The sequence below is a fragment of the Polynucleobacter sp. HIN9 genome, assembly GCF_030297635.1.
GTDB lineage: Bacteria > Pseudomonadota > Gammaproteobacteria > Burkholderiales > Burkholderiaceae > Polynucleobacter.
The window spans coordinates 1,656,888-1,712,085 of record NZ_AP028140.1 but is presented as its reverse complement, the minus strand read 5'-3'; the positions used below and the strand labels follow the sequence as shown (position 1 = coordinate 1,712,085).

Sequence of the window (55,198 nt, the reverse complement as noted above, 5' to 3'; positions counted from 1 at the left end):
TCCTACGTGGTGATTACAAGTGTTGATCGTGATGATCTGCGTGATGGCGGCGCACAGCATTTTGTCGATTGCATCCGACGAACCAAAGAGCTTTCACCGTTAACTCGTGTTGAGGTTTTGGTGCCTGATTTTCGGGGGCGACTTGAGAAGGCTCTCGATATATTTGCTAGCGATCCACAAGGCTTGCCTGATGTCATGAACCATAACCTGGAAACCGTACCGCGCCTATATAAGCAAGCGAGACCAGGGTCAGACTATGCACATTCATTAAAGCTATTGAAAGACTTCAAAGCACGCTTTCCACAGATACCGACTAAGAGTGGTTTGATGGTTGGATTGGGCGAAACCGATGAGGAGATCTTGGAGGTCATGCAGGATATGCGCGCGCATGATATTGATATGCTCACCATTGGTCAGTACCTTGCCCCCTCAAATCACCACTTACCGGTATTCCGGTATGTACACCCAGATACATTTAAAGAGTTTGAGCAAAAAGCGTATGCGATGGGTTTTAGCCATGCAGCGGTTGGTGCGATGGTGCGCTCAAGTTATCACGCTGATCAACAAGCCCATGAGGCTGGCGTTGTATAGGCCAATACGCATATTTGGGCTAGCTACCCTTTGTACTCTCATCGTAGGGTGTAGCCCTCAATTTGATTGGCGTACCATTAAAAACGATGCTCAGGGCTATTCGGTGATGTTTCCGAGTAAGCCCCAACTAATTGAGCGCGACATTACCTATCAAACAACGTCTCTAAAGCAAACTCTGGAGTTCGCCAAAGTCGATGAGGATGTATTTGCGGTAATGACCACACAAATCCCAGCCACGATTGCGACTCAGGTCACACAGGTTGAGCAGATGTTAAAAGATACCCTGCTACGACAGGCAAACACAACCCAATTTAATCTGGTCAAAGATGCCACCAGCCGAATTGGCCCAGCGGGTCAAGCTAAACAAGTCACGCAAGACTATTATTTAAGCCTTCCTGAGAGTAAAAAGGTGATGCGGGTACGGTGGTTAATTAGACCGGCTGCCAATGATTCTGTGAATCTTTATCAAATCAGCGTCATTCGGACGGGGCAGTCCAGTCAATTAGAGTCTCTCCTTAATCAAGAGAACATCACTATATTTTTTGATGAGTTTCGACCAAACTAAGTACTAAATGAGTCGGGCGCATTATTCCCATTGGTATGGCAGACCCAATGATCATCTAAGGCTACCCTTAGAGGGTGGCTTTGCATTGCGGATTTTCTTATGCTTTGCTATGGCCTACTTTATGTCGTATGCATTTCGTACGATCAATGTGGTGATCGCTCCAGATCTTGTGCGCGATCTTCAAATTAGCAATGCCGATTTAGGACTCTTGTCCTCAGCTTATTTTGTTGGATTTGGAATGACACAAATTCCCCTGGGTTTGGCGCTTGATCGCTTTGGCCCACGGATTACTGAAGTCTGGGTGATGACCCTCGCTGTGATTGGCGCCATTATTTTTGCCTTGGCTGAGAACTTCAACACATTAGTGATTGCACGGGTCTTAATTGGAATGGGGGTGTCCGCCTGTCTAATGGCTGCATTCTCAGGATTTAGGGCTTGGTACGCACCCTCTCAACAAGGACAATTAGCTTCAGCCATGTTGGTATTTGGTACCAGCGGTGCCCTAGCAAGCACATGGCCTGTACATTTGGTCACACCCTATATCGGTTGGCGCGGGGTCTTTTTAGTCCTAGCTGGCTTGTCATTTCTGGCAATTCTGATTCTGTACTTTGGTTTGCCGGTACGAAAACAAAATCAGCAAAATCAGCAACATCAGCACACAAATCACGAAGTACCCAGCGCACAAGCGAATTTATCGTGGCAAAGTTATCAGCCAATTTTGACCAATCCATTTTTCTGGCGGATCCTGCCACTGGGCACATTTTGTTATGGCGGATTTATTGCGATACAAACCTTATGGTTTGGCCCATGGCTCATTGAGGTGATGGAGTATCGCCCAAGCACTGCCGCACAAATCGTATTTGGATTTAACACCGTACTCCTCTTTGCCTATCTCTTTAATGCTTGGATCTTGCCAAAATTAGCCAAGCGCGGAGTTGATACGATGCGCTACATGACCTGGATGGTTGGCGCATCGATGATCATGCAGGCCTGCGCGTATTTTTGGCAAACGCCCTTGGTATGGATCTGGTGGTATCTATTTGCGATTACCTGCGCTTCGTTTGTGTTGGCGCAGAGCATCATTGTTTTGTACTTCCCGAAACACTATTCGGGAAGAGTCAGCACCACCTATAACCTAACACTTTTTATTGGCGCCTTTATTGTGCAATGGGGTATTGGCCATTTGTTAGATTTAGGCATTGCCTTGGGCTGGAACAAAACGAGTGCTTATGATTTGGCGCTAGCGGTATTTCTAGTGGTGCAGATTGCTGGCTTTATTTGGTTCTTGATTGCACCCAAATATTTTCCAGCCACTTTCTTTCGAGATGATGAAGCTGAAGATGAGGTCGTAAAGATCTAAATCATTACGACTTGTTTTCGAGGGCCGCTACTTTTGCTTCAAGCACCTCTAATTTCTCACGGGTCTTAGCCAAGACCTTCGACTGAATATCAAACTCTTCGCGTGTAACCAAATCCATGCGCTGAAAACCCTGGGTCATCATGGCCCGAACATTTTTTTCAATGTCTTTAGCGGGCGAGTTACGGATTACCTCACCGATCTTGTTTTGCATATCGACCGCAATGGTCTGCATTTGCTCGAATAGTTGACTAGGTTTTTGCATAAAAGAATTGTAGGGCGAAGCCAAAGACCTTGCATGCCCAAAGGTGGTGCACAAAATGACTCCAAATGATGCATTTATTTGGTGCAAAAGCCCACAAAAACCCCAGATATTCACCAAAATAAGCACCAATTAAGTCAAATCCAAAGCCAAAAAATTAAATAAATACTTGATTTAAAACAATATTTAATAACCTGGCACGCTTATTGCATGACTAAATGTGTAGTGCATTTTTTCATTCAACCAGAAGGGAGTATTTATGAACACTTTTAAGAAAACCACACTCGCTTTAGCGATCTCAGCATTGGCAGGTGGCGCCATGGCGCAATCTGCACCAGCTGAAGAGAAGAGCCCAATCTCTGCAAACGTAACAATTACTAACGACTACAAGTATCGAGGAATTAGTCAAACCAATGGCCAACCTGCTATTCAAGGAGGATTTGATTATGCCCATGAGAGTGGCTTCTATATTGGAAACTGGAACTCAACCATCAGCTGGATTAATAATCAAGTGCCAACAGTTACAGCACCTGTCGAAATGGATTTTTATGCCGGATTTAAAAAAGAGCTGATTGCCCCAGGATTTGCCTCTGATTTTGGTGTGCTTCAGTATTACTACCCAAACAAAGGAACTTTTACATTTATTAATAATCCAAATACAACCGAGCTGTACGCAGCCCAGAACTTTACATTTGGGCCCGTAAGTGGATTTGTTAAATTTTCTTATGCTGTTACATCATTATTTGGAATTCCAAATAGTAGTGGATCATTTTATCCCGACTTAACTGTAAACTATGACACGGGAATATGGGGATTAACAGCCAATGGTCATATTGGTTACCAATATATTGCTGGACAGCCAAATACAACTATCCCAGGATATCCTCAAACTCTAAATAATTTAAGTTACACAGACTGGAAATTGGGTGTAACTAAAGATTTTGGAGGCGGCTTGTCACTCTCAGCTTCCTATATAAGCACAAATGCGAATAGAGAATGGTTTACTGCTGGCGCTGGTACAAATGCACCAACAAACTGGGCTGGTCGTGGAAGCGCCGTTGTTGCCCTCACCAAAACCTTCTAATTCCCCTCACTATCTAGGAGATATGCATGAAAATGATTACCGCAATCATCAAGCCTTTCAAGCTTGACGAGGTGCGTGAGGCTCTCTCAGAAGTTGGGGTTTCAGGCATCACCGTTTCAGAGGTGAAAGGCTTTGGTCGACAAAAGGGTCACACCGAGTTGTATCGCGGCGCTGAGTATGTAGTTGATTTTTTACCCAAGGTTCGCATTGAAGCTGCGGTAGAAGACGGCATTCTTGATCGCGCCATAGAGGCGATTGAGAAATCAGCACGCACGGGCAAGATTGGTGATGGCAAGATTTTTGTCTCTTCAATCGAACATGTCGTTCGTATTCGTACCGGTGAAACCGGTACCTCAGCACTATAAGGGGTTAAACATGTTGAATTGGATAAAAAAAGTCCTAACGAGTGGCGCAGTGGCACTAGCCATTGGCGTCACTGGTGTAGTGGCAACGTCTGCTGCTTTGGCTGCTCCTGAGCCAATCGCTGCCGCCGCTGCTACTGCTGCAGCCGCTGCTCCAGAGGTAAAAGCGACTGTTGAAAAAGCAGATATTGCTTGGATGATGTTAAGTACCATCTTGGTCATCATGATGGTTGTTCCAGGCTTGGCCTTGTTTTATGGTGGCTTGGTCCGCAGTAAAAACATGCTCTCGGTCTTGATGCAGGTCATGACAGTGTTTTCATTGATTGCTATCTTGTGGGTGATCTATGGATACTCCTTGGCATTTGGTGGCGAAGGGCTATTTATTGGTGACTTTAGTAAGCTCTTTTTATCGGGCGTTACGATCGAGTCCTTATCGGATACTTTTACCGACACCTCTAAGATCCCTGAATTAATTTTTATTGCTTTTCAGGCAACCTTTGCCGGCATTACTGCCTGTCTGATTGTTGGCTCGTTTGCTGAGAGAATGAAATTTGCAGCAGTGCTTTTGTTCTGTGCAATCTGGTTCACCTTCGCCTACCTCCCAATCGCTCACATGGTTTGGGGCCCAGGAGGCTATCTGCTTGGTAAGGGCGATCTCGACTTTGCTGGCGGCACCGTAGTTCATATCAATGCAGGGATTGCAGGTTTAATTGGTGCCTACATGATTGGCAAGCGGATTGGTTACGGTAAAGATGCAATGACGCCGCATAGCCTGACCCTGACCATGGTTGGTGCATCACTTCTCTGGGTGGGCTGGTTTGGATTTAATGCGGGCTCAAACTTGGAAGCAAATGCAACCGCAACCTTGCCATTCATTAACACCTTGCTTGCGCCTGCTGCTGCAGTCTTGGCTTGGAATATCGCTGAGACTATGTTTAGAGGTAAGGCCTCGATGTTAGGTGCAGCATCTGGTGCGATTGCAGGATTGGTTGGTATTACTCCAGCTTGCGGCACAGTCGGTCCAATGGGCGCAATTGTGATTGGACTTGTTTGCGGATTCGTTTGTTTCTGGGGTGTGAGTGGTTTGAAGAAAATGCTCGGTGCGGATGATTCCTTAGACGTGTTCGGCGTTCACGGTGTAGGTGGCATCATTGGTGCGATCCTAACCGGAGTGTTCACGGCCCCAAGTCTGGGTGGAACAGGCGATGCGGATTTCTCAATCGCTAGTCAAGTATTGATCCAGGCTGAAGGTGTCGGTATCACTATTATCTGGAGCGCAATTATTTCTGTGATTGCATACAAGATTGTTGATATCGTGATTGGTTTACGTGTAAACGAAGATCAAGAGCGTGAAGGTCTCGATCTTGTCTCGCACGGTGAGACCGCTTATTCAAAATAAGCATTCTGATGTAATGGGTTTGGTGGTTTTTAGTGATTCCAGCAAACCTAGACATCAAATAGTAGTTGGTAGTGTGGCATAGCAATAGTGATTTGTTATTTTTTACCCCTCACTAGGCGGCACTGGTTGGTTGCCTAGTTTTTAAGCGCGGAATCGCAAGATTCCGCGTCTTTCTTTCAAAAAACTTACAATGCGGATATGGTCCCGCATCTTATTACCGCCTTAAGTGGCCCTCTCTTAGAGCTCGAGTCGAAAGTACTCGAAGCAACCCCAACGATTGAGCGCTGGTTTCGCTTGGAGTGGCAGGAGCATACTCCACCGTTTTATTGCTCGGTCGACCTGCGAAATTCTGGATTTAAGCTCTCTCCAGTTGATACCAATTTATTTCCGGGTGGGTTTAATAATCTATCTCCCGAAATGTTGCCTTTGGCCGTTCAGGCTGCGATGGCAGCGATTGAGAAAATCTGCCCAGAGGCCAAAAATTTATTGTTGATCCCTGAGCGGCATACTCGTAATACCTTCTATCTACAGAATATTGCTTGCTTATCATCGATTCTGCGCCAAGCGGGATTAAATGTTCGTTTGGGTACCCTATCGGACGATATTAAAAAACCAACCACCATCGAGTTGCCAGAGGGTGGCAAATTAGTTTTAGAGCCACTAACGCGCCTAGGTTTACGCAAGACCCGTTTGGGACTCAAAGATTTTGATCCTTGCTCTATTTTGCTTAACAATGATTTATCCGCGGGCATTCCGCCAATCCTCGAGAATGTGTACGAACAGTACTTGCTCCCAGGGCTGCATGCCGGCTGGCCGATTCGTCGAAAGTCCAATCACTTTCAGGCGTATGAAGAGTTAGCCAAGAAATTTGCCAAATTAATCAATATTGATCCGTGGATGATTAATCCCTATTACGCTCGTTGCACTGGGATGGATTTTCATGAGCAAAAGGGTGAAGAGCAATTACTCGCAGCCGTTGATCAAGTTCTTAAAAAGACCGCTAAGAAATACCGTGAGTACGGCATTAAAGATAAGCCCTATGTGGTTGTTAAGCCCGACGCTGGAACCTATGGAATGGGCGTGATGATTGCGCACGACCCCAATGATTTAAAGAACTTAAATCGCCGTGATCGCAATAAGATGAGCATCGTTAAAGAGGGTCTTGCGGTCAGTGACGTGATTGTTCAAGAAGGTGTTTATACCTTTGAGAAGGTTAATGAGGCCGTGGCCGAACCTGTGGTTTATATGATCGATCGTTATGTTATTGGGGGTTTTTATCGGGTTCATACCGACCGTGGACCCGATGAGAATTTAAATGCACCTGGCATGCATTTTGTGCCGCTCGCGTTTGAGCAAAACGCCATGCCCGATATGAAAGCAAAGCCAGGTAGCGCAGCACCAAACCGATTCTACTTATACGGCGTTGTAGCGCGTTTGGCTCTGCTGGCTGCATCGCTTGAGCTTGAGCGCACCGATCCGGATGCCGAGGCCGCTTAAGTCTGGCCATGAAGTTTTTGTTTATTGCTGATCCACTCGATTCGTTTAAGGTCGAGAAAGATAGCACTCTGGCCATGATGCGTGCCGCACAGGCTGCAGGGCATGCGATTTGGTATACCCAAAGCCATGACTTGGTTTGGGGACAAGGCAAGGCCAGGGCGCGTTGCCAAACAATTGAACTTTTAGATGGTGAGCATTGGTATGCCCTGGGTTCATTTGAGGAGTATCCGTTGGAGTACTTTTCTGCGGTCTTAATGCGCCAAGATCCACCATTCACGGTAGAGTATTTGACGAGTACCTGGATCCTATCGGCAGCTGTTTTGCAAGGAGCGCGGGTATTTAACTCACCGGATGCAGTTCGCAATCATTCTGAAAAACTCTCGATCACGGAGTTCCCGCAATTTATCCCCCCGAGTTTGGTGACGCGCGATATTCATGCGATCCGCGATTTTCATCGGCTGCATCACGACATTGTTATTAAGCCACTCGATGGTATGGGTGGCATGGGCGTATTTCGGGTGGGACCCGATGGCCTGAATTTGGCAAGTATTGTTGAAACCCTTGGTGAGAACGGCGCACGTACTCTAATGGCCCAACGTTACTTGCCCGAAATTACTTCGGGCGATAAGCGCGTTTTGCTCATTGGTGGTGAGGTCATGCCTTATGCTTTGGCGCGTATACCGCAGGGCTCAGAGATTCGCGGGAACTTAGCCGTTGGTGGCAAAGGTTTAGCCATGGCTCTGACCGCACGCGAAGAGGAAATTGCCAATCATTTAGCCCCTATTCTGGCTAAGCGTGGCTTGTTCTTAGTGGGCCTCGACATGATCGGCGGTTACTTGACCGAGATTAATGTGACAAGCCCCACCTGTTTTGTGGAAATTACTCAACAAACCAATTTGGATATTGCTCAAAAATGGCTTACATTGCTTGAAAAGGAGCTCATTTAAGGTGCCAGGAATCCTAATTGTTGCCCACACCCCAATTGCCGGATCCATGCTTGGTTTTGTTGAGCATACCTATGGCAAGGTGCCGGTTCGTATGGCTGCGGTTGATATTCCCCCACACGAAGATACCAAGATTAGTTTTGAGCGCGTCTATGAAGCGGCCACTCAGGTTCAAAGTGAATATGGCATATTGGTTTTAACAGACGTTATGGGTGCTACCCCAGCGAATGTTGCCACTCGGCTTGCCAAATCTGGACTCTTTTCATGCAAGGTGATTGTGTTAGCTGGCGTGAACTTGCCAATGCTTATGCGGGCGATTTCTTATCGAGGTACCGGAGTTGAATCGGTTGCTCTTAAAGCCATGCAGGGTGGTCAAAATGGCATTATTCGTTTAGGAGCGCCCTCTTCAATGACCGATGCCGAGCTTATGTTGAATCAGAATGCAGGAACGAGCGATGCCAAAACTTGATATTGAAATCATTAATAAGCTTGGCCTGCATGCACGCGCGTCCGCAAAGTTATCGCAACTCGCTAGTGAATACCCGTGCGAGGTATTTATGAGCAAGAATGGCCGACGCATTAATGCGAAAAGCATTATGGGTGTAATGATGCTTGCTGCTGGCATGGGTAGTACCGTTACGATCGAGACCGTTGGCGAGAAAGAAGACGAAGCCCTAAAGAAAATTTGTGAGTTGATTCAAGATCGATTTGGTGAGGGCGAGTAGGAATGACCTTTGCTCTTCACGGTATTGCCGTCTCTAAAGGTATTGCGATTGGTAAGGCCGTATTAATTTCAAGAGCCGCCCTTGAGGTTAGTCACTACCTGATTGAGCCTGGGACCGAAGAAGCCGAAGCTAATAAATTACTCGAAGCGTTTGATTGCGTGCGCCAAGAACTCAATACCCTTAAAGCCGCTTTACCAAAAGATGCTCCACAGGAGATGGCAGCATTTTTGGATGTTCATCAATTAATCCTCTCGGACCCAACCTTAGCTGAGAAGCCCTTAGCCTTGATTCGGCAAAAACGCCTAAATGCTGCTTGGGCCCTGACCACCGAGCTCAATGATTTGCTTGAGCAGTTTGCTGAAATGGACGATCCGTATTTAAAGGAACGTGGCAATGATATTCGGCAGGTCGCTGAGCGAGTCTTAAAGGCATTGCAGTCGCATAACCGTCAGACTGTGGTTGGTGGCGAAGGACTGATTACAGGACACTTTGAGGATGACACGATTGTGGTGGCGCATGATATTGCACCTCATGATATGTTGCGCTTTAAAGAGAATGCGCTGGGTGGATTTGTAACCGATTTAGGTGGCAAGACCTCTCACACTGCTATTGTGGCGCGTAGCTTAGAAATACCAGCAGTCGTAGGTATACGCCATGCCAGCGACATGATTGAGCACGGCGATTGGATTGTGATTGATGGGGACCGCGGCATTGTGGTGGTTGCTCCCGATGAGATGCTTTTGGCTCAGTATCGAAGTCTTCAGGCTGAAAAACGCCTGGAGTCTGAAAAGCTACAAGAGCTTAAGTACAGCCCAACCCGCACCAAAGATGGTGTTGAGATCGAGTTATTTGCCAATATTGAGTTACCAGAAGATGCAAAACATGCTCTGGAATTAGGTGCGGTTGGCATTGGATTATTTCGGTCTGAGTTCTTGTTTATGAACCAAGAACATGGTCTTCCGGATGAAGAGAAGCAATATCAGGAATACACCCGTGCGGTGGAGGCAATGTTTGGTTTGCCAGTGAATATTCGTACGATTGATATTGGCTCTGATAAAGCAGTCGCGGGAGCTGAAACTGGTTCTACTGGAACATCTCCTCTGGGTTTGCGCGCCATTCGTTGGTCGTTGTCTGAGCCTGAGATATTTTTAACTCAATTGCGCGCCATATTACGAGCGTCTGCACATGGCCAAGTTCGACTGTTATTGCCAATGTTGGCGCATGCACAGGAGATTCATGAAAGTTTGCGGCTCATTGAAAAGGCTAAACAGCAATTACAAGAGCGGGGCAAGGCGTTTAATCCAGATATTCAGGTAGGAGCAATGATTGAGATTCCAGCCGCCGCCTTGATGATGCCGCTCTTTGTCAAACACTTTGATTATTTATCAATTGGTACCAATGATTTGATTCAGTACACCTTGGCGATTGACCGTGCCGATCATGCGGTTGCTCACCTATACGACCCATTAAATCCGGCAGTACTCAATTTAATTGCCGGAATTATTCGTGAGGCAAACCGAGCCAATGTGCCGATTGCAGTATGCGGCGAGATGGCGGGTGATCCTGCCTTGACAAAGCTCTTATTGGCGATGGGATTGACCGATTTCTCAATGCACTTTAGTCAGCTCTTACTGGTTAAGCGCGAGATCATGCAGGCCGATACCCGCAAGTTGAAGATGCATATTGATGAGTTACTGGCGGCTTACGAGCCAGTTGAGCAAAGCATTCTATTTAATCGCTTGAATTCAATTCATTAGTGCGTGCCTGGTCCGCACACTGGACAAGCGTGATGGCGTGCGAGTTTAATTTCATCGATCTGGGTCGTGCGGGCATTCCAGATCAGCAAGCGCCCGATTAACGGCTCTCCAAAACCAATAATGACTTGCAGAGTTTGCGCCGCCTGAATAGTTCCAATAATGCCTACTAGAGGTGCAAAGACCCCCATGCTGGCACAGTTGGTTTCAACATAATTAGGATCTGGTGGGAAGACGCAGGCATAGCATGGTGAGTTTGGATCGCTAAAATCAAATACGCTCACCTGACCATCAAAGCGTAATGCGGCGCCTGAGACCAATACTTTTCCATGGGTAACGCATACCCGATTAATCAGGTGTCGGGTCGAAAAGTTATCAGTACAGTCAACCACTACATCAACATCACCAAGCAGCTCTTTGAGTAAGGGTTCATCAAGCCTTTTTTCAAGCGCTTGAACCTGACAGCTGGGATTTAAGCTTTTCAGAAAATGTTTGCCTGAGGCCACCTTACTCATGCCAATGCTATTGTCTTGGTGCATGATTTGACGCTGAAGGTTAGTAAGCTCGACATGATCATGGTCGATTAGAGTAATTCTTCCAATGCCAGCGGCAGCTAGATAAGGGGCGCACGCAGAGCCTAAACCACCAGCGCCAATGATCAGTACGTGGGAACTTAACAGGCGCTCTTGACCTACGATGTCAATTTCATCGAGAAGTAGATGACGCGAATAGCGAAGGAGTTGCTCGTCATTCATGAGCAACTCAATTACTCGAGTTTAGAAGCCGAGCGCTTGACAGTTTGACCGTTGAGAAAGGCAATGGCTTGTTGCAGCATGAAGTCATCATTGCTACCAAACTCAGGTGGGCGACGATTCTTTTCTTTCTCACGCTCCTCTGGCGTTTTCTTTGCATTGCGCTCTTCAATTAACTGCAATTCTTGCAGACGCCGTTTCTCGCGATCTTTGATCAATGCTTCTTCTGAGGATTGTTTATTACGCAAGTGCTTTTCGCTATCAATCTCTCGTGTAATTAATACATCTTCAGGGTCGCCGTCCTTATTCTGATCTACCGGAATATCGGGTTTAATCCCAAATGCTTGGATTGAGCGACCATTGGGCGTGTAGTAATAAGCGGTAGTAATTTTGAGCGCTGAGTCGCTGCTGAGTGGCCGAACAGTCTGCACGGATCCCTTACCAAAGGTGGTCTTTCCCAGAATAGTGGCACGTTTGTAATCTTGCAGTGCACCCGCAACGATTTCAGAAGCAGATGCGGAGTAGGCATTGACAAGCACGACCATTGGGATTTTCTTAAAAAGCGGAGGCACCTCATCGAGTGGATCATTCGATTCACTTAATTTATACATGGCGGGAACCGCATTAAATACTTGGCGCGAATCTGGCGCTTGGCCTTTGGTTGAGACAATCACTGAGCCCGGGGGCAAGAAAGCGGCTGCAACACCAACTGCGCCTTGCAGTAGTCCACCACCGTTATTACGCAGATCTAATACCAGCCCTTTTAAGCTCGGATCTTTAGCGGCAAGCTCTGCTAATTTCTTAGCAAGGTCTGGAACAGTGCGCTCTTGAAAGCTGGTAATGCGAACCCATGCAATATTGTTATCTACAATTTTTGCTCGAATCGACTGTACTTTGATCTCAGCGCGGGTGATGGTGACGGGAAAAGTGCGCTCTTCACTTTTTCTGAAAATCGTTAAAGTAATTTTGGTACCTGGGGTACCACGCATGGTACGAACCGCTTTATCGAGTGACATGCCACGCACTGGTTTATCGTCTAGGCGGGTAATGAGATCGCCTGCTTGAAGACCGGCTTTAGCAGCAGGAGAGCCTTCGATTGGATTAAGAACTTTTACTAAACCGTCTTCAGAGGTAATTTCAATACCAAGCCCTGCAAACTTTCCAGCAGTTTGCTCTTGCATTTCTGCAAAATCTTTTTTGTCAAGGTAAGCGGAGTGCGGATCAAGACTGCTGACCATTCCTTTAACTGCATCAGTGAGTAATTGTTTGTCGTCAATGGGTTCTACATACTCACGCTTAATTTGCCCAAAAACATTTGAGAGTGTGCGTAACTCATCGAGCGGCAAGGTGCTGGCACCTTGCTGCGCGGTCGCCGAGAACTGGATGGTTGCCGCAATTCCGGCAATCAAGCCAATACTAATTAGGACAATATTTCTAAATAACTGACGCATTTAGCTATTTTGCCTCTAAATAGAAATGTTGTATTGGGCGAAGCTCATCGTCCAGTTCATAAATGAGGGGATTGCCGTTAGGCACATTGACCTCCATGATCGCCTCATCCGACACCTGATCAATGTGCTTCATCAGGGCGCGGATGCTATTACCGTGGGCGACCAGAATAACGCGTTTTCCTAGCTTGAGAGCTGGGGCGATGGACTCATTCCAGAGGGGCAAAACCCGACTGACGGTATCTTTTAGGCACTCCCCATGGGGAATATCCTCATGAGTGAGCTTGGTATAGCGGGGGTCCTTGGCGAGTTCAGCGCGTTGCTCTGGGCTTAATGGAGGTGGGGCGATGGCATAGGAGCGTCGCCAAATGTGGACTTGCTCGTCACCAAACTTGGCTGCAGTCTCTGCCTTATTGAGCCCGGTCAGTGCACCGTAGTGCCGTTCGTTTAATCGCCAGCTATGGACCACAGGCACCCACATTAGATCCATGGCATCTTGGATGTTCCATAAGGTTCGGATGGCGCGCTTTAGAACCGAGGTATAGGCAATATCAAAGTCGTAACCAGCATCCCTTAGAAGCTGGCCAGCCCGTTGGGATTGCTCAACGCCTGTTGGCGTTAGGTCAATATCGGCCCATCCAGTAAACCGATTCTCAAGATTCCAGGCGGATTGTCCGTGGCGGACTAGGATGAGTTGTTTCATAGATGCATTCTATAATCTGATAATGGACTTCTTAGCTCAAACAGACAACCTCGTACTGGCCGCCTTAATGATCATTTCGGGCACGGCTTTATTCATGCCAACATTATCAACCCTAATTAGTGGCAAGGGTCTAACCCCCACCGATGCGACCATTTGGATCAATCGTCGCAAGGCCAATGTGATCGATTTACGAACCGAGGAAGATTTTAAATTAGGCCATTTGCCAAATGCCAAAAATATCGCCTTGGAGAGCTTAGGCGCTAGCTTGAAAACCATGAAAATCGATCAAAAATATCCTGTTGTGGTGATTGGTCGGGGCCCGGCTCATTCTCAGAAAGCAGCTAAAGAGCTTCGCAATCTTGGGTATACCGAAGTGGGTGTTTTAGAGGGCGGTATCAACGCTTGGCAAACCTCCGGGTTGCCGCTGATTAAATCCTAATGGGGAAGCGATGCCAGACGTTTTGATGTACAGCACCCGCGTTTGCCCTTACTGCGTGATGGCTGAGAAACTTTTACAAAAAAAGGGTGTTCAGAATTTACAAAAAATATTAATTGATGTCGATCCAGCCAAGCGAGAAGAAATGATGACTCGCACAGGTCGCAGGACTGTTCCACAAATTTATATCGGTGATCGTCATATTGGCGGTTACGATGATCTAGCAGCATTAGATCGTGCAGGCGGTCTTGATCCGCTTTTAGCCTAACCATTTCTAATTGGAAAGAGAGTTTGTATGAGTGATGCTGCAACGAATTCAGCCACAGGTTCAAATGAGCCTTCGTTTGTCATCCAACGTGTTTATCTAAAAGATTTATCACTCGAGCAACCCAATGCCCCCGGTATTTTGTTGGTTGCGAGTGAGCCACAGATTCAGGTGGAATTGGATATTGCGGTTGATCGCCTAAGCGACGAGTTATTTGAGGTTGCCCTCTTGAGCACAGTCACCGCTCGCGTTGAAGGCAAGGTCATGTTCTTGGTCGAAGCTAAGCAAGCCGGTATTTTCGAGTTTAAGAATATCCCGATTGAGCAAATTGACCCAATGCTTGGCATCACTTGCCCAAGCATCATCTTTCCGTATTTGCGCTCAAACGTTGCCGACATTATTAGTCGCGCCGGCTTTCAGCCCATTCATCTTGCCGATATCAACTTTCATGGCATGTATGAGCATCGTTTGGCTCAGGCACAGGCAGCTCAGGGAGCGCAAGCCGGTAATGGTGAGGCAGAGAGCAAGATTATTTTGCCCAACTAATGAATATATCGGTCCTAGGGGCAGGAGCATGGGGTACAGCTATTGCTATATCCGCTGCTAGTCACCATTCGGTTTGCTTATGGGCGCGCAACCCAAATGCCGCCGATGCCCTTCGCAGGGATCAAGAAAATAAGCAGTATTTACCAGCCATTGCGTTACCCAAATCATTATTAATTGAGTCGGATTTTGAGAAAGCTGTTAACAGATTAGGGGCTGATGACCTATTAGTGATTGCGACCCCAATGGCTGGGTTAGCAGCTACGGTAGCTGATGTTTTTAAAACGGCACAACACCCTTTCAACATTTTGTGGCTTTGCAAAGGGTTGGAACCCAAAACCTCCCTACTTCCCCATCAGGTTGTTGGCCGCGAACAAGAACGATTCGCCACCCATGCGCATGCAGTGGGTGTTTTGTCAGGCCCTAGCTTTGCCCGTGAAGTTGGCGAGGGTTTGCCTTGCGCTTTGACGGTTGCAAGCACTGCATCTGAATTTTGTCAGCAAGTACAAACTGCGTTTCACCATGGAAATATTCGGGTGTATGCAAGCGATGATTTGATTGGGGTTGAGCTTGGTGGCGCCGTTAAAAATGTATTAGCAATTGCTGCCGGAATTGGCGATGGCTTGGGCTTGGGTATGAATGCCCGCGCTGCCTTGTTAACCCGAGGTCTTGCAGAAATGATGCGGTTAGTTAAAGCTGTCGGCGGTAAGAGCGAGACCTGTATGGGACTCGCTGGCTTGGGCGATCTTATTTTGACCGCAACGGGTGATTTATCGCGTAACCGTCGTGTGGGTTTATCGCTTGCCGCTGGGGAGCCATTGGACCGGGTATTAGCCGCGCTTGGTCATGTGGCTGAGGGTGTCTTGTGTGCGCAAGCCGTGAGTGATTTGGCTAAACAACATCAGGTTGAGATGCCAATTTGTACAACGGTTAGTCACGTACTTAATGGTCAACTGAGTCCCGAGGATGGAGTTCGGACCTTAATGGGCCGCGGGCCTAAATCGGAAACTTAAGTCCCACCCTGGAATTGGTGTTGGCGCCATGCTTCATAAACCACGACCGCTACAGAGTTTGAGAGATTTAAGCTGCGACTATTAGCAAGCATTGCCAATCGAAGGTGATTCTCGCGAGGAATGCTAGCGCGTACCTGATCGCTAATGCCTTTGGTCTCTGATCCAAATACAAAGTAATCGTTTGAGTGAAATTCTGTATGAAGAAGTGAGCGCTGCCCCTTAGTCGTTAAAGCAAAGACACGCTGCAAATCGGCCTTTGTGCTTGTTAGAAAATCGGACCAGTTCTCATACAGCTTGAGATTGGCAAACTCATGGTAATCCAGGCCCGCGCGCTTCAATTTGGCGTGTTCAAGAGGAAAACCAAGTGGTTTGATGAGATGCAATTGCGCACCCGTATTGGCACATAGGCGGATGATGTTCCCAGTATTCGGTGGGATCTCAGGTTCAAATAAAACGACATTAAACATAGCAGCATCATATTGCACTTAAGACTCCCAAGGAGGCGTGCGAAGCATGGTCCATGCGCTCACCCGCTTTGCCCCAGACTTTTTGAGAGTTGTTGCTAACGAGTGGATCGTTGAGCCGGTGGTCATGACATCATCAATAACCACGATATGTTGGTCATGAATCATAGAAGCTGCACCAACTTTCAATTCAAAACGGTCTCGCATCGATGCAGTGCGGTCGGCACGATTAAGACTTGCTTGAGCAGTGTGGGTTGGGTGGCAAATCACTAGGTTTGGAATGCGTCTGATGGATTTCGGAAGATCAAACCGTTTCGCGATTTCCCATGCTTGATTAAAGCCGCGCGCTGCTAATTTTGTTGGATTTAGCGGCACCGGAATTAAAACATCCGCATCGCATGCTTTGAGAGCATGTTGATGAAATATATTCCACAAGAGGGCAAAGCCACTAGCGCATGCTAGCCTCTTTTGGTACTTTAAAAGGTGAAGCGTTTGACGTAATGGTTCCTGATAGAGGTCGAGATAAGTCACGTGATCAAAGGCCGGTTTTACCTGTTCACACGCAGCACAAAGTGATTGATGCGGCCCGATTGGTAGCGCACAAATCTGACAGGATGGACCAAATTGCAAGCGGTTTTGAGCAATGCGATCGCGACATGGAAAGCATACAATTTCAGCTTGTGCTTGCTCGCACACCATGCACAGTGTCGGAATTAAATATTGGGTTGCAGTACGAAGCCAGCTCATCGGGGCGCTGAGTATACTGATTCGATGACCACTTCTCTTTCATGGCTTCGAACTGAGATTCAAGAGCGAATGCTTGATAAGTTAGCGCCCATCAAGCTGATGCCGAAACACATTTTGCTCGAACCCGATTTTTCTGGCTTAAATCGCAGGGCATTTGCGAAGCGTTTTCCTAGTGCGCAAATTGACACCATTCTTGATCCTCAAATTCAGGGAAGGATTCCATTGGGGATCAAACTTAAACAGGTACTCAGTCGCCCTTTGTTGAACTCAGGCCGATTACTGGGTCAGGGGATTCCAGACAATGCATCCTACGATTTGATCCTCAGTAATTTATGTTTGCAAAATCTCAATAACCCGAGCGCTTGGATGGCGAGTTGTCACCAGCATCTGAAAGAAGGCGGTTTGATTTCATTTGCCTATTTGGGCCCTGATACAGGTAAGGAACTCCGGGATGCCAACCCGGATGGTAGTCAAATGCAAACCTTGCCAGGCGCCCTCGATATGCACGATATTGGGGATGCCTTGGTTCAAAACCGCTATTCGGACCCGGTGATGGATATGGAATATCTTCATTTGGAGTACGAAACTGGGCAGGCTCTTTATAAGGATGGCCTAGCTCTGGGGCTCATTTCTGCGGGTACGCAACTCCATCAACTTAGGGTTCCTGACCCCCTAAAACTGACCCTGGAAATCGTTTATGGACATGCTTGGGTTTTGGCAAAAAATCTCAGTACTGGGGATGCTAAATCAGCATATATTCGCGTAGATGCAATTAAACGTAAATAGTTCCATAGCTAATTTATAAGTAAGTACTTACATTTAATTATCTACATATAGGGTTTGCCCCAAAGGAAATCACAAAATGACTTCTGTCAAGCAAATCATCCTATAATTCAGTGTCTAATTAGTGACTAGTGGCTGGACAAGCGACCAGACTTTATTAGGTGCGCTGCTCTTAAATTTGAGAAAAAAATGAATATTCGTAAATTGCTGACAAAAATTTGGCTTGCCCTTGGTTTTGGAATCTGGAGTTTTACTGTTGCGGCGCAAGATATGCCAGGCGGCCCCAAAGTAAATCAACTCAATTTCCCCGCCCCTGCAACCAAAATTATGGAAGAGATTCATTGGTTGCACTGGATGATGATGATCATTTGTTTGGTGATCTTTATTGGCGTTTTCTCAGTGATGTTCTATTCGATTTACAAGCATCGCAAATCCAAAGGTGCCCAGCCCGCATCGTTTCATGAGAGTACTTCGGTTGAAATTATTTGGACTGTTATTCCTCTGCTAATTGTGATTGGTATGGCTCTTCCCGCCACCAAAACAGTAGTTGCGATGAAGGACACCACCAATGCAGACATCACCATTAAAACCACTGGTTATCAGTGGAAGTGGGGTTATGACTACATTAAGGGCGAGGGAGAAGGTATTAGCTTCCTTTCGACCATGTCGACTTCACGCGAAGCGATTAACAATCTCGCGCCCAAGAGTCCAACCTATCTGATGGAAGTCGATCATGAGATGGTTGTCCCTGTGAATAAAAAAATTCGTCTAATTACAACTGCGAACGATGTGATTCATGCATGGACCGTTCCTGCATTTGGCGTAAAGCAAGACGCAATTCCTGGCTTTGTGCGTGACACCTGGTTCAGAGCTGAAAAAATTGGCACCTTCCGTGGACAATGTTCTGAGCTTTGTGGCGCGCAGCACGCATTTATGCCCATCGTAGTTAGAGTCGTTTCTGATGAGGACTACACCAAATGGGTTGCTGAAAAGAAAAAAGAAATGGCTGCTAACGCGGATGATCCGAGCAAGGTTTACACCTTGGCTGAGCAAATGGATCGTGGTGCTAAGGTGTATGCCGCCAATTGCGCTGCTTGCCATCAAGCCAACGGTAAGGGCGCCGGCGCTTTCCCTGCATTAGATGGCAGCAAGGTTGCCTTGGGTCCGAAAGCAGGCAACTTCAATATTTTGATTAACGGTAAAGGTGCGATGCCTAAATGGGGTGGCGTTATTTCTGATGGAGATTTGGCAGCTGTAATGACCTATTACCGAAATGCATGGAGCAATAAGACGGGTGAAGTTGTTCAAACCCAGGAGTTCGCTACTGTTCGTGCTGGCAAATAATTGAACTTATATAACGAATTGAATTAAACCGGAGCAAATCATGAGCACCATATCCACAACCCACGATCACGCACACGATCATGCCCACGACCATCCCCATGGATGGCGTCGTTGGTTGTTTGCAACCAACCACAAAGACATCGGCACGATGTATTTGATCTTCGCCTTCGTGAGCCTTCTGGCTGGCGGAGTGATGGCGCTTGGTATTCGTTTGGAACTGTTTCAGCCTGGGTTGCAATATTTGCGCCCCGAGTTTTTTAATCAGTTAACCACCATGCACGGCTTGGTGATGGTGTTCGGTGCCATCATGCCGGCTTTCGTGGGTTTTGCAAACTGGATGATTCCTTTGCAAATCGGCGCGTCTGATATGGCATTCGCCCGTATGAACAACTTCAGTTTCTGGATTTTGCCAGTTGCTGCATTGTTATTGTTCGGTTCATTTTTAGCACCAGGTGGTGCGCCCTCAGGCGGCTGGACCTTGTATGCACCGCTCACCCTGCAAATGGGGCCGGGGATGGATATGGCCATCTTTGCACTTCATTTGTTAGGCGCCTCGTCCATTATGGGTTCAATTAACATCATTGTGACCATCTTGAATATGCGCGCACCTGGCATGACACTCATGAAGATGCCAATGTTCTGCTGGACCTGGTTGATTACTGCCTATTTGTTAATTGCTGTGATGCCTGTGCTAGCCGGCGCGATCACTATGGTTCTCACTGACCGTCATTTTGGAACCAGCTTCTTCTCTGCAGCTGGCGGTGGCGATCCCGTGATGTATCAGCATATCTTCTGGTTCTTCGGTCACCCAGAGGTTTACATCATGATCTTGCCCGCGTTTGGCATTATCAGTGAGGTCGTTCCTGTATTTGCCAGAAAGCGTTTGTTTGGCTACGCATCGATGGTTTATGCCACATCATCCATCGCAATCTTGTCATTTATTGTTTGGGCTCATCACATGTTTACCACTGGTATGCCGGTGACTGGTCAGCTCTTCTTTATGTATGCCACGATGCTAATTGCAGTTCCAACCGGGGTAAAGATTTTTAACTGGGTTGCGACCATGTGGAAAGGGTCAATGACCTTTGAAACCCCGATGCTATGGGCGATTGGATTTATTTTTGTGTTTACGATCGGTGGTTTTACTGGGCTGGTTTTGGCGATGGCCCCAATTGATATTGGTCTACAAGACACCTACTATGTGGTTGCCCACTTCCACTATGTGCTAGTGGCGGGTTCGCTCTTTGCGATGTTTGCAGGCTTTTATTACTGGTGTCCAAAGTGGACTGGTCGTATGGCCGATGAGTTCCGCGGCAAGGTTCATTTCTGGGGCTCAATGTTCTTCTTTAACCTCACCTTCTTCCCAATGCATTTCTTGGGTTTAGCAGGTATGCCACGTCGCTATGCAGATTACCCAACCCAGTTTGCTGATTTCAATTTAATTGCTTCGATCGGTGGTCTTGGCTTTGGCTTAATGCAGGTTTATTTCCTGCTGTTTGTCGTGCTCCCTGCATACCGTGGTCATGGCAAGAAAGCTCCGGATAATCCATGGGAGACAGCCAATACTTTGGAGTGGACCGTTCCATCACCCGCGCCATTCCATACATTTGAGCAGCCGCCCAAAATTAGCTAATGGCACTTGACGTGACCGAGCGATCGAATCCTTTGATGAGCAACCGCCGCCTAGCGGCGGTCTTGCTATCGATTGCGTTGACTTTTTTCTTGGGCATCGTATTGAAGTATTGGATCTTAGGTTAGATATATGGCAAATAATCTAGGCGCCCTTAATAAGCAAATCCTACTGAAGCTTCTTTTGCTTGCTGTATTGATGTTTGGATTTGGTTATGCCTTGGTGCCTTTATACAAAGCCCTTTGTGAAGTGACTGGCATTAATGTTGTCACTAGTAAAAATAATTATGGTGTGCGTGCTTATGGAGCTAGCAAGCCAGGTAATACCCAAGTAGATTACAGTCGAACGATCACGATTGAGTTTGACTCCAATAGTCGTGGACCATTTGCTTTTAAGCCGGTTAAGAACTTTCTTGAAGTTCATCCAGGCGAGATGCACGAGATCGTTTATGAAGTAGTTAATACTTTGGATCGACCTGTCGCTGCTCAGGCAATTCCCAGCTATGCTCCAAAGACCGCAACGGAGTTTTTTACGAAGATCGAATGCTTTTGTTTTCAAGAGCAAGCCCTGACCCCACATCAGATTCGGCAAATGCCAGTGGTATTTATTGTTGATCCCAATCTTCCAAAAGACGTTAAAACAATCACCCTGTCGTATACCTTTTTTGAGACCGGAGTACCTAAGCCTGTTGCAAATGTCAAAGAATCTAAGAGCAAAGTGTCACTATGAACAAGCAACCTAGTTTTTTTCGTTCAATGCGTGCCGTTTTGTGGGCGTTTTTAGGGATTCGCAATAAAGCAGGATTGCAAAATGATGTTGCAAGCTTGAGTTTTGTGCACATCATCATTGCTGGTGTATTGGGCGCCGTACTATTTATGGCGATCCTTTTGTTGATTGTGAATTTAGTGGTAACCAATTAATTTTTAGTTAGAAAGAGCGCGATGTCATCAAACTCCACACCGTATTATTTTGTTCCGGGCCCCTCAAAATATCCCGTCCTTGCTAGCATTGGACTGCTTGGCTTTGGCGGCGGCATGTCCGCTTGGGTCAATGGCCTTTCATGGGGAGGACCGCTGGTCCTAGCAGCAGTTATTTATGTGCTGTTTGTGCTGTACGGTTGGTTTGGTGATGCAATCTCGGAGTCCAATACCGGCAAGAACGGTGTGAACGTCGATGTGTCCTATCGCTGGTCGATGAGCTGGTTCATCTTTTCCGAGATCATGTTTTTTGCCGCTTTCTTTGCGGCCCTGTTCTACGCTCGCAGTATTACAGTGCCCTGGCTTGGTGATGTGGACAATAAACTCTTATGGCCTGATTTTGTAGCTGCATGGCCAACCGTTGGTCCTGCTGATCTGGTTCAAAAATTTAGTACTATTGGCCCTTGGCCAATTCCAACGATTAATACGTTATTGCTCTTGAGCTCAGGGGTTACCGTGACCTGGGCACATCATGCTTTACGAGAGGGAAATCGTCAGCACGCCATTTATGGATTATTTGCGACCGTATTTCTTGGGCTTATTTTCTTGGGTTTTCAAGCTTACGAATACATCCATGCTTATAACGACCTGAACCTGAAGCTCACTTCTGGAATTTACGGATCAACCTTCTTCATGCTGACCGGTTTTCATGGATTCCATGTGTTCTTGGGTGGCTTGATGTTGGCGATTATCCTGCGCCGTTTGATTCGTGGTGATTTCACCGCCGAGAATCACTTTGGTTTTGAAGGTGCCGCTTGGTATTGGCACTTTGTTGACGTCGTCTGGCTAGGGCTTTACATCGTCATTTACTGGATGTAATGGCCAATAGGCGGCAGCGTTGGTTGCCGCCTAGCCTATTGAGGCACTTTCAGGCCAGTGGACTCAATGAGTCCAAAGTAATGGGCAATCCAAATGCCAATGAATAGTGCAATCGATAAACCAATTCTGAGCATCAGCGAGTGAACCATCCTGGAGCTATTGCCTTTGTCTTTCATCATGAAATACAACGCCGATCCTAAGCTAGCGATGATGACCAACAAAATTAAAACAATTAGCCATTTCATATTGGTGCCAAACCCTTGAGTTTATTTCGAGTTCTTATTGTAGAGCGAAGAGTCGCAACCATTGCGATGCTAGTCGTTCTTGCAATAGGTATTTTGGCTGGCCGTTGGCAACTGGGTCGTGCGGATCAAAAAATAATTCTGGCTAATCAAATTAGCGCCATGGCGGCTCGAGAGCAGATTGACCTCAATGCCAAAAATTGGACTCTATCAGAAACTGAGTTTAGGCCGGTGCGAGCGCGTGGTCGTTTTTTGCCCAATGAGGTCGTTTGGCTTGATAATCGCCCCAGTCTAAAGCCACAAACAGGGCAGACCCAATCCGGGTTTTATGTGCTGATGCCATTTTTACTTGATGGTCAGGAAAAGCGCCTTGTTTGGGTTAACCGAGGGTGGGCCCCCAGAAATAATCAAGATCGATTGATATTGCCAAGCATTACAACGCCTAAGGAGAGTGTAGTCATCGAGGGTATTGCATTGGCTGGGCCAGGGAGGGTGTTAGAGCTTGGCAATCAACCCAATAGTCAAGCTTCACCCCGGATTCAGCAAAATTTAGACCTGACCTATGAAGCGGGCCGAATGGCATATCCACAATTACCCTTCATTATTCGCCAAAATGACCCAGATGAAGGTGATGGATTGTCCCGAATTTGGCCTGTGGCAACGACAGGCGTCGATCGCCATTATGCTTATGCTTTCCAATGGTTTTCTTTAGGTGCGGCCGCGCTAGCATTTTGGTTCACAACTGGTTTTATGCGCTATCGCAATCAAGGTAAATCAAGTTCATAAAGGTTATATAGCAGTGAGCGATCAAGATTTATTAATTCCAGCGAGTCAGCTTGATAAGAAGGCATTAGATGCCAGAACTCGTCGCGGCCGGATTCAAATGATACTGGTGCTACTCGCATGCGCATCGCCAGTAATCGCATCGTATTTGGCCTATTACGTTTATAAGCCTGAGGGCGGAAAGACCAATTATGGTACTTTGATTGTGCCGCCACAGCCAATTAATCCCAGCTGGTTTGAGATTCCATTTAACGGTAAGTGGACCCTGATGGTGGCAAGACCGGCAAGCGAGTGCAAAAAAGGCAATGATGCTTGTGTTGAGGTTTTATATCTGATGCGTCAGGTACGCTTAGCTCTTGGTAAGAATAAAAATCGTCTGCAATTGGTTTGGGTTGTGAATGATCGCGGCCCAGTTGAGGATGATATTCAGAGGGCCTATGATCAAGAGAATGCTGGTTTTTATATTATTCCCGCTCCTGATCCAAAAAATGAGGCTGCTTGGCAAGCTTGGCTGAACACTCAAAATCTAGGCCAAGGAATCGCTCTGATTGATCCAAGTGGTGAGAAGATGATGGTCTTTCCCGACAAAACCAGCTCGAGTGACTTTGTGAAGATTCGTAAAGACGTTGAGCGTCTTCTAAAGTTAAATCGCAAGGGTGAGAAGATATGATGTCTGAAATGGCTCTAATGGTTTTAGAGCTTGCCGGAATCGCTCTCTTGATTGCTGGCTTACCGCTGGCAATCCTTTATTTTAAAAAAGGAATGGGGCTATTTCAAAAGCTCAATTGGACCATCGTCTTCCTAACCTTTGACCTCATTTTGTTTGGTGCATTTACTCGTTTAAGTGATTCTGGTTTAGGTTGCCCAGACTGGCCAGGTTGCTATGGCACATCCAATCCCTTTCGCGCCATCGAAGAAATTCGGGCGGCAGAAGCTGCAATGCCCACAGGGCCGGTAACGGTTTTTAAAGCATGGGTTGAAATGATTCATCGTTACTTGGCGATGAGCGTTGGGTTTTTAATCATTATTCAAGTCATCATGGCATTTAAGCAGCCAAGCGCAGGCCGCTCCTTAGCTATTAAAGGCAGTTTGTTTTTACTGGTCTTAGTTTGTTTACAAGGCGCATTTGGAGCCTGGACCGTGACCCTTAAGCTGCAACCAATCATTGTTAGTATGCATCTCATCTTGGCATTGATCTTATTTGCCAGCATGGTCTGGTTCGCGCAACGTAACGATGCCCTCTGTTCAAGTGATTCCAAGACGATTTCAAGCTTATCTGGCAGCCTTGTATTAATCGCTATTGTTGCACTCTTTGCTCAAATTTTTCTAGGTGCGTGGGTTAGTACTAACTATGCTGTGTTGGCTTGTCCTGATTTTCCAACTTGTATGGGTGTTTGGTATCCCAATATGGATTGGCAAAATGCTTTTTTCTTATGGCGCGATTTGGGTGAGGCTAAATCGGGTGAGATGATCCCGATGGCAGCGCTAGTCACAATCCACTGGACCCATCGTGTTGGTGCTATTTTTGCCTCCGCTATTTTGCTTTTCGTTGCTATAAAAGTAATTCGACATCCAGAGCCAAAGGTTCAATTTTGGGGGAAGGCAATCATTGCATTGCTTGCATTACAAATCGCCACCGGTATATCCAATGTAGTCTTTCAATGGCCATTAGTAGCGGCGTTGTTGCACACCGGTGGTGCGGCAGCTATTTTATTTTGCTTGGTGCGTTTAAGTGCGTGGAGTAATAACTATTTTTTATCCGGTAAGCCGCCCCAGCGAGGGATTGCATGAGTACTGATTTTGTTCGTCCTCCTATGCCTCGCTGGAGACAATATTGGGTATTAACTAAGCCAAGAGTGACTCAGCTCGCAGTATTTTGCGCGATTATTGGCATGTTTTTGGCAACCCCTGGGATGGTTCCCTGGTCGATATTACTTGGTGGATCGATCGGCATTTGGTTGTTAGCGGGCGCGGCATTTGCGGTGAACTGTCTGATAGAGCAAGCGGTTGATGCCAAAATGCGTCGAACCGCATGGCGCCCCTCAGCAACGGGCGAGATTACCCCTTGGCAAATTATTATTTTCTCTTGCATTTTGGGAGCCGCAGGGATGGCAGTACTGTGGATTTACACCAATCCCCTCACGATGTGGCTTACCTTTGCAACCTTTGTGGGGTATGCCGTTATTTATACCTGGTTCTTAAAGCCAGCAACGCCCCAAAACATTGTGATTGGCGGGCTTTCTGGTGCCATGCCACCTGCATTGGGTTGGGTAGCTGTTACTAATCAATTATCGGCAGAAGCCTGGTTATTGGTGCTCATCATTTTTGTGTGGACCCCACCGCATTTTTGGGCATTGGCACTCTACCGACGCGAAGATTATGTACAGGCGGGCTTGCCGATGTTGCCGGTCACTCACGGTGAGCGATTTACCTTACTCAATATCTTGCTCTATACGCTCATCTTATTGGCGGCCTCGATTCTTCCTTATGTCTATGGAATGAGTGGCTTATTCTATTTGGTATGTGCACTGATTCTTAGCGGTATTTTTGTAATGTATGCAATCCGTCTTTACCAACACTACAGCGATCAGTTGGCTCGTAAGACATTTAAGTACTCCATTACTTATTTAGCTCTACTATTTGCTGCTATTTTGATCGATCATTACATATAGCCCATGAAAAAATTAGTCCTTTTATGCGCCGTGTTTTTATTGGCCGCTTGTTCAAAGCCTAGCTTCAAGAATGTTGATATTACTGGCAGTAAATCATTTGGTTCTAATTTTGAACTTTTGGATCCTAATGGTCAGGTGAAAACCATGGCTGATTTCAAAGGTAAGGCTGTATTAATTTTCTTTGGCTATACCCACTGCCCAGATGTTTGTCCTGCGACATTAGTTGAAATGCAAGAGGTCATGAAAACCTTAGGCCCATTATCTGATCGGGTGCAAGTTATTTTTATTACAGTTGACCCGCAGCGAGATACTGCAGAGCTAATGGCGCAATACCCCCCCGCTTTTGATCCTCGTTTTATTGGGCTGAGACCGGCTAACGACGAGGCGCTGGCTAAGGTCGCTAAAGATTTCAAGGTGTATTACAACAAGGTGCCGGGCAGTAATCCTAAAAATTACACGATCGACCATACTGCTGGAAGTTACGTATTTGATCCAAACGGTAATTTGCGCCTCTATATCAAGCATGGGCAAGGCGCCGAGCCGATTGCCCATGACCTAAAACTACTACTTCAATAAGTCTTAGTGAAGCCTTGGGTTTTCATCTTTTAAGAGCGTACGCAACTTCTTAAAAGCAGCGACCTCTATCTGACGTACCCGTTCAGCAGAGATCCCAAATTCCTTAGCAAGATCATGCAAAGTCTTGCCGCCTTGGCCTTCTGCGTTAACTGCCAACCAACGGCTTTCAACAATCGCACGACTGCGCTCATCTAGAGTATGAAGTGCTTGCAAGAGTTTTGGACCATGCAAAGAGTAAGATTCGTTTTGCTCAATAACCGCAGTTGGTTCTTGGCTTTCATCACTGAGCCAATGAATTGGCGCAAAGCTTTCCTCATCTTGGCCATCCCCCTCGATCGAGACGTCTCCCCCAGCAAGCCGCATTTCCATTTCTTTGACATCGGCACCGCGAACATCAAGGGCTTTAGCTAATGACTCAATTTCATCATTGCTCAAGGCATTTGCAGAAAGTTTATTGCTACGTAAATTGAAAAACAGTTTGCGTTGCGCTTTGGTCGTTGCTACTTTGACTAAGCGCCAGTTCTTGAGAATGTATTCATGGATTTCTGCTTTGATCCAATGAATGGCGTACGAAACGAGTCGTACCCCTTGGTTGGGATCGTAGCGTTTGACTGCTTTCATCAAACCAATATTGCCTTCCTGAATGAGGTCGGCATGCGGAATGCCGTAACCCAAGTATTGACGAGCGACCGACGCAACCAGTCGCAAGTGAGACAAAACCAGTTGTCGCGCAGCATCTAAATTGTCGGAGCGGCGATATTCCTGCGCCAGGGTGTATTCCTGGGCAGCACTTAACATTGGTAAGCGATTAATGTGTGCCAAATAGGCATCAATCGTACCGACTCCAAGGGCTGGTAGAGCAGGCATTGCAAGAGCAATACTAGACGAGCCCGTTTTTCGAGTATTCATGAGGGTGTTCAAAGTCATCGTTGATAGATTAATTTGAGTTTAGATCGAATTATTTTAGCACTCTTGTCAATAGAGTGCTAATGCGTCTAATAATCTACAAGATATTGATTTATAAAGCTATTCTACAAGCTCTTGGGCATAAGCCTTAGCAGAAAATAGCTCCAAATCACCTAATTGCTCACCCTTGCCAAGTGCATAAACATAGGTTTTTGGGCCCTGGGTTTGGGAGGAGCTTTGCAACTCATTGCGAAGTGCGCAAATTACCCCGCCTTTAGCGGTGCCATCCAATTTGGTGACGATAAGGCCGTGTAGTCCAATTGCGTTCCGAAAAGCCAAAACTTGGGCAATTCCATTCTGACCCGTATTGCCATCAAGGACCAAGACAATTTGATGGGGGGCATCGGGGATCAACTTGGAAATGACTCGCTTGACCTTCTTTAATTCCTCCATCAGATTCGCTTGAGTAGCGAGTCGGCCAGCCGTATCAATTAGTACAACGTCAACCTGCCGAGACAAAGCGGCTTGGATTGCATCATGCGCAATCGCGCCAGCATCGCCACTCTCTTGGCTAAGCACTTGCACTTGATTGCGCTCACCCCATTCCTTGAGTTGATTGCGCGCCGCCGCTCGAAATGTATCCCCAGCAGCGAGGAGCACCGACTTTCCATGAGCCTGGAAGTGATGACATAGTTTTCCAATCGATGTGGTTTTGCCAGCACCATTGACCCCTACAATTAGCCAAATTTCTGGCTTAGGATGCGTAGCACTTGGGCTTAAAGGATTTTCTGGGGACTCTAAGTCACTCAAAAGATGGCTGAGCTCATCAACTAGAACTACCTTTAAATCCTCAGAATTTGTAATGGAATGCTGTTTGGCCGATTTGCGTAGACTAGCTATTAGAGCGGTTGATGTCGAAACACCAACATCGGCTTTGATCAGTAATTCTTCTAAATGATCGAACCAGGCTTCATCCACTCGGTTACGAGTAAAGAGTGAGCTAAGTGTTTTACGTAAACCAAACATTGTCGATACAATCCAAAAGAGTGATCTTAACTAGATAATTCATACATCTAAACTATTCATGATAGCGAAATTCCAGTTTAGCAACCCAATATTGAGAGCCATCAGGTCGGCATTGATTGCCTTGGCTGCTATTTGCTTGCCTGTCTCAGGGAATGCTTTTGCGACTCAGTCCGATACGCATGAGTATCAACTCAAGAATGGCTTGCGCCTGATCGTTCGCCAGGATCATCGTGCACCGACCGTTGTTCATATGGTCTGGTATCGGGCTGGATCCATGGATGAGGTCAATGGCAAAACCGGCGTTGCCCATGTGCTTGAGCACATGATGTTTAAGGGAACGAAAACGGTCAAATCAGGTGAATTCTCGCGGATGGTGGCGGCCGTGGGCGGACGTGAGAACGCCTTTACAGCCCGTGATTTCACCGGATATTTTCAGCAGACTGAGAAATCAAAGCTTGCCGAAGTGATGCGGCTTGAAGCCGATCGAATGGCAAATCTGCAATTTTCCGATGAGGAGTTTGGGCGAGAGCTTCAGGTGGTGATGGAAGAGCGACGCTTACGTACAGAAGATAATCCATCGAGTTTGATGCGTGAGCTACTGATGGCAACGGCATTTATGAGCTCTCCGTACCGTCATCCCATTATCGGCTGGATGAACGACTTGCAAAATATGCAGCCTGCTGATGCGCGACAGTGGTATCGCGACTGGTATGCACCAAATAATGCCGTGGTTGTGGTGGCGGGTGATGTTAATCCATTGGCAGTGAAAGCATTGGTCGAAAAGTACTACGGACCTATATCAGCAAAAAAATTACCTGAACGCAAACCTCAGCTCGAACCTGAGCAAAAAGGCGAGAAGCGCGCTGTTTTGAAGGCTCCTGCTGAGAGCCCGCAAATCATGATGGCGTGGAAGGTTCCCAAACTAGATCCTAAAAAAATGGATGAGGTGGATCCGTATGCCTTACTCGTTTTATCTGCCGTCTTGAGCGGGCACGATAACTCAAGGTTAAATCGAGAGTTAGTTCGTAATCAAAGACTGGCTAATAGCACCGGGGCAAGTTACGAACTAATTAGCCGTGGGCCAGAGCTTTTTGTGATTGGTGCAACTGCCGCCAAAGGTCAAACAGTGCAGGATCTTGAGAGAGGCATTATGAAGACCTTAGGAGACATTGCTAATCAGGGGGTTACTGAATCCGAGTTAAAGCGTATCAAAGCACAATTGCTTGCTTCACAAGTATATAAACGCGATTCAATTTTTGCTCAAGCCATGGAGATTGGTAGTTCAGAAATAGCTAATGTCTCTTGGCGTGACTTAGATCGCATCATTGAGCGAATTCAGTTGATTCAATCAGATCAAATTCAACGTGCAATTAATACGTATTTTGTCAGCGATGGTTTAACCATTGTGACTTTAGATCCCCAGCCACGTTCAATGCTTGCGAAGCCGCGTGGAATGTCAGGTAGTTTGCGTCATTAAAAGGGAACACAATGCAGCGTAATCATCATCTTATTAAGGGGCTAATTGTCTTAATTGCGACGTTTATCGCAGCTCATGCCCAGGCAGTATTGCCAATCCAAGCGATTCCCTTAAGCAATGGTTCGAAAGCCTATTTGATTCAAACGAACACCATACCAATGGTCGATATTGAAATTAGTATTGATGCGGGAAGTCGTTATGATCCAAAAGATCAAAGTGGTCTGGCATCCTTGACCGCTGCGCTGCTGACCCGCGGCATTCAGTGGCAGGGCGGCATTTTGAATGAGGCCCAACAGGCAGATGCAATTGCTGAGTTGGGAGCTATCATTAGCGCGTCCGCTTCAGGTGAGAGAGCCATCGTGCGCGCTCGATCACTGAGTAAACCCGATATTTTTGATCCACTCCTGCAACTTCTAGTAGCTAGTGTATCGAAACCTATTTTTGATGCATCGATTTTGATGCGTGAGAAGCAGCGCGTTAGTGCCGCGATTCAGGAGGGCGATACGAAGCCAGAAGTCGTTCTGCAAAAACGGTTTCGTCAAGAGGTATTCGGAAACTATCCGTTGGCACGATCCCCTAATATTGAATCGATTGCAGCAATTAAGGAGGGTGACCTAAAGCGATTCCATCAGGATTTCTATCGCCAAGACCGAGTCATTGTGAATATTGTGGGCAATGTCGATCCAGCCAGAGCAAAGCAAATTGCCGAACAAATTATTACAGCATTACCCGTTAAGGGACCAGTGATTCCTGCATTGCCACCTTTAGAACGCTCACCAATAGAGCCAGAATCCAAGCGTTTGATCCGAATTCCATTTCAAACACAGCAAACTCATATTGCAATGGGTATGACCGCCATCACTCGTGACAATCCTGACTACTTCCCTTTGCTTGTCGGAAACTATATTTTGGGTGGCGGGGGCTTTGTATCGCGCTTGGTTGGTGAGGTTCGAGATAAGCGTGGATTTGCGTATAGCGTATTTAGTTACTTTCAGCCGGGGCGCGATACCGGAACTTTTGAAGCGGGCTTACAAACCCGTAATGACCAAGCAGATCAAGCTCTCAATGTATTACAAGAGACGATTGCACGCTTTATTGAAGATGGCCCAAGCGATGCAGAATTGGCTGCTGCTAAGGCAAACTTAATCAATGGCTATCCATTGCGACTCGATAGCAATCGTAAATTGCTTGATAACCTCTCAGCAATTACTTGGAATCAGTTACCACTCAATACTCTCGATGTGTGGACACAACAAGTTGCAGCGGTCAAAAAAGATGATGTGCGCAATGCGTTTAAACGACACCTGGATATGCGCAGAATGATCAGTGTTCTTGTTGGAGGCACACCCTAATTGGCACAAAGCCACCGAATTCGGATTATTGGTGGTGTGTGGCGCAGCCGGCAGATTCAGGTTTTGGATCAACAGGATTTGCGTCCTAGCTCTGATCGGGTTCGTGAAACGCTTTTTAATTGGATAGGCTCAGACCTCAGTGGCTTAAAAGCAATTGATGTGTTTGCTGGTTCTGGAGCACTTGGTTTTGAGGCCGCCTCCCGATCAGCCGATGAGGTCATATTCATCGAGAAAGATAAACGAATCTATCACCAGCTTCTGACCCAGCATCAGCTCCTCAATTCTTATCCAATTCGCGGGGAAGTAAAAATCTTTCATGGGGATGGAATTTCTTATTTACAGCGTGCTGATGATCAGTCGGCCCAGCTGATTTTTCTGGATCCCCCATTTAGTCAACCCGACTTACTCGTTCGCGTAGCACAAGAGGCCGGTCGCGTGTGTCACGATCAAGGGCGGGGCGGAATCTATATTGAATGCACCAATCCCTTTGATCTGAGTCGATTAGAAAGGGTACTGCCCAATTGGACTCTTATTAAGTCGATGGAAACAGCCCAAGTCAAAGCCGTATTGTTTCGCCGCAGTTCGAGCTAAACTCCTGTTTATCCATATAAATAAGGGGGTCTTTATGACCATTGCTGTCTATCCAGGAACCTTTGACCCATTTACCCGTGGTCATGAAGATTTGGTTCGGCGTGCTTCAAGTATTTTTACCAAGCTGATTGTCGGAGTGGCTGATAGTAAAAATAAGCGTCCTATTTTTACACTTGATGAACGGATTGAAATCGCCAAAGAGGTGTTGAGTCACTACCCGAATGTTGAAATCGCAGGATTTTCTGGATTACTGAAAGACTTTGCTCGAGAGCATTCTGCTCGAGTGATCGTACGGGGTTTGCGTGCCGTTTCAGATTTTGAGTATGAGTTTCAGATGGCTGGTATGAATCGGTACCTACTGCCAGATGTGGAGACTTTATTTTTGACCCCATCAGATCAATATCAATTTATTTCTGGTACCTTTGTCCGAGAAATTGCGCTCATGGGCGGCGATGTGAGTAAGTTTGTTTTTCCCTCAGTGGAAAAATGGTTACAAAAGAAGAACGCCCAAATTAAATCCACTTAAGCTATTCTGATCATTCTTTTAGGGATATCAATATGGCGTTAATGATTACAGACGAGTGTATCAATTGTGATGTCTGTGAACCAGAATGCCCAAACGATGCGATTTATATGGGGATTGAGATCTATGAGATCGATCCCAATAAATGCACCGAGTGCGTGGGGCATTTTGACGCTCCTCAATGCCGTCAGGTCTGCCCGGTCGATTGTATCCCGCTCAATCCCGCTTATTCTGAAACCCAAGAGCAGTTACTTGAAAAATATAAAGTCTTGAGTGCTCTCAAGCAGACCAATTAAATGATTTAATTTGCGCTGTGCAGGATTTGCATGGCATCTTGTGTATTGCCTTCAAGAACCAGGGGCAAAATGCCAATTGCTTTTGTGATGGCCGCATCTAATTTCTCTTGCTCATCCGAGCTCGGTTTCTTTAGTACATAGTCGGCCACATCCATTTTTGCTAGATTGCCAGGTAGGTCGCGTGGGTGACCAATTCCAAAACGGAGTCGCCAGAATTCGGGGCTTGATAAATGCTGTTGGATATCTTTTAGGCCATTGTGACCGCCATTGCCCCCACCTTTTTTTAGACGAGCCGTGCCGGCTTTGAGATCGAGTTCATCATGAACCACCAGCACCTCACTTACCCCGATCTTATGAAAGCGACAGAGAGGACCAACCGCTTCCCCGCTGAGATTCATATAGGTATCTGGTTCCAATAAGTAAATATCATGACCTTTGATTTGGATTTTTGCGATTCGACCGTTAAATCGCTTTTCAGGCTGAAGAAATTGTTTATGTTGAGCAGCAAGACGATCGACAAACCAAAACCCTGCATTGTGACGGTCGGCCTCATGCTTTGATCCAGGATTTCCGAGTCCAACAATTAAACGAATCATTTTTATCAGTCGATTGAGGCTAAGTGATCCAACTATAAACGACTTCAATTGGGCAATAAAAAACCCGCATCAAGCGGGTTTCTATGAGAGTGAAAAGATTTAGCTCTTCGCTTCTTTGTCAGCGGCTGGTGCAGCCTCAGCGGCTGGTGCAGCCTCAGCGCCTGGTTCGGGTTCCGCTTTAACCGCTGGAACGCGAGCGTTTGCGATCACAGGGTTTTCTTGCTCGACATGAAGAACTAGGCTAACGCCTTTGGGTAGCGCAACGTCTTTGGCATGAATCGATTGACCAACCACGATTTTGCTCAGATCCACCTCTAAGAACTCAGGAAGGTCACCGGGCAAGCAAGTGATTTCGATTTCATTGGCGACGTGGCTAACAACCGCTCCACCAAACTTCACTGCTTCTGATTCTTCGGCACCCTTAAAGTGCAGAGGAACGCGCATATGAATTTTTTCACTGGCAGATACACGCTGGAAGTCAACGTGCAACACCAATGGTTTAAATGGATGCATCTGGTAATCACGCAATAAGGCCTTTTGTGATTTACCGTTTAATTCGATATCCAAAATGGATGAATGGAAAGCTTCTTTCCGCAAAGCATGGAATAAAGCATTGTGGTCTAACTCGATTGCGCAGGGAGATTCTTGCTTTCCGCCATAGATAATTCCGGGGGTTTTCCCAGAATTGCGCAGGCGGCGGCTCGCACCAGTGCCCTGTACGCTTCGTTCAAATGCAACAACTTTCATGATGACTCCAAATTAAGGGTTAATTTCCGTCCGCGACCAAACGGAAAGCCTTAAATTATAGCTTGAAAGAGTAAAAATTCGGTAGAAATCAGTTGCTTAGGAAGCTATTCGGCAAAAAGTGACATAACTGAGTCGCCTTTGGTAATCCGCGAGATCGTCTCCGCTAGTAGTGGAGCAACACTTAACTGCCTGATTTTATTGACTGATTTTGTATCTTGTTTCAATGGAATCGTGTCAGTAACCACTAACTCATCAATTTCAGATCCTGCAATGCGGGCAGCTGCACCTCCAGATAGAACCGGGTGGGTGCAATAGGCTGTCACGCTTTTGGCACCCCGTTCCTTAAGAACCTCGGCTGCCTTACACAGAGTGCCACCCGTATCAATAATGTCATCCATGATGACACAGTGGCGGTTTTCTACCTCACCAATTAAATGCATCACCTCTGAGACATTGGGCTTTGGTCTGCGTTTATCAATAATGGCCAGATCACAGCTTAATTGCTTGGCAAAAGCCCTGGCGCGTACTACACCGCCAATGTCGGGTGAGACCACGGTCAGGTCAGGCTGATTTTTTGCCCGTAGGTCCCCTAAGAGGACGGGGGAGGCATAGATATTGTCGACCGGGATATCAAAAAATCCTTGGATTTGATCTGCATGTAGATCCATCGTCAGAACGCGTTCAACGCCGGCAACCGATTGCAGCATATTGGCCACAATTCTGGCCGAAATCGCAACCCGCGCAGAACGGGGGCGGCGGTCTTGACGGGCATAACCAAAGTAGGGGATGACCGCAGTAATTCGGTTGGCCGATGCCCTTTTGAGGGCATCAATCATGATCATGAGTTCCATCAGGTTATCGTTGGTCGGATCACAGGTCGACTGGATTACGACGACATTCTTGCCGCGCACGTTTTCTTGGATTTCAACCTGGATTTCGCCATCAGAAAAGCGGCCAACGAAGGCTTTTCCTAGCTGCAACTGCATTTGGCTAGCAACAGCCTGTGCAAGTGTGGGATTGGCGTTGCCAGTAAAAATGGTGAGCGCGTCAGAGTTCATGGTCTTAGCTAGTCTTGGTTATCCATCATAACAATGGCAGGGGAGGAAGGACTCGAACCCTCGCATGCCGGAATCAAAATCCGGTGCCTTGACCAACTTGGCGACTCCCCTACTGCGTCATACTGATAAAACCGAATTGTAAGCGGGATTTTGTTTTAGACCCCGAACAAGCCGACCCACCCACCCTGAGGGAAGATTGAGCAAGCGTTGTTCCAGATCGCGTCGATTGATCGATCCTGGAAGGACGGCAAACACACTACTACCCGATCCAGACATCTTACGAGTAGCATCTGGGAGCGTTTGCGCCAACCAATTTAATGCTCGATTTACTTCAGGGCAGAGCTCACAAGCAACTGGTTGGAGATCGTTTGTAAACTGACCAACTTCACCAGTGTTTGCAAGGAAGTCTGCCATTGTAATCGGAGCATGGTTTCGGGTCAATTGATCGGATTGAAACACAGTCTCGGTAGCAATTGACTCTCCTGGAAAAATGATTAAGAAGTCTTGATCGGGTAGATCAATGGATTCGAGTTGCTCGCCGATGCCTTGCACAAATGCGTTTTGACCAAATAAAAAGAATGGCACATCGGCACCTAGCTTTAATCCTAGCTCACTCAGTTCGGCCGGGGGAAGATGAAGACCCCAGAGATGGTTCAAACCAATTAATACTGTGGCTGCATCTGATGATCCGCCACCTAAGCCTGCTCCTATAGGGATATTTTTCTCAAGATGAATTTCAATCCCGCATGGATAGTTCGTATAGTTTTTCAATAACTGAGCGGCCCGAACAACCAGATCATTCTCTGGGGAAATCTCTGGATTACCGCCGTGCCGAATAATTGTGCTGTGCTCGAGCCGAGTTAAAGAAATGCGGTCACACCAATCGACCAATTGAAATACGGATTGAAGTTCGTGATATCCGTTTGGACGTCGACCGGTCACATGAAGAAACAAATTGATTTTGGCTGGAGCAAGGAGCTCGAGGCGATTACTCATTCACTTGATCAAAAATTAGGCGTACATCAATCGAGCCCGTGTTTGTATTTCTAGTCATGGTAAGACGCTCAATTTTCTTACTCTCACTCCACACATAGGCTAAATCCCAGCCGTCTTGCAAGATCCGTTTGACTTGACCTTGATTATCGCGTTCGAGCTTAGCAGGGCTGCCAGCACGTAATTGTCCATTTAGCCAATTGGATAAACCACGCGCAGGCAATGGTAGGCCCAAGGTATTTTGAATTAAGGTATCGGCGTCAATCGCACTTACTTTTTTGCCATCGCGTTCTAGGATAGCCTCACCTGGGTTAATTGTGATCTTGGCAATTGCACCTCCCATCGGCCCCCGAATTTCTAAAGTGTCACTTAAGCCATTTTTGGTGAGGGTAAAGCTACCCGATCCACCTTGATTATTGTTGGTGGGTCGATCACTTGCTTTAACGGCAAAACGACCATCCCACTGACTAGCAACTACATCCATCGAGATCGCCCAAGATGGTTTTAGACGCTTTAAGGTCTCGCGCAGAGTAGCATTGTTGGCATCGATTAATTCACCTTGTCGCCAAGCATCCTCTGCCTCAATGGGTCGATTAAGCGTCCAGAGGACTTCACCTAAATGGGCAGCAATATCAGCCTCAGGCTTGATACGAAATGCGTCTTGCAGCTGCTTTAAGGCAAGCTCATTGTTTCCTAAACGAAAGTTAACCCAGCCTAAACTATCCAAAATAAACGGATCTCTAGGATCAAGGTTGTGCGCTTTCAGAATTAGTTCATACGCCTCCTTCAGCTTGACATTTCGGTCGGCTAAGGAGTAGCCGAGTGCATTGAGTGCCTGAATATCATTTGGATTGCGTTCAATTAGGGTTCTTAAGGTTTTCTCCATCACCTCAAACTGACCGGATTTCTCGGCTGCTAAAGCATAGGTATACAAAATTTGAGGATTGGATGGAGGTGGAACGAGGGCCGCAACAATTTTGTAATAGGCGTTTAAAGCCGCCCCCTCATCTTGGGCCCGACCCAATAGACTTTGCCACTGGAGCAAAATCTGCTCGCGCTCTCTGATATTTTGTTCCTTAAGAAGGGCGATGGCTGGTGTAACAGCATCAGACCAGCGTTGATTGAGCATGAGTAGGGTGACCAACACTTCCTTGGGCTTACTTTGACCAGGTGGTGATAGCTCATCCCAAGTTTGTGCAGCGATTAAGGCGAGATCTGCTGCGTTTGCGGCAATCGCGATTTCCATTGCACGTTGAGCTAAAGCAGGATCCCCGGTTTGTCGTGCCAGACTCAAATAGGTTTGATAGGCCAACCCAGCTTCACCGCGTTGTAGGGCAATTTCAGAAGCAAGTATTTCAAAGACTTGCTCGCTGGTAGCTCCTTTGGTCTGAGCTGAGGCAGGCACTAGGAGGCCAAAAGAGCAGCAGCAAATAGCCCAAAGCAATGCACGCTTTAGATAAGAATTTGCCAAAATGGAAGTCAATTGATAGCCCATCAGCACATTCTAATCCCCGAATCTACAATGTACCGATGCCAGAACTACCAGAGGTTGAAGTCACGCGTTTGGGGATTAAACCCCATCTAGAAGGGCGCCAGATCACGCATGTCGATGTGATTGATGGACGACTGCGTTGGCCTGTTCCCAGGGGCTTGCCAAAAATTCTGAAGGGGCAACGACTCAATACGATCGAGCGCCGAGGGAAGTATTTATTACTCAAAATGACCGATGGCTACTTGATTATTCATTTAGGCATGACTGGGGTATTGCGCGTTCTACCCCATAAAGACCCCCTAAAGCCACACGATCGAGTCTCAATTCATTTTGATGATCTGAGTTTGCGACTTCATGACCCCCGAAAATTTGGCGCCGTCTTGTGGCATCCATTCACCAAGGGCGACGTGTTAGAACATCCTTTAATTCAAAAATTAGGGCCAGAGCCTCTCGCCGAGGAGTTTGCGGGGCAGTTGGGCGCAACACGTTTGTACCAGTGTTCCCGAAAGCGAACGATTTCGGTAAAGGCATTTTTATTAGCCGGGCAAGCGGTGGTTGGTGTTGGCAACATCTATTGTTCTGAATCCTTGTTTGAGGCCGGCATTCATCCAGGCTTACCCGCTGGCAAATTAAGCAAAGCTCAGTGTGAGCGATTGGCCGAGGCGGTACGAACCATTTTAAAAAGAGCGATTGCAGCCGGCGGGAGCAGTTTGCGTGATTTTGTGGATGCGCATGGTGATCCAGGTTACTTCATGATGCAAACCAAAGTCTATGATCGCGCAAATGAACCCTGTCGAGTCTGCAAAACACCGATTCGGCAAATCACCCAGGGTCAGCGCTCGACCTATTATTGCCCTTACTGTCAGAAACGATAGGTATGGGATTTCATTTTTCCCAGGCTTTAATTCGTTGGTCAAAGCATTATGGTCGTCAAGGTCTGCCCTGGCAAGGTCATCAAGATCCATATGCAGTTTGGATATCGGAGATCATGTTACAGCAGACCCAGGTTAGCACTGTGATGCAGCGCTATCCACAATTTATGCGTCAATTTCCAACCGTCAAAGCGTTAGCCAGCGCAGATCTTGATGCGGTTATGGCTCTGTGGAGCGGATTGGGGTATTACTCGCGCGCACGTAATCTCCATCGTTGTTCCCAAGAGATCATGGCAAAGTATGCGGGCCAGTTCCCCAGAACGGCAAAAGAACTTGAGCAACTGCCCGGCATTGGCCGATCGACAGCAGGCGCAATTGCTGCCTTTGCATTCGAGGAGCGCGCCCCAATCCTAGATGCCAACGTGAAGCGAGTCATCAGCCGATTTTTTGGTGTTACAGGCGATCAACAAAGCCATGAGACAGTGCAATTACTGTGGGAACATGCAACAGCGCTTCTTCCCAAGTCAAAGTCTCAAATGCCTATTTACACACAAGCACTAATGGATTTTGGGGCTACCTGGTGCACCCCGAAGGCTGCTAAATGCCAAAGTCAGGATCAGATGTGCCCAATGAAGAGTGAGTGCAAAGCGCATGAGCTTGGTCAGGTCGACCTTATTCCAGCGAAAAAGAAGAAAAAAGAATCACCAACGTTTACAACAAATATCTTTTTGATTCGTTATCAGGATGAGATATTGCTTGAGAGGCGAGCTCCAAAAGCGATTTGGGGCGGACTCTATTCCTTAATCGAAACCCCATGGGAGCCGATCGAACCGAAAATAAATCGTTCAAAACCAAGTGACTTCACGAGCTTACTAAATCAAACTGTTCTTTCAAAGCTTTTATCAAAAAGCGATTTAGGGTCGATTGCCTCAGTTGAAAAAGGCCATGTAATCGAGCATGTATTTAGTCATCGACGGCTACGAATGCAACCATGGATCATTCATCTCAAACGGAAATGGTCGCACTTAAGCGCTACGCTCGATTGGATTTGCACAAGACGATTAAAAGAATACGGCCTGCCTCAGCCAATCCGGGTCTTCTTGGAATCGAGTTCTCGATGACGCTCTAAGACATATACGTCTTTGATGGCTGCCTGAGAGAATAATTGATTCAATTGATGTACGAGATAAACCGATCGGTGTTGACCGCCTGTGCAACCAATCGCTACCGTGAGATAGCTGCGACCATCTTTCAAATAGTGTGGCAACCATTTTTCGATATGTGTCTCAATATCAGTGAGCATTTGTGTGACCTCAGGAAACTGACACAAATAGTCCGCCACCGCTTGATCTAAGCCAGTTTGATCTCGCAGGGGCGCTTCGTAATGTGGGTTTGGGAGGCAGCGAACATCAAACACAATATCTGCCTCACTGGGTACGCCACCTTTGAACGCGAAGGACTCGAATATCAACGCTAGCCCAATGGGCCGCTCTTTTAATTGATCGGCGATCCAGTGCCGTAGTGTGTGGGCAGGAATGTGCCCAGTATCAATTTGTTGAGCTTCGCTTGCTAAAGGAGCGAGCAATTCTCGTTCCCTCTCAATCGCATCAATTAAGGTGGTCGATTGCGTTGGGTGGGAGAGTGGATGACGGCGGCGCGTTTCTGAGAAGCGCTGGACCAAGGTATTGGTGTCCGCGTTTAGAAACAACACATCAACCTGATGCTTGTGGCGTAGCTTTTCCAGAAGCGCAGGTAATTGAGAGATCGATTCTCCTCGTCTAGCATCAACTGCAATTGCAATATGCTGACGTTGTTCGCCCTCCATGGTCTTTACCAATTGCTCAATTAAAGACACTGGTAAGTTATCAACGCAATCGTAGCCAGCATCTTCAAACGCACGTAATGCTACTGATTTTCCTGAACCAGAGATGCCAGTAATGAGTTGGATGCGCATCTTATAAGAGACGGCCTTGGGATTTATTATGTTCGCTATCGAGATTCATTTGATTGCGTTGACGCTCAATAAAATCTTTGAGAGTATCAATGCCTCTTAGTTGCAAAATGGTGTTACGAACAGCAGCCTCAACGAGAACTGCTAAGTTTCGTCCAGCAGCCACCTGAATTTTCACGGTGCGAATTGGGATATCAAGAACCTCGACAAACTGGGATTCAATCGGCAAGCGTTCGAACTCACCATCATTGCGACGAACCAGCTGCACAATTAAGCGGAGTTTCAACTTCCGTCGAACCGCGGTTTCACCAAAGATCGTCCGAATATCCAGTAAACCTAAACCACGAACTTCGAGAAGATCGCGCAAAATCTCAGGACAGCGACCTTCAATGTAGTCTGGCCCGAGTCGTGTAAAGTCAACCGCATCATCGGCTACTAAACCATGACCACGAGAAATTAGTTCGAGACCGAGCTCGCTCTTGCCTAAGCCGGATTCACCAGTAATTAAGACGCCAAGACCCAAGATGTCCATAAAAACGCCGTGCATCGTAATGCAAGGCGCCCCAATCTTGGTTAAGTAAAACCGCAGGTGATCAATGACCTCTGCAGCAGAAGTATTGGTCGCAAAGAGGGGAGTGGAGGAACGTTGGCAATAGAGTTGTAATTCCTCATCTGCTTTGCAGCCGTCGGCCACAATAATGCAGGGCGGCTTACTCGCGATCAGAGAGGAGATTTGGGTTTGACGTTCAGCACTTGGTAGTTTGGCGTGATAGTCAATCTCTTGATTCCCGAATATCTGAATTCGGCTTGGATGAATCATATTTAAATGCCCAACCAAATCAGAGGAGGCGGCCGCAGACTTGACGGCATCAGCGTTGAATTTTCGGTCAGCGCCCTCGAGGCCGCTGATCCAAGACAGCTTTAAATCCCCAATATTTTCATCGAAGATCTGTTGGGCTGTGACGTCTTCCAGTAAAAGTTGCTGGCTCATTGCAAAGCCTCCCAGTGGCAAATCAAGTCCCTAACTTTCTCAGGATCAGTCTCATTTTGCAACTGGTCAAGGGTTTGGGGGTTGGTGAGTAGCTGAGCAATGACCGCTAGGATTTCAAGATGTTCCTGGGTTGCCTTTTCTGGAACCAATAGAAAAAGGAGGAGTGAAACGGGTTTGCCGTCTGGGGCCCCAAACTCAATTGGGGTTTGGAGCTTAAAAAGAGCCGCACATGGCTCTTGTAAGCCTTTAATTCGTCCATGAGGTATGGCTACACCGAATCCAAGACCAGTTGAACCCAGAGCTTCCCGGGCATTTAGGAAACTTAAGACAGTCTCGGACGGAATTTGAAGTTTGGTCGCAAAATACTGACCAGCATTTTCGAATGCCTGCGCCTTGTTAGACGCTTGTGCATTCAAATTAATGCTGTCAGTAGTAAATAGGCGACTAAGAACATTCATGACCCCTGATTATAGGGGTCAATACACTTAATTTTGCAGCTGATGTTTATCGTGATGGTGATCTTGGATTCGCTCTTTATGCTTGATAACTTGTCGGTCGAGTTTATCGATGACGGCATCCATTGCGTGATACAAATCTTCGTGATGCGCCTGAGCAAATAACTCCTTTCCCTTGAGATGAAGAGTCAATTCAGCCGTTTGTCTTAATCCTTTTTCTTTTGCTTTATCAATCATGAGAAATGCAGAGGCATCAATCACATGATCAAAATGCTTACGAATTCGTTCTAGACGATTTTCTAAGTGATCACGAATGCCTGGAGTAACTTCGAGATGACGGCTGTTGATGCGTAAATTCATTATAAACCTCCATGATTAATGCCTACGCAAATGCATGGCTGGGATGCGCAGTGAGTCCCGATACTTCGCTACTGTGCGCCGAGCAACCGCATACCCTTGGTTTTCTAAAATCATTGCAATCGAGTGATCAGAGATTGGTTTACCAGGAGACTCATTGGCCACGATACGACGAATAATTTCATGAACCGCGGTTGTGGAGACTCGATCACCTTGCTCTGAGGCAATGGAATGACTAAAGAAATGTTTTAGTTCAAATAAACCCAAGGGGCAACTTAAGTACTTTTGCTTCGTTACACGAGATACAGTAGATTCATGCAACTCTAGGTTATCAGCGATTTCTCGTAAAACCAATGGGCGGAGTGCAATATCCCCAGACTCAAAGAAGGATTGTTGCCGTGCAACGACCTCAGAAGCCACGCGCAGTATGGTTTCTTCCCGTTGTTGAATATTTTTTAATAACCATTTTGCTTCTGTCATTTTTTGGCGCATTGCACCAATATCGGCATGGTCACGGTGTTCAGAGATGATGTTGATATATTCTTGATTTAATGAGACTTTTGGAACGGCTTCCTCATTACGTTTAGCAAGCCATAGGTTGCGCTTTTTGTAAACGACAATATCTGGGGTCACCAACTGATCAATGCCATCGTCATAATTGGCTGCCGGATGATGGTTAAGCGTTTTAATTTTCCGAATTGCCGCCTCAATACTGCTTTCAGATTTACCCAAAAGAACCTTTAACTTTGCATACTCTCGATTTGCCACCTTACTTAAGTGGGATTTACAAATTTGTAGGGCAAGCGAAAGAGTGGCCCTTTCTTCAGGGGTAATAGTTGCCTGCTTTAGCTTTTCTTGAAGTTGGATGCATAGACATTCGCTCAGATCGCGTGCGCCAACACCAATAGGCTCTAATTGCTGTAAGTGGCCTAATGCTATTTGTAATTCAGCGAGGGTGTACTGCTCCTGAAAACGTTCAGCGATTTCAAGGGTGATGATTTCAAGGCTTTCAGTTAGAAAGCCGCGCTCATCGAGACATGCTGCCAAGTAGTGAACTGCCGCTTTAAGTCTCGGGTTGATATTCATTACCCGAATTTGTTCAGCGAGGGCAGTTTGAAGCGAGATTTGATTCGGTATTTGTTCAAGTCCATCACCCTCACTACGCGTGGAGTGATGAGCCGCGCCAGGTTCAAATTCGATGATTGGATTATCGAGAGCGGCTTTTTCAAGCTCTTGCTCAAGTTCGAGATTCGAGAGCATTAAGAGCCTCACAGCTTGTTGAAGTTGTGGGCTGAGGCTGGCTTGTTGGCCTAGTCGGGGACTAATCGAAAAGCGCATGAATCCATTCTAGGAAGGCTTCACGGTCGCCAATCGCAAAAATTCACCAAATTGGTGCACTACATGCGGAAGTTTTCTCCCAAATAAACCCTTCGAACCGCATCATTTTGAATAATTTCATCAGGCTTACCAGCGGCGAGAACGCTTCCCTCGCTAATAATGTAAGCGTGGTCGCAAATGCCGAGAGTCTCGCGCACATTGTGATCGGTGATCAGAACCCCAATTTGGCGGTCCCTTAGAAAACGCACAATCCGTTGGATTTCGCCTACAGCAATCGGATCAACACCTGCAAACGGCTCATCGAGCAGGATAAATTTAGGTGAAGAGGCAAGTGCCCTCGCAATTTCAACTCGCCGCCGCTCCCCCCCTGACAGGGAAAGGGCTGGATTATTGCGCAAGTGACTAATTTGTAATTCGCCTAGTAGCTCATCTAAACGAGCCTGAATTTGCTTTTTGCTTAATGGTTTGCCATTCGTTTCTTGAAGCTCTAATACGGCTTGTATATTTTCCGCCACATTCAATTTACGAAAAACAGAAGCCTCTTGGGGTAAATAAGATAGTCCCATTCGAGCACGCTGGTGAATCGGAAGATGGCTAATTTTCTTTTGATTTAAGCGAATATCCCCGCCATCGAGCGGGACCAAGCCAACAATCATGTAAAACGAGGTTGTTTTGCCAGCACCATTAGGTCCCAATAAGCCAACGACCTCACCGCTTGCGACCTCAATACTGACATCACGTACAACTGTGCGAGAGCCATACCGCTTTTGCAGCGATGTCGCTTGAAGAACGGAGGGAGAAGCCGAGGTCATCTTATTGAACAAGCACTTTTTTTCTGGGAGCCAAGATTGCCCTTGATTGCGGGGGACGACTTAGGTCCAACTTTTGTGGTTTGATCTGATAACTCTCTTTAACATCTTCATATTCAATTTGCCAACCTTGGAGTTGATCGAGCATTTGCATATTGAGTAGGCGCTTGACGGTGGCATTACCAACCAACAAAAGCCTTTCCTTCTGATCATCATAAAGAATATCTTTGGCGATCCCTTGCATAAACTCATCTTGCAGGGTTTCGCGACGTTGGCGCATTGAGGCTGGTAAATTAGACTTTCCGTTTAGGTCAATCATTTGATAGCCCTCTGGGGTGACTAGGACAAAGCCGCGCTCACCCGTGCCGACCATGCTGCCGCGTATTAAAAGAACATCACCGGTTAGAGTGTATTTTTGCTTTAGATCATCAAGATCAACTTGATCGGCATTAATGATCAACGGCTTGTCTCGATCAGCCTGATTGGCATTGGCAGACAGGGAGAGCGCACTAAGAGCCAGGATAAAAATCAGGGTTCTCAATTACGACCCTTTTGCTCAGCAGGCTCGATTCGACCACGTACTTGCCCTTTAAGGCTTGCGCTGTGATCGACGTTATTAAACGTTCCACCACCACTTGAATTCATGATCGACATTCCCTGTTGAAGCTCTAATGGTTTATCGGTACGCACAATATCATCATTAATTAAAACTTGGAAGTAACTTGAGCGGGCCAGTAATTGGGGGGCAGCCTTGCGATCCCCCAAAGCCTCTTGAGCCGGACGAAAAATTTCACCATTTTCATACAGATCCAAGATCGTTAAATCACCATCAATATGACCACGCTCGGCCCGTACTGTAACGGGTGCGCCCTGATCTTGAAAGATACGAATCCGCGGACGCTCTAGATCGATCGATGCATCGTCTTCATAGTGAATTAGTTTTCTTCCCAAAACACGGTATTTTGTTTGTCCTTGCTCATCGAGATTGGATAGAGTTGCATTTTTGAGAATGTAATCCGGTACGTGTTGTGGCACGCGTGCTAGTGCAAGCGACTCAGGCGGTGTACTGCGCTTGACTAGCCAGAAGGTGGCCAAAGTTAGCGAGCCCATTAACAAAAAGGGAAGGACACGTAATAAACCGCGTACGATCCATAAATAAATAATGTGCCGAGAAAGTCTCATGAAGAGTTTGCCTAGCCTCTGGCTTTGGCTAGTAGCGAATCGTAATGCCCCTGGGCTTTGAGGATTAAATCACAGGCTTCACGAACCGCACCAAAGCCACCTTTGGCCTGCGTGACATAGTGGGCGGTTTGACGGACCGCTTCGTGGGCCTGAGCAGGAGCAATTCGCAAGCCCGCAGATTGCATGATCGATAAGTCAGGCCAATCATCTCCCATCACTGCTAGGTCGATGGCAGGATTAAAGGTAACCCGTTGCTGTAATTCTAGGAGTGCTAATTTTTTATCACTGACACCAGTAAATGCATGCGTAATACCGAGTTCATCACAGCGCCCAAGCACCATTTTTGAGTGACGACCGGTAATGACGGCACACTCAACCCCAACGCTTTGAAGAAGTTTGATGCCAAAGCCATCCTGAATATCAAAGCCCTTGATTGATTCTTTTCCGTCTGGCCCAAAAAAAACCTGACCATTGGTGAGAACGCCATCGACATCAAGTACCAATATACGAACTTGCGCTGCTCGCTCGAGTGCTTGAGGATAGTTAGTTAATGGGTTTGTAGTGTGTGATTGAAGAGTCGGTGCCATCAATTAAATTACCTTAGCTGCAAATAAGTCATGCAAGTTGAGGGCGCCTAGTAAGCGTTTTTCAGGATCAGCCACAATTAAGTGATTAATCCGATGTTGCTCCATCATTGCGATGGCTTCTTCAGCAATTAAATCAGGCGGTATGGTTCTTGGGTTAGGGGTCATGGCGTCTGCCAGACTAATTGAGTCGATGCTTGCCTGTTTTTCGAGCAAACGTCGTAGATCCCCATCGGTCAGAATACCTAATACTTGGTTGGTGTCATTCACAATCACGACCAAACCCATCTTTTGACCACTCATTTCTGCAAGTGCTTCTACAAACGATGCCTTTACATTGATTTTGGGAGTGCTTGAGAGATCACGCATGACCTCTGAGACATGGGCAATTAATTTTCGACCTAGTCTTCCGCCGGGGTGAGAGCGTAAAAAGTCTTCCGCTTTAAAGCCTCGAGCATCCAATAGAGAAACAGCGAGTGCATCACCCATAGCCAGGGCTGCCGTCGTGCTAGTTGTTGGTGCCATATTGAGCGGGCAAGCTTCTTTGTCAACACTAATATCAAGATGTGCATCTGCCAATTTAGCAAGTGAAGAATTAGGATCCCCTGTTAAGGCAATTAATTTTGCGCCAGTTCGTTTAATGATGGGGACAATCGTGAGTAATTCGTCGGTTTCACCGGAGTTTGAAATCGCTACGAATACATCATCACGAGTGACCATGCCTAAATCGCCATGACTTGCCTCGGCGGGATGCACAAAAAATGCGGGAGAACCGGTTGATGCAAAGGTGGCGGCTACTTTTCGGGCGATGTGACCTGACTTGCCGATTCCTGAAACAACAATTCGGCCGCGGCATTGTTCGAGAAGCTGAACCGAAAGCAGCAAGGCTGACTGCCCATCTTGGGCTAAGCGATCCCGCATTTTGCGAATCGCATCCGCTTCTAAATCAAGGGTGGTGCAGGCTAATTCCAGAGCGCGTTGGTTCTTTGCATTCATGGGGATAAGTATATGCTGACTACCCCTTTGCAGGATCTAAAGCCCAAGTTTTTCGAGATCTTTTTTCTTGATGGGGCTTGAATTAGCCTGCTTTTTAAGGAGGGGCTTTAAGTATTTTCCGGTAAAGCTAGCAGGGTGATTTGCGACCTCTTCGGGAGTACCAGTGGCAATAATTTGACCACCGCCAGCGCCCCCATTCGGCCCAAGATCAATTAACCAGTCAGCGGTTTTGATCACATCCAGATTGTGCTCAATGATCACCACGGTGTTCCCTTGCTTTTTCAGGGTATGAATCACCTCAAGCAATAGTTTGATGTCATGAAAATGCAATCCCGTGGTTGGTTCATCAAGGATGTAAAGGGTCCGTCCCGTATCCCGCTTGGAGAGTTCTAGCGAGAGCTTGACACGCTGCGCCTCGCCCCCCGAAAGGGTGGTGGCACTTTGGCCCAGGCAGACATATCCCAAACCAACATCGAGCAAGGTCTTAAGTTTGCGTTTAACTACCGGAACGGCTTCAAAGAATTCATGGGCTTGCTCCACCGTCATAGACAGAACTTCATGAATATTCTTGCCTTTATAGCGAATATCCAAGGTCTCACGGTTATAGCGCTTGCCATGACACACATCGCAAGGTACATAGACATCGGGCAAGAAATGCATTTCGACCTTGAGAACGCCGTCACCCTCACAGGTTTCGCAGCGGCCACCTTTGACATTAAAGGAGAATCGACCTGCTTCATATCCCCGTTCACGAGCAGCTGGGACCCCAGCAAAGAGTTCTCGGATCGGAGTAAATAGGCCCGTATAGGTTGCGGGATTCGAGCGTGGTGTGCGGCCAATCGGCGATTGATCCACATTAATCACTTTGTCAAAGTGTTCAATACCGTCGATATGATCATGTTCAGCTGGTTCAGCGCTCGAGCCATAAAGGTGTTGGGCAACCGCATGATGCAAGGTGTCGTTAATTAAAGTTGACTTACCAGAGCCAGATACGCCAGTGACACAAGTTAATAAGCCAACGGGGATGTGTGCATCCACTTTTTGCAAATTGTTACCACTCGCACCGATGATGCTTAAAAAGCGCCCATCATGTTCGGTGCGTTTTTGGGGAACTGCAATTTTTTCTTGGCCAGATAAGTAGGCACCTGTTAATGAATTAGGATGATGTTCGACTTCGCTTGGCGTTCCAGTGGCAACAATTTTTCCACCATGTACGCCCGCCCCAGGTCCAATATCGATGACATAGTCTGAGGCCCGTATCATGTCCTCGTCGTGCTCTACAACCAATACGCTGTTACCAAGATCGCGCAGGTGTTTGAGGGTTGCAATTAAGCGATCGTTATCGCGTTGATGTAATCCAATTGAAGGTTCATCGAGTACATACATCACGCCTGTGAGTCCAGAGCCAATTTGTGAGGCAAGCCGGATTCGTTGTGCTTCGCCACCCGAAAGGGTATCGGCGCTTCGTTCTAAAGATAAGTAATCTAGACCCACGTCATTTAAAAAGCGCAAACGCGAGGCGATCTCTTTAATGATTTTGTCAGCAATTTCGCGTTTAGCACCCTTTAATTGGATGGTATTGAAATAGTCTTGAGCTTCACGCAAAGGTAGAGCACTGATTTCATAAATGGCGCGCGCTTGCTGACCATCGCCCACTTTGACAAAGCGCGCCTCCTTGCGTAAACGGGTACCGCCGCAATCTGGACAAGCACGAATATTTTGATAGCGTGCTAATTCTTCTCGAACAGCCGACGAATCAGTTTCTCGATAGCGCCGCTCAAAATTAGCAAGGATTCCCTCAAAGGCATGTTCGCGCACAACCGAGCGACCCTTTTCATTCAGGTACTCAAATGGAATGGTTGTATCCCCGGATCCGTAGAGGATCAGGTCCTGGGCTTTTTTGGGTAATTTCTCAAAAGGCTTTTCAAGATCAAAGCCGCCAAACTTCGCTAAGGTTTGCAAGAGCTTGAAGTAAAACTGGTTGCGGCGATCCCAACCCTTGATGGCTCCTGCTGCGAGCGACAAGTCAGGGTGTGCCACAACCCGCTTGGGGTCAAAAAAGGAGATGTGACCAAGTCCATCGCAGCTAGGGCAGGCGCCCATCGGGTTATTAAAGGAAAACAGACGGGGTTCAAGTTCTTGTAATGAGTAGGAGCAAATAGGGCAAGCAAATTTGCTAGAAAAGATGGTTTCTTCCCCAGTGTCCATATTGACTACCATGGCCTTACCATCGGCGAGTCGTAGGGCAGTTTCAAAGGACTCCGCAAGCCGTTGTTGAATATCCTCTTTGACGCGAATTCGATCAACCACCACTTCAATCGAGTGCTTATCATTTTTCTTGAGTTGCGGCAGACGATCAGCTTCAACGATCTCGGCTCTGGCGGCGTTACTCGTGCCACCGCCAGAGCGAATGCGAAAACGCACAAACCCCTGAGCTTGGAGATTTTCAAATAAGTCAACGAACTCACCTTTGCGTTCACTCACCACAGGAGCCAAGATCATGAGTTTGGCATCAGCTGGCATTGCCATCACCGTATCAACCATTTGCGAGACGCTCTGTGCTTCAAGAGGTAGAGCATGATCTGGGCAGTAGGGGGTGCCCGCCCGTGCGAAGAGTAGACGCAAATAATCGTGAATCTCGGTGACAGTGCCAACGGTAGAGCGCGGATTATGGCTAGTTGCCTTTTGCTCGATGGAGATTGCGGGTGATAAACCCTCAATCACATCCACGTCGGGTTTTTCCATCAACTGCAGAAATTGGCGCGCATAGGCCGAGAGTGATTCAACATAGCGACGCTGTCCTTCGGCATAGAGCGTATCGAAAGCCAAAGAGCTTTTGCCAGAACCGGATAAGCCGGTCAACACCACCAGCTTTTCGCGGGGGATATCTAGATTGATATTTTTTAGGTTGTGGGTTCGGGCCCCACGAATTTTGATTTCGTTATTCATGATTTTTTAGCGTAACTTGTTAATATAGCCTTTTCCCATGAACTCTTCCGAACTACGCTCAACCCTTGCCCTTGCCGGTATCTTTGGCTTGCGGATGCTGGGACTTTTCTTGCTGTTACCCGTTTTCTCCTTGCATGCCAAGGATTTACCGGGGGGAGAGAATGCCTTATGGGTCGGTTTGGCCCTTGGGATTTTTAATATTGTTCAGGCCTTTTTCCATATTCCCTTAGGAATTCTTTCGGATCGGGTGGGTCGTAAGCCGGTTGTTTTATGGGGATTGAGTTTATTTATTGCTGGCGCATTGATTGCAGCCAGTCGAGATGATTTGTTGTGGATCGCCATTGGGCGAGGGCTCATGGGAGCAGGAGCAATCTCTGCCGCAGTGTCTGCTTGGGTGGCGGATTTAACACGCGAGCAAGTGAGAACTGCGGCAATGGCGATTGTGGGTGGAAGTATCGGTATCTCATTTGCCCTTTCATTAGTGATTGCGACGCCAATTTATCGAGCGATTGGCCTTGATGGCATGTTCTTGTTATTAGCAGTGTTGGGCTTGATTGGCTTTTTGGTTGCCTGGCTCTTGGTGCCAAGTCCTCCCAAGCAAATTCGGGGTGAGCATCAGCCGCTCATGCAAATTTTTCTAAGACCTGAATTATTCCGGCTCAATGTGGGGGTGTTTGTTCTCAATGCCACCCAAGTGGCCATGTTCCTGGTTGTGCCGCGCTTACTCGTGGATGCGGGCATGCCATTGGATGATCATTGGAAAATTTACTTTCCAGTGGTCGTTGTTTCATTCTTTTTGATGTTGCCAGGGATTATTTATGGAGAAAAGAAAAAGAAATTACGGCTTGTATTGCTAACAGCCGTTGTCATCCTTTTGATTGCACAAATCATCTTCTTGCAAGCTCATTCCATTACAACTATTGTCAGTGCTCTGTTGATTTACTTTGTCGGATTTAATTTACTTGAAGCCTTGCAACCCTCGATGGTATCGCGTTGGGCCAAAGATGAAAAAGGAGCGGCCTTGGGCATCTACAACACGACTCAGTCTGTCGGATTATTTACTGGCGCAGCGCTCGGCGGACTCATGATGCAGCTTTTTGGAAACCTTTCGGTATTCATTGGCGGCACCGTTTTGATCATTGCCTGGCTTATAATTGCTTGGCCAATGCGTGATATTCCATCGTCGCAAACCGCAAAGTAGCTTTAGCCACACTTTTTATTTAATTTTCTTCGGGAGACAAAATGGCTTCAGTCAATAAAGTCATCATCGTTGGTAATGTTGGGCGTGACCCAGAAACACGGTATATGCCCAGCGGTGACGCCGTTACTAATATTTCAGTAGCCACTTCAGATCGCTATAAAGATAAGCAAACAGGCGAAATGAAAGAGAACACCGAATGGCATCGCATTGCCTTTTTCGGTAAGTTAGCTGAAATTGCGGGTCAATATCTCAAAAAAGGTTCACAGGTTTATGTCGAGGGTCGCTTGCGGACTCGAAAGTGGACGGATCAAAGTGGACAAGAAAAGTATTCCACTGAGATCATTGCTGACAGCATGCAAATGCTCGGCGCTCGAATGGCTGGCTCTGGAGAGGAATCATCAAGCGGTCGTTCTAAGCCTGCTGAGAGCACATCGAGTCCAAGCGCAAATGCACTTGATGCAATGGATGACGATATTCCGTTCTAGTATTACTGCCTGGCGTGACGAATATTGTTGGGCCAGGCAGCATTGAAATCCGCCCGAAACGGATTAATGTCTAAACCACCCCGCCGGGTGTAGCGCGCATAAACTGAGAGCTTCTCGGGTTGGCAGCGAGCCTTAACATCGCAAAAGATTTTTTCAACGCAGTGTTCGTGGAATTCACCAAGCTGACGAAAGCCAATCAGGTAGCGTAATAGTCCTTCCTCATCGATGGGCCGTCCCTGGTAATAAATTTGTACACTGGCCCAATCGGGTTGACCGGTAACCGGGCAATTGGATTTCAGTAAATGCGAGACCAGAGTTTGTGTAATAGGGGCTGAGTTTTGATCTGCACTTAGAAGTAGCGGGTCAGCAATCTGTGTTTGATTGACTTCAATATCAAGGCGATCGAGAAGTTGACCATCTAGTTCTTGCATTGATGGGTATTTTTTTTGGTCTTGTATCTGGGATGGGTCAAGCAACTTGATTTGCAATGAACTACCAAGGGCTAAGGCTAAATCACGGCTTAAGCACTCGCGTACAGCGCCAATATTGTCAAAGTGATGTTGATTGAGGCTATTGAGGTAGAGTTTGAACGACTTCGACTCAATCATGTATGGCGACTCTGCAGGAATCGCAAATTCAGCCAATGCGATTTGTGGTTTGCCTTTGGGGTTTAGCCAGCTCAATTCAAAAGCATTCCAAAGGTCAACTCCTAAAAACGGTAGAGGTGAGCCCTCCTCAATGCCTAGTTTCTGGCGATTCTCGGCACGAGGGATGGGATAGAGCAGACCTGGATCATACTGATTAGGGTAAGCACTTTGCTGACCGAGAATAAATTTAGACATAGAAAAATTTAGGCTTTGGACCGGTTGGTATTGCTGACCCCAGAAATTACATGCCCCGTTGGGGCGACACTGGAGGCAGCATTGCAATGACCGGTTTGATCATCAAAGAAAAAGTCAGGCTCGAACTCTTTCAGAAACTCGCGCTTGGATAGGCCCCCAAGAAACATCGCCTCATCCACATCAATTCCCCAGTTCATCAAAGTGCGAATGGCACGCTCATGAGCTGGTGCCGAGCGGGCTGTGACTAATGCAGTGCGGATGCGCATTTCATTTTTAGGTTCAGCTTCGGTTTGCAGTTGGTGAAGGGCGGCAAGCAAGGGCTTAAAGGGACCGGGTGGCAATGGAATGGCAGCACGTTGACTCTCATGATCAACAAATGCTTGTAGACCTTGATCCTGAAAAACTTGTTCGGCCTCATCTGAAAATAAAACAGCATCTCCGTCAAAGGCAATACGGATTTCATTAGGGTTGTTCTCGGCTATTTTGGTGGATTCTGGGTAGACGCGCGCCGCCGGAAAGCCGGCATCGAGTGTGGCGCGTACATCTTCTTCATTTGCTGATAAGAAGAGGTTGGCTTGCAGCGATTTTAAGTAGTGATACGGTGGCCTACCACGGGTAAAGACACCGCGTTCAATACTAAGCCCATGGTGTTTGGCAGAACGAAATACGCGTAAACCACTGACCGGGTCGTTGCGTGACAGGATCACAACTTCGACACGCGGCTGATCTTGATTAAAGCGCAGTAATTTTTTAACGAGAGGAAAAGCAACACCCACTTGGGCTGGAATCGCTAAGCGTTCAAGCTGTAATTTCATGTAGGCACTGTCATCACTTTGTTCAAACAGGCGGTTTTCCTCTTCAAAATCAAAGAGTGCTCTCGATGAAATGGCAACGACTAGTTTTCCAGCGAGGGTATAAGACATCTTATTTTAGAAATAGGCGGTACGCAGGATTCTTGCTTTCATCCCAATGAGGATAGCCTAAAGTCTTCAAAAATTGTTTAAAGGCCGGCTGTTCGTTCTTCGGTACCTGGATTCCTAATAAGATTTGTCCATAATCGGCCCCATGATTACGGTAATGAAACAAACTGATATTCCAGTTCGGGGCCAGGCTATCTAGAAAGCGCATCAGTGCACCGGGGCGCTCTGGAAACTCAAAGCGATAGAGTAGTTCATCTTTGGCCAAGGCGGAACTGCCCCCAACCATGTGTCTTAGATGCGTTTTGGCCAACTCATCATGGCTTAGATCAATGGTTGCAAATCCGGCTTTACGAAAGGCGCTGGCAATAGTTTTGTTATCACCCGCCCGTTGGGTTCCGATGCCAACAAAAATATGCGCTTGATCGGCATGAGCGATGCGGTAGTTAAATTCAGTGACATTGCGTTTACCAAGCATTTTGCAAAACGCTTTAAAAGATCCTCGCTCTTCAGGAATGGTGACCGCAAAGATCGCCTCACGAAATTCACCTACATCGGCACGTTCAGCCACAAATCGTAGACGACTGAAATTCATATTCGCACCACACGCAATGGCTACCAGAGTTTTCTTTTTGAGGTGATGTTTCTCAACATATTTCTTTAAACCGGCGATAGCGAGTGCGCCTGCGGGCTCCAAAATACTGCGCGTATCAGTAAAGACATCGTTGATCGCAGCGCAGATTTCATCGGTATCGACTAAGACAATGTCGTCAACTACCTGTTGGCAGATCTTAAAGGTCTCCTTGCCGACCTGCTTGACCGCGGTGCCATCTGAGAACAGACCAACTTCCTTCAGTTCAACGCGCTTACCTAGTTGTAAAGACTGTTTCATCGCATCTGAGTCAACCGTTTGCACACCAATCACTTTGATCTTTGGCCTAACTGATTTGATGTAGGCGCCGATTCCTGAGATTAGGCCTCCTCCGCCAATTGCCACAAAAATGGCATCAATTGGATCAGGGTGTTGATCGAGGATTTCTTTAGCAATCGTGCCTTGACCAGCAATGACGTCTGGATCATCAAAAGGGTGGATAAAGGTGTACCCCTTCTTTTTCTGAAGCAGTTGAGCTTCTTGATAGGCATCGCTGTAAGAATCACCGGTCAAGACCAGTTCCACCCACTTGCCACCGTGAGCCTTCACTGCATCAATTTTGACTTGAGGGGTAGTGATTGGCATCACGATCACCGCCTTGCATTTGAGTTTAGCGGCGGACAGTGCAACACCTTGCGCATGATTGCCGGCAGAGGCGGCAATCACCCCCTTTTTAAGAGCCGCCGGGCTCAATCCGGCCATTTTGTTATATGCACCGCGCAACTTAAATGAGAAGACCGGTTGACTGTCTTCGCGCTTTAAAAGAATCGTGTTTTGAAAGCGTGCGCTTAGATCCCGAGCCTTCTCTAATTCTGTTTTGCGT

General features: G+C 46.9%; 64 protein-coding genes and 1 tRNA gene (2 of these 65 only partly in view). 36 read left to right on the top strand and 29 right to left on the bottom strand.

Annotated elements, in window-relative coordinates:
• From lipA to QUE62_RS08610, 3 genes are all read left to right on the top strand, one after another.
• Positions 1-591: the 3' portion of a lipoyl synthase gene (gene lipA, locus QUE62_RS08620; protein ID WP_286261546.1), read on the top strand. 381 nt of this gene lie to the left of the window's left edge; the window shows 591 of its 972 coding nt (coding positions 382-972); the start codon falls outside the window, past its left edge; it ends in the stop codon at positions 589-591.
• Between the two features lie 106 nt (positions 592-697).
• The gene (locus QUE62_RS08615; protein WP_286261544.1) at positions 698-1,156 is read left to right on the top strand and encodes a hypothetical protein; all 459 of its coding nucleotides are present in this window, start codon (positions 698-700) and stop codon (positions 1,154-1,156) included.
• A gap of 7 nt (positions 1,157-1,163) precedes the next feature.
• The gene (locus QUE62_RS08610) at positions 1,164-2,516 is read left to right on the top strand and encodes an MFS transporter (RefSeq protein ID WP_286261542.1); all 1,353 of its coding nucleotides are present in this window, start codon (positions 1,164-1,166) and stop codon (positions 2,514-2,516) included.
• 4 nt (positions 2,517-2,520) lie between these two features.
• On the opposite strand, the gene QUE62_RS08605 is transcribed toward QUE62_RS08610, so the two are convergent.
• Positions 2,521-2,778: an accessory factor UbiK family protein gene (locus QUE62_RS08605; RefSeq protein WP_286226755.1), complete on the bottom strand. Its 258-nt coding sequence runs from the start codon at positions 2,776-2,778 to the stop codon at positions 2,521-2,523.
• Positions 2,779-3,034: 256 nt separating this feature from the next.
• On the opposite strand from QUE62_RS08605, the gene QUE62_RS08600 reads away from it, so the two are divergent.
• The 8 genes from QUE62_RS08600 to ptsP all read left to right on the top strand — a co-directional run bounded on the left by QUE62_RS08600 (position 3,035) and on the right by ptsP (position 10,543).
• A complete protein-coding gene (locus QUE62_RS08600; RefSeq protein ID WP_286225333.1) occupies positions 3,035-3,859 on the top strand; it encodes a TorF family putative porin in 825 nt (274 codons plus the stop codon).
• Positions 3,860-3,885: 26 nt separating this feature from the next.
• Entirely contained in the window at positions 3,886-4,224 is a 339-nt protein-coding gene (locus QUE62_RS08595; RefSeq protein ID WP_108509169.1) for a P-II family nitrogen regulator, read from the top strand.
• A 10-nt stretch (positions 4,225-4,234) separates the two neighbouring features.
• Complete coding sequence (locus QUE62_RS08590) at positions 4,235-5,620, top strand: ammonium transporter (RefSeq protein ID WP_286225330.1); 1,386 nt, start codon at positions 4,235-4,237, stop codon at positions 5,618-5,620.
• A gap of 198 nt (positions 5,621-5,818) precedes the next feature.
• Positions 5,819-7,117 carry a glutamate--cysteine ligase gene (gene gshA / locus QUE62_RS08585; protein ID WP_286223622.1) on the top strand — a complete coding sequence of 433 codons (1,299 nt, stop codon included), beginning with the start codon at positions 5,819-5,821 and terminating at the stop codon, positions 7,115-7,117.
• A gap of 8 nt (positions 7,118-7,125) precedes the next feature.
• Positions 7,126-8,064 carry a glutathione synthase gene (gene gshB / locus QUE62_RS08580; RefSeq protein WP_286261540.1) on the top strand — a complete coding sequence of 313 codons (939 nt, stop codon included), beginning with the start codon at positions 7,126-7,128 and terminating at the stop codon, positions 8,062-8,064.
• Position 8,065: 1 nt separating this feature from the next.
• A complete protein-coding gene (locus QUE62_RS08575) occupies positions 8,066-8,530 on the top strand; it encodes a PTS sugar transporter subunit IIA (RefSeq protein ID WP_286223620.1) in 465 nt (154 codons plus the stop codon).
• A complete protein-coding gene (locus QUE62_RS08570; protein ID WP_286226752.1) occupies positions 8,517-8,786 on the top strand; it encodes an HPr family phosphocarrier protein in 270 nt (89 codons plus the stop codon). Before QUE62_RS08575 ends, QUE62_RS08570 begins: the two co-directional genes overlap by 14 nt.
• 2 nt (positions 8,787-8,788) lie before the next feature.
• Entirely contained in the window at positions 8,789-10,543 is a 1,755-nt protein-coding gene (gene ptsP, locus QUE62_RS08565) for a phosphoenolpyruvate--protein phosphotransferase (protein WP_286223618.1), read from the top strand.
• On the opposite strand, the gene QUE62_RS08560 is transcribed toward ptsP, so the two are convergent.
• Genes QUE62_RS08560 through gpmA form a run of 3 tightly spaced genes read right to left on the bottom strand, consistent with a single transcriptional unit; the run spans position 10,540 to position 13,443 of the window.
• Entirely contained in the window at positions 10,540-11,295 is a 756-nt protein-coding gene (locus QUE62_RS08560) for a HesA/MoeB/ThiF family protein (protein WP_286261538.1), read from the bottom strand. The genes ptsP and QUE62_RS08560 overlap by 4 nt on opposite strands.
• 11 nt (positions 11,296-11,306) lie before the next feature.
• Positions 11,307-12,743, bottom strand: a complete 1,437-nt coding sequence (locus QUE62_RS08555) for a S41 family peptidase (RefSeq protein WP_286226749.1) — start codon at positions 12,741-12,743, stop codon at positions 11,307-11,309.
• A gap of 4 nt (positions 12,744-12,747) precedes the next feature.
• Positions 12,748-13,443, bottom strand: a complete 696-nt coding sequence (gene gpmA, locus QUE62_RS08550) for a 2,3-diphosphoglycerate-dependent phosphoglycerate mutase (RefSeq protein WP_286261536.1) — start codon at positions 13,441-13,443, stop codon at positions 12,748-12,750.
• A gap of 22 nt (positions 13,444-13,465) precedes the next feature.
• On the opposite strand from gpmA, the gene QUE62_RS08545 reads away from it, so the two are divergent.
• The 4 genes from QUE62_RS08545 to QUE62_RS08530 are packed head-to-tail and all read left to right on the top strand — an operon-like array spanning position 13,466 to position 15,700.
• Positions 13,466-13,882, top strand: coding sequence for a rhodanese-like domain-containing protein (locus QUE62_RS08545; protein WP_286225319.1), 417 nt, complete (start codon positions 13,466-13,468; stop codon positions 13,880-13,882).
• A gap of 10 nt (positions 13,883-13,892) precedes the next feature.
• Positions 13,893-14,147, top strand: a complete 255-nt coding sequence (gene grxC, locus QUE62_RS08540; RefSeq protein ID WP_286223613.1) for a glutaredoxin 3 — start codon at positions 13,893-13,895, stop codon at positions 14,145-14,147.
• A gap of 27 nt (positions 14,148-14,174) precedes the next feature.
• Complete coding sequence (gene secB, locus QUE62_RS08535) at positions 14,175-14,690, top strand: protein-export chaperone SecB (protein WP_108509157.1); 516 nt, start codon at positions 14,175-14,177, stop codon at positions 14,688-14,690.
• The gene (locus QUE62_RS08530; RefSeq protein ID WP_286261533.1) at positions 14,690-15,700 is read left to right on the top strand and encodes an NAD(P)H-dependent glycerol-3-phosphate dehydrogenase; all 1,011 of its coding nucleotides are present in this window, start codon (positions 14,690-14,692) and stop codon (positions 15,698-15,700) included. The genes secB and QUE62_RS08530 overlap by 1 nt, the downstream gene beginning before the upstream one ends.
• Here QUE62_RS08530 and trmL read toward each other — a convergent pair.
• Both trmL and QUE62_RS08520 read right to left on the bottom strand, forming a co-directional pair.
• A complete protein-coding gene (trmL, locus tag QUE62_RS08525; protein ID WP_286224769.1) occupies positions 15,697-16,167 on the bottom strand; it encodes a tRNA (uridine(34)/cytosine(34)/5-carboxymethylaminomethyluridine(34)-2'-O)-methyltransferase TrmL in 471 nt (156 codons plus the stop codon). The genes QUE62_RS08530 and trmL overlap by 4 nt on opposite strands.
• A gap of 18 nt (positions 16,168-16,185) precedes the next feature.
• Positions 16,186-16,911 (bottom strand): ComF family protein, encoded by a 726-nt coding sequence (locus QUE62_RS08520; RefSeq protein WP_286226746.1) that lies wholly within the window; start codon positions 16,909-16,911, stop codon positions 16,186-16,188.
• Between the two features lie 24 nt (positions 16,912-16,935).
• On the opposite strand from QUE62_RS08520, the gene QUE62_RS08515 reads away from it, so the two are divergent.
• From QUE62_RS08515 to QUE62_RS08485, 7 genes are all read left to right on the top strand, one after another.
• Positions 16,936-17,697, top strand: coding sequence for a methyltransferase domain-containing protein (locus QUE62_RS08515; protein ID WP_286226745.1), 762 nt, complete (start codon positions 16,936-16,938; stop codon positions 17,695-17,697).
• Positions 17,698-17,964: 267 nt separating this feature from the next.
• Positions 17,965-19,038 carry a cytochrome c oxidase subunit II gene (gene coxB, locus QUE62_RS08510; RefSeq protein WP_286227516.1) on the top strand — a complete coding sequence of 358 codons (1,074 nt, stop codon included), beginning with the start codon at positions 17,965-17,967 and terminating at the stop codon, positions 19,036-19,038.
• Between the two features lie 40 nt (positions 19,039-19,078).
• Positions 19,079-20,671, top strand: a complete 1,593-nt coding sequence (gene ctaD / locus QUE62_RS08505) for a cytochrome c oxidase subunit I (protein WP_286225315.1) — start codon at positions 19,079-19,081, stop codon at positions 20,669-20,671.
• Positions 20,671-20,796, top strand: a complete 126-nt coding sequence (locus tag QUE62_RS08500) for a cytochrome oxidase small assembly protein (protein WP_286223606.1) — start codon at positions 20,671-20,673, stop codon at positions 20,794-20,796. Before ctaD ends, QUE62_RS08500 begins: the two co-directional genes overlap by 1 nt.
• Positions 20,797-20,800: 4 nt before the next feature.
• Positions 20,801-21,397 carry a cytochrome c oxidase assembly protein gene (locus tag QUE62_RS08495; RefSeq protein ID WP_286226744.1) on the top strand — a complete coding sequence of 199 codons (597 nt, stop codon included), beginning with the start codon at positions 20,801-20,803 and terminating at the stop codon, positions 21,395-21,397.
• Positions 21,394-21,588, top strand: coding sequence for a DUF2970 domain-containing protein (locus QUE62_RS08490; protein ID WP_108509149.1), 195 nt, complete (start codon positions 21,394-21,396; stop codon positions 21,586-21,588). The genes QUE62_RS08495 and QUE62_RS08490 overlap by 4 nt, the downstream gene beginning before the upstream one ends.
• A gap of 21 nt (positions 21,589-21,609) precedes the next feature.
• The gene (locus QUE62_RS08485; protein ID WP_108509148.1) at positions 21,610-22,464 is read left to right on the top strand and encodes a cytochrome c oxidase subunit 3; all 855 of its coding nucleotides are present in this window, start codon (positions 21,610-21,612) and stop codon (positions 22,462-22,464) included.
• Between the two features lie 35 nt (positions 22,465-22,499).
• Here QUE62_RS08485 and QUE62_RS08480 read toward each other — a convergent pair whose 3' ends face one another.
• Positions 22,500-22,709: a twin transmembrane helix small protein gene (locus QUE62_RS08480; protein ID WP_108509147.1), complete on the bottom strand. Its 210-nt coding sequence runs from the start codon at positions 22,707-22,709 to the stop codon at positions 22,500-22,502.
• A gap of 66 nt (positions 22,710-22,775) precedes the next feature.
• Here QUE62_RS08480 and QUE62_RS08475 point away from each other — a divergent pair, with 66 nt between their 5' ends.
• Genes QUE62_RS08475 through QUE62_RS08455 form a run of 5 tightly spaced genes read left to right on the top strand, consistent with a single transcriptional unit; the run spans position 22,776 to position 26,737 of the window.
• On the top strand, positions 22,776-23,492 hold the full coding sequence (locus QUE62_RS08475) for an SURF1 family protein (protein WP_286226743.1): 717 nt from the start codon (positions 22,776-22,778) through the stop codon (positions 23,490-23,492).
• Between the two features lie 13 nt (positions 23,493-23,505).
• On the top strand, positions 23,506-24,159 hold the full coding sequence (locus tag QUE62_RS08470) for a hypothetical protein (RefSeq protein WP_286223603.1): 654 nt from the start codon (positions 23,506-23,508) through the stop codon (positions 24,157-24,159).
• The gene (locus QUE62_RS08465) at positions 24,156-25,280 is read left to right on the top strand and encodes a COX15/CtaA family protein (protein WP_286226742.1); all 1,125 of its coding nucleotides are present in this window, start codon (positions 24,156-24,158) and stop codon (positions 25,278-25,280) included. The genes QUE62_RS08470 and QUE62_RS08465 overlap by 4 nt, the downstream gene beginning before the upstream one ends.
• A complete protein-coding gene (cyoE, locus tag QUE62_RS08460; RefSeq protein ID WP_286223601.1) occupies positions 25,277-26,161 on the top strand; it encodes a heme o synthase in 885 nt (294 codons plus the stop codon). Before QUE62_RS08465 ends, cyoE begins: the two co-directional genes overlap by 4 nt.
• 3 nt (positions 26,162-26,164) lie before the next feature.
• Positions 26,165-26,737 carry an SCO family protein gene (locus QUE62_RS08455; RefSeq protein ID WP_286223600.1) on the top strand — a complete coding sequence of 191 codons (573 nt, stop codon included), beginning with the start codon at positions 26,165-26,167 and terminating at the stop codon, positions 26,735-26,737.
• Positions 26,738-26,740: 3 nt separating this feature from the next.
• On the opposite strand, the gene rpoH is transcribed toward QUE62_RS08455, so the two are convergent.
• The gene (gene rpoH, locus QUE62_RS08450; RefSeq protein ID WP_458574827.1) at positions 26,741-27,646 is read right to left on the bottom strand and encodes an RNA polymerase sigma factor RpoH; all 906 of its coding nucleotides are present in this window, start codon (positions 27,644-27,646) and stop codon (positions 26,741-26,743) included.
• Between the two features lie 117 nt (positions 27,647-27,763).
• Entirely contained in the window at positions 27,764-28,669 is a 906-nt protein-coding gene (gene ftsY, locus QUE62_RS08445) for a signal recognition particle-docking protein FtsY (protein ID WP_286261531.1), read from the bottom strand.
• Positions 28,670-28,727: 58 nt separating this feature from the next.
• Between ftsY and QUE62_RS08440 the strand changes: the two genes are divergently transcribed.
• Genes QUE62_RS08440 through QUE62_RS08420 form a run of 5 tightly spaced genes read left to right on the top strand, consistent with a single transcriptional unit; the run spans position 28,728 to position 32,908 of the window.
• On the top strand, positions 28,728-30,146 hold the full coding sequence (locus QUE62_RS08440) for a M16 family metallopeptidase (RefSeq protein WP_286261529.1): 1,419 nt from the start codon (positions 28,728-28,730) through the stop codon (positions 30,144-30,146).
• 11 nt (positions 30,147-30,157) lie between these two features.
• A complete protein-coding gene (locus tag QUE62_RS08435; protein WP_286261527.1) occupies positions 30,158-31,498 on the top strand; it encodes a M16 family metallopeptidase in 1,341 nt (446 codons plus the stop codon).
• Positions 31,499-32,089, top strand: a complete 591-nt coding sequence (gene rsmD, locus QUE62_RS08430) for a 16S rRNA (guanine(966)-N(2))-methyltransferase RsmD (protein WP_286261525.1) — start codon at positions 31,499-31,501, stop codon at positions 32,087-32,089.
• Between the two features lie 34 nt (positions 32,090-32,123).
• Complete coding sequence (gene coaD / locus QUE62_RS08425; protein WP_286223595.1) at positions 32,124-32,615, top strand: pantetheine-phosphate adenylyltransferase; 492 nt, start codon at positions 32,124-32,126, stop codon at positions 32,613-32,615.
• 32 nt (positions 32,616-32,647) lie between these two features.
• A complete protein-coding gene (locus QUE62_RS08420) occupies positions 32,648-32,908 on the top strand; it encodes a YfhL family 4Fe-4S dicluster ferredoxin (RefSeq protein WP_286223594.1) in 261 nt (86 codons plus the stop codon).
• Positions 32,909-32,913: 5 nt separating this feature from the next.
• Here QUE62_RS08420 and pth read toward each other — a convergent pair whose 3' ends face one another.
• The 6 genes from pth to QUE62_RS08390 all read right to left on the bottom strand — a co-directional run bounded on the left by pth (position 32,914) and on the right by QUE62_RS08390 (position 37,797).
• A complete protein-coding gene (gene pth, locus QUE62_RS08415; RefSeq protein ID WP_286261523.1) occupies positions 32,914-33,504 on the bottom strand; it encodes an aminoacyl-tRNA hydrolase in 591 nt (196 codons plus the stop codon).
• A gap of 99 nt (positions 33,505-33,603) precedes the next feature.
• Positions 33,604-34,251: a 50S ribosomal protein L25/general stress protein Ctc gene (locus QUE62_RS08410; RefSeq protein WP_286223592.1), complete on the bottom strand. Its 648-nt coding sequence runs from the start codon at positions 34,249-34,251 to the stop codon at positions 33,604-33,606.
• A gap of 104 nt (positions 34,252-34,355) precedes the next feature.
• The gene (locus QUE62_RS08405) at positions 34,356-35,309 is read right to left on the bottom strand and encodes a ribose-phosphate pyrophosphokinase (protein WP_286223591.1); all 954 of its coding nucleotides are present in this window, start codon (positions 35,307-35,309) and stop codon (positions 34,356-34,358) included.
• A 34-nt stretch (positions 35,310-35,343) separates the two neighbouring features.
• A tRNA-Gln gene (locus QUE62_RS08400) sits at positions 35,344-35,420 on the bottom strand.
• Between the two features lie 6 nt (positions 35,421-35,426).
• Positions 35,427-36,305, bottom strand: a complete 879-nt coding sequence (ispE, locus tag QUE62_RS08395; RefSeq protein WP_286261521.1) for a 4-(cytidine 5'-diphospho)-2-C-methyl-D-erythritol kinase — start codon at positions 36,303-36,305, stop codon at positions 35,427-35,429.
• Entirely contained in the window at positions 36,298-37,797 is a 1,500-nt protein-coding gene (locus QUE62_RS08390) for a lipoprotein insertase outer membrane protein LolB (protein ID WP_286261519.1), read from the bottom strand. Before QUE62_RS08390 ends, ispE begins: the two co-directional genes overlap by 8 nt.
• A 35-nt stretch (positions 37,798-37,832) precedes the next feature.
• Between QUE62_RS08390 and mutM the strand changes: the two genes are divergently transcribed.
• Positions 37,833-38,669 carry a bifunctional DNA-formamidopyrimidine glycosylase/DNA-(apurinic or apyrimidinic site) lyase gene (gene mutM, locus QUE62_RS08385; protein WP_286223588.1) on the top strand — a complete coding sequence of 279 codons (837 nt, stop codon included), beginning with the start codon at positions 37,833-37,835 and terminating at the stop codon, positions 38,667-38,669.
• A gap of 2 nt (positions 38,670-38,671) precedes the next feature.
• Positions 38,672-39,787, top strand: coding sequence for an A/G-specific adenine glycosylase (mutY, locus tag QUE62_RS08380; protein WP_286261517.1), 1,116 nt, complete (start codon positions 38,672-38,674; stop codon positions 39,785-39,787).
• On the opposite strand, the gene rapZ is transcribed toward mutY, so the two are convergent.
• The 11 genes from rapZ to uvrA are packed head-to-tail and all read right to left on the bottom strand — an operon-like array spanning position 39,748 to position 50,278.
• Positions 39,748-40,620: an RNase adapter RapZ gene (gene rapZ / locus QUE62_RS08375; RefSeq protein ID WP_286225296.1), complete on the bottom strand. Its 873-nt coding sequence runs from the start codon at positions 40,618-40,620 to the stop codon at positions 39,748-39,750. The two genes, mutY and rapZ, sit on opposite strands and share 40 nt — an antisense overlap.
• Before the next feature lies 1 nt (position 40,621).
• Positions 40,622-41,608: an HPr(Ser) kinase/phosphatase gene (gene hprK, locus QUE62_RS08370; RefSeq protein ID WP_108509129.1), complete on the bottom strand. Its 987-nt coding sequence runs from the start codon at positions 41,606-41,608 to the stop codon at positions 40,622-40,624.
• Positions 41,605-42,066 carry a PTS sugar transporter subunit IIA gene (locus QUE62_RS08365; protein WP_286226732.1) on the bottom strand — a complete coding sequence of 154 codons (462 nt, stop codon included), beginning with the start codon at positions 42,064-42,066 and terminating at the stop codon, positions 41,605-41,607. The genes hprK and QUE62_RS08365 overlap by 4 nt, the downstream gene beginning before the upstream one ends.
• 27 nt (positions 42,067-42,093) lie before the next feature.
• Entirely contained in the window at positions 42,094-42,423 is a 330-nt protein-coding gene (gene hpf, locus QUE62_RS08360; RefSeq protein ID WP_286223584.1) for a ribosome hibernation-promoting factor, HPF/YfiA family, read from the bottom strand.
• 15 nt (positions 42,424-42,438) lie between these two features.
• Positions 42,439-43,758 (bottom strand): RNA polymerase factor sigma-54, encoded by a 1,320-nt coding sequence (rpoN, locus tag QUE62_RS08355; protein ID WP_286226731.1) that lies wholly within the window; start codon positions 43,756-43,758, stop codon positions 42,439-42,441.
• Between the two features lie 59 nt (positions 43,759-43,817).
• Positions 43,818-44,570 (bottom strand): LPS export ABC transporter ATP-binding protein, encoded by a 753-nt coding sequence (lptB, locus tag QUE62_RS08350; RefSeq protein ID WP_286223582.1) that lies wholly within the window; start codon positions 44,568-44,570, stop codon positions 43,818-43,820.
• Between the two features lies 1 nt (position 44,571).
• Positions 44,572-45,108 carry an LptA/OstA family protein gene (locus tag QUE62_RS08345; protein WP_286226730.1) on the bottom strand — a complete coding sequence of 179 codons (537 nt, stop codon included), beginning with the start codon at positions 45,106-45,108 and terminating at the stop codon, positions 44,572-44,574.
• Complete coding sequence (gene lptC / locus QUE62_RS08340) at positions 45,105-45,749, bottom strand: LPS export ABC transporter periplasmic protein LptC (protein ID WP_286223580.1); 645 nt, start codon at positions 45,747-45,749, stop codon at positions 45,105-45,107. The genes QUE62_RS08345 and lptC overlap by 4 nt, the downstream gene beginning before the upstream one ends.
• Positions 45,750-45,760: 11 nt before the next feature.
• Positions 45,761-46,336 (bottom strand): KdsC family phosphatase, encoded by a 576-nt coding sequence (locus tag QUE62_RS08335; protein WP_286223579.1) that lies wholly within the window; start codon positions 46,334-46,336, stop codon positions 45,761-45,763.
• A 3-nt stretch (positions 46,337-46,339) separates the two neighbouring features.
• A complete protein-coding gene (locus QUE62_RS08330; RefSeq protein WP_286226729.1) occupies positions 46,340-47,329 on the bottom strand; it encodes a KpsF/GutQ family sugar-phosphate isomerase in 990 nt (329 codons plus the stop codon).
• Between the two features lie 36 nt (positions 47,330-47,365).
• Positions 47,366-50,278: an excinuclease ABC subunit UvrA gene (gene uvrA, locus QUE62_RS08325; protein WP_286261515.1), complete on the bottom strand. Its 2,913-nt coding sequence runs from the start codon at positions 50,276-50,278 to the stop codon at positions 47,366-47,368.
• Between the two features lie 37 nt (positions 50,279-50,315).
• Here uvrA and QUE62_RS08320 point away from each other — a divergent pair, with 37 nt between their 5' ends.
• On the top strand, positions 50,316-51,479 hold the full coding sequence (locus QUE62_RS08320; protein WP_286225288.1) for an MFS transporter: 1,164 nt from the start codon (positions 50,316-50,318) through the stop codon (positions 51,477-51,479).
• A gap of 41 nt (positions 51,480-51,520) precedes the next feature.
• Positions 51,521-51,964 (top strand): single-stranded DNA-binding protein, encoded by a 444-nt coding sequence (ssb, locus tag QUE62_RS08315; protein WP_286225286.1) that lies wholly within the window; start codon positions 51,521-51,523, stop codon positions 51,962-51,964.
• Between the two features lie 2 nt (positions 51,965-51,966).
• On the opposite strand, the gene queF is transcribed toward ssb, so the two are convergent.
• The 3 genes in view from queF to ilvA are tightly spaced (at most 8 nt apart) and all read right to left on the bottom strand, a layout consistent with a single transcriptional unit that may run on beyond the window.
• Positions 51,967-52,806, bottom strand: a complete 840-nt coding sequence (queF, locus tag QUE62_RS08310; protein ID WP_286261513.1) for an NADPH-dependent 7-cyano-7-deazaguanine reductase QueF — start codon at positions 52,804-52,806, stop codon at positions 51,967-51,969.
• An 8-nt stretch (positions 52,807-52,814) separates the two neighbouring features.
• The gene (locus QUE62_RS08305; protein WP_286261512.1) at positions 52,815-53,729 is read right to left on the bottom strand and encodes a 5'-nucleotidase; all 915 of its coding nucleotides are present in this window, start codon (positions 53,727-53,729) and stop codon (positions 52,815-52,817) included.
• 1 nt (position 53,730) lies between these two features.
• Positions 53,731-55,198, bottom strand: the 3' portion of a protein-coding gene (ilvA, locus tag QUE62_RS08300) for a threonine ammonia-lyase, biosynthetic (RefSeq protein WP_286223572.1). The gene runs 53 nt beyond the window's last position; 1,468 of the gene's 1,521 nt are visible here — the last part of the coding sequence; its start codon lies off the right edge, out of view — the gene reads right to left on this strand; it ends in the stop codon at positions 53,731-53,733.

Coding starts and splice junctions, on each gene's coding strand:
- ptsP (WP_286223618.1), top strand. CDS start 8,789: ATGACCTTTGCTCTTCACGGTATTGCCGTCTCTAAAGGTATTGCGATT.
- QUE62_RS08305 (WP_286261512.1), bottom strand. CDS start 53,729: ATGTCTTATACCCTCGCTGGAAAACTAGTCGTTGCCATTTCATCGAGA.
- uvrA (WP_286261515.1), bottom strand. CDS start 50,278: ATGAATAACGAAATCAAAATTCGTGGGGCCCGAACCCACAACCTAAAA.
- rpoN (WP_286226731.1), bottom strand. CDS start 43,758: ATGCGCTTTTCGATTAGTCCCCGACTAGGCCAACAAGCCAGCCTCAGC.
- ssb (WP_286225286.1), top strand. CDS start 51,521: ATGGCTTCAGTCAATAAAGTCATCATCGTTGGTAATGTTGGGCGTGAC.
- cyoE (WP_286223601.1), top strand. CDS start 25,277: ATGAGTACTGATTTTGTTCGTCCTCCTATGCCTCGCTGGAGACAATAT.
- QUE62_RS08555 (WP_286226749.1), bottom strand. CDS start 12,743: ATGCGTCAGTTATTTAGAAATATTGTCCTAATTAGTATTGGCTTGATT.
- QUE62_RS08545 (WP_286225319.1), top strand. CDS start 13,466: ATGGACTTCTTAGCTCAAACAGACAACCTCGTACTGGCCGCCTTAATG.
- QUE62_RS08615 (WP_286261544.1), top strand. CDS start 698: ATGTTTCCGAGTAAGCCCCAACTAATTGAGCGCGACATTACCTATCAA.
- QUE62_RS08330 (WP_286226729.1), bottom strand. CDS start 47,329: ATGAATGCAAAGAACCAACGCGCTCTGGAATTAGCCTGCACCACCCTT.
- QUE62_RS08420 (WP_286223594.1), top strand. CDS start 32,648: ATGGCGTTAATGATTACAGACGAGTGTATCAATTGTGATGTCTGTGAA.
- QUE62_RS08595 (WP_108509169.1), top strand. CDS start 3,886: ATGAAAATGATTACCGCAATCATCAAGCCTTTCAAGCTTGACGAGGTG.
- QUE62_RS08455 (WP_286223600.1), top strand. CDS start 26,165: ATGAAAAAATTAGTCCTTTTATGCGCCGTGTTTTTATTGGCCGCTTGT.
- QUE62_RS08410 (WP_286223592.1), bottom strand. CDS start 34,251: ATGAAAGTTGTTGCATTTGAACGAAGCGTACAGGGCACTGGTGCGAGC.
- QUE62_RS08405 (WP_286223591.1), bottom strand. CDS start 35,309: ATGAACTCTGACGCGCTCACCATTTTTACTGGCAACGCCAATCCCACA.
- gshA (WP_286223622.1), top strand. CDS start 5,819: ATGGTCCCGCATCTTATTACCGCCTTAAGTGGCCCTCTCTTAGAGCTC.
- QUE62_RS08365 (WP_286226732.1), bottom strand. CDS start 42,066: ATGAATGTTCTTAGTCGCCTATTTACTACTGACAGCATTAATTTGAAT.
- mutM (WP_286223588.1), top strand. CDS start 37,833: ATGCCAGAACTACCAGAGGTTGAAGTCACGCGTTTGGGGATTAAACCC.
- QUE62_RS08485 (WP_108509148.1), top strand. CDS start 21,610: ATGTCATCAAACTCCACACCGTATTATTTTGTTCCGGGCCCCTCAAAA.
- ispE (WP_286261521.1), bottom strand. CDS start 36,305: ATGAGTAATCGCCTCGAGCTCCTTGCTCCAGCCAAAATCAATTTGTTT.
- queF (WP_286261513.1), bottom strand. CDS start 52,806: ATGTCTAAATTTATTCTCGGTCAGCAAAGTGCTTACCCTAATCAGTAT.
- QUE62_RS08390 (WP_286261519.1), bottom strand. CDS start 37,797: ATGGGCTATCAATTGACTTCCATTTTGGCAAATTCTTATCTAAAGCGT.
- coaD (WP_286223595.1), top strand. CDS start 32,124: ATGACCATTGCTGTCTATCCAGGAACCTTTGACCCATTTACCCGTGGT.
- QUE62_RS08605 (WP_286226755.1), bottom strand. CDS start 2,778: ATGCAAAAACCTAGTCAACTATTCGAGCAAATGCAGACCATTGCGGTC.
- coxB (WP_286227516.1), top strand. CDS start 17,965: ATGCCAGGCGGCCCCAAAGTAAATCAACTCAATTTCCCCGCCCCTGCA.
- QUE62_RS08435 (WP_286261527.1), top strand. CDS start 30,158: ATGCAGCGTAATCATCATCTTATTAAGGGGCTAATTGTCTTAATTGCG.
- pth (WP_286261523.1), bottom strand. CDS start 33,504: ATGATTCGTTTAATTGTTGGACTCGGAAATCCTGGATCAAAGCATGAG.
- QUE62_RS08520 (WP_286226746.1), bottom strand. CDS start 16,911: ATGAGCTGGCTTCGTACTGCAACCCAATATTTAATTCCGACACTGTGC.
- QUE62_RS08440 (WP_286261529.1), top strand. CDS start 28,728: ATGATAGCGAAATTCCAGTTTAGCAACCCAATATTGAGAGCCATCAGG.
- ftsY (WP_286261531.1), bottom strand. CDS start 28,669: ATGTTTGGTTTACGTAAAACACTTAGCTCACTCTTTACTCGTAACCGA.
- trmL (WP_286224769.1), bottom strand. CDS start 16,167: ATGTTTAATGTCGTTTTATTTGAACCTGAGATCCCACCGAATACTGGG.
- QUE62_RS08610 (WP_286261542.1), top strand. CDS start 1,164: ATGAGTCGGGCGCATTATTCCCATTGGTATGGCAGACCCAATGATCAT.
- rpoH (WP_458574827.1), bottom strand. CDS start 27,646: ATGAATACTCGAAAAACGGGCTCGTCTAGTATTGCTCTTGCAATGCCT.
- QUE62_RS08600 (WP_286225333.1), top strand. CDS start 3,035: ATGAACACTTTTAAGAAAACCACACTCGCTTTAGCGATCTCAGCATTG.
- gshB (WP_286261540.1), top strand. CDS start 7,126: ATGAAGTTTTTGTTTATTGCTGATCCACTCGATTCGTTTAAGGTCGAG.
- QUE62_RS08500 (WP_286223606.1), top strand. CDS start 20,671: ATGGCACTTGACGTGACCGAGCGATCGAATCCTTTGATGAGCAACCGC.
- lptC (WP_286223580.1), bottom strand. CDS start 45,749: ATGAGACTTTCTCGGCACATTATTTATTTATGGATCGTACGCGGTTTA.
- gpmA (WP_286261536.1), bottom strand. CDS start 13,443: ATGAAACAACTCATCCTAGTCCGCCACGGACAATCCGCCTGGAATCTT.
- QUE62_RS08490 (WP_108509149.1), top strand. CDS start 21,394: ATGAACAAGCAACCTAGTTTTTTTCGTTCAATGCGTGCCGTTTTGTGG.
- rapZ (WP_286225296.1), bottom strand. CDS start 40,620: ATGCGCATCCAACTCATTACTGGCATCTCTGGTTCAGGAAAATCAGTA.
- hpf (WP_286223584.1), bottom strand. CDS start 42,423: ATGAATTTACGCATCAACAGCCGTCATCTCGAAGTTACTCCAGGCATT.
- grxC (WP_286223613.1), top strand. CDS start 13,893: ATGCCAGACGTTTTGATGTACAGCACCCGCGTTTGCCCTTACTGCGTG.
- QUE62_RS08480 (WP_108509147.1), bottom strand. CDS start 22,709: ATGAAATGGCTAATTGTTTTAATTTTGTTGGTCATCATCGCTAGCTTA.
- hprK (WP_108509129.1), bottom strand. CDS start 41,608: ATGAGCCAGCAACTTTTACTGGAAGACGTCACAGCCCAACAGATCTTC.
- QUE62_RS08335 (WP_286223579.1), bottom strand. CDS start 46,336: ATGGCACCGACTCTTCAATCACACACTACAAACCCATTAACTAACTAT.
- QUE62_RS08530 (WP_286261533.1), top strand. CDS start 14,690: ATGAATATATCGGTCCTAGGGGCAGGAGCATGGGGTACAGCTATTGCT.
- QUE62_RS08570 (WP_286226752.1), top strand. CDS start 8,517: ATGCCAAAACTTGATATTGAAATCATTAATAAGCTTGGCCTGCATGCA.
- secB (WP_108509157.1), top strand. CDS start 14,175: ATGAGTGATGCTGCAACGAATTCAGCCACAGGTTCAAATGAGCCTTCG.
- ctaD (WP_286225315.1), top strand. CDS start 19,079: ATGAGCACCATATCCACAACCCACGATCACGCACACGATCATGCCCAC.
- QUE62_RS08515 (WP_286226745.1), top strand. CDS start 16,936: ATGACCACTTCTCTTTCATGGCTTCGAACTGAGATTCAAGAGCGAATG.
- QUE62_RS08465 (WP_286226742.1), top strand. CDS start 24,156: ATGATGTCTGAAATGGCTCTAATGGTTTTAGAGCTTGCCGGAATCGCT.
- QUE62_RS08590 (WP_286225330.1), top strand. CDS start 4,235: ATGTTGAATTGGATAAAAAAAGTCCTAACGAGTGGCGCAGTGGCACTA.
- mutY (WP_286261517.1), top strand. CDS start 38,672: ATGGGATTTCATTTTTCCCAGGCTTTAATTCGTTGGTCAAAGCATTAT.
- QUE62_RS08560 (WP_286261538.1), bottom strand. CDS start 11,295: ATGAATGACGAGCAACTCCTTCGCTATTCGCGTCATCTACTTCTCGAT.
- QUE62_RS08495 (WP_286226744.1), top strand. CDS start 20,801: ATGGCAAATAATCTAGGCGCCCTTAATAAGCAAATCCTACTGAAGCTT.
- QUE62_RS08320 (WP_286225288.1), top strand. CDS start 50,316: ATGAACTCTTCCGAACTACGCTCAACCCTTGCCCTTGCCGGTATCTTT.
- lptB (WP_286223582.1), bottom strand. CDS start 44,570: ATGACCTCGGCTTCTCCCTCCGTTCTTCAAGCGACATCGCTGCAAAAG.
- QUE62_RS08475 (WP_286226743.1), top strand. CDS start 22,776: ATGCTAGTCGTTCTTGCAATAGGTATTTTGGCTGGCCGTTGGCAACTG.